At 67.4% G+C, this 57,137-nt stretch carries 50 protein-coding genes and 1 tRNA gene (2 of these 51 running past the window's edge); 29 read left to right on the top strand and 22 right to left on the bottom strand.

Annotated elements, in window-relative coordinates:
- On the bottom strand, positions 1–60 hold the 5' portion of the coding sequence (locus tag NNX37_RS03205; protein WP_255790820.1) for a penicillin-binding transpeptidase domain-containing protein. 1,884 nt of this gene lie to the left of the window's left edge; 60 of the gene's 1,944 nt are visible here — the first part of the coding sequence; its start codon is at positions 58–60; the stop codon falls past the left edge of the window.
- Positions 61–311: 251 nt separating this feature from the next.
- Here NNX37_RS03205 and NNX37_RS03200 point away from each other — a divergent pair, with 251 nt between their 5' ends.
- Positions 312–908 carry an SRPBCC domain-containing protein gene (locus NNX37_RS03200; RefSeq protein ID WP_255790819.1) on the top strand — a complete coding sequence of 199 codons (597 nt, stop codon included), beginning with the start codon at positions 312–314 and terminating at the stop codon, positions 906–908.
- A gap of 102 nt (positions 909–1,010) precedes the next feature.
- Positions 1,011–3,635 (top strand): ATP-dependent chaperone ClpB, encoded by a 2,625-nt coding sequence (gene clpB, locus NNX37_RS03195; RefSeq protein ID WP_255790818.1) that lies wholly within the window; start codon positions 1,011–1,013, stop codon positions 3,633–3,635.
- 65 nt (positions 3,636–3,700) lie between these two features.
- Here clpB and NNX37_RS03190 read toward each other — a convergent pair whose 3' ends face one another.
- The gene (locus tag NNX37_RS03190) at positions 3,701–5,029 is read right to left on the bottom strand and encodes a septum formation family protein (protein WP_255790817.1); all 1,329 of its coding nucleotides are present in this window, start codon (positions 5,027–5,029) and stop codon (positions 3,701–3,703) included.
- A 277-nt stretch (positions 5,030–5,306) separates the two neighbouring features.
- Here NNX37_RS03190 and NNX37_RS03185 point away from each other — a divergent pair, with 277 nt between their 5' ends.
- Entirely contained in the window at positions 5,307–5,540 is a 234-nt protein-coding gene (locus NNX37_RS03185; protein WP_227912583.1) for a DUF3073 domain-containing protein, read from the top strand.
- A gap of 155 nt (positions 5,541–5,695) precedes the next feature.
- Here the strand turns inward: NNX37_RS03185 and purM are convergent, their stop codons facing one another.
- The 5 genes from purM to NNX37_RS03160 are packed head-to-tail and all read right to left on the bottom strand — an operon-like array spanning position 5,696 to position 10,196.
- Complete coding sequence (purM, locus tag NNX37_RS03180; RefSeq protein ID WP_255790816.1) at positions 5,696–6,814, bottom strand: phosphoribosylformylglycinamidine cyclo-ligase; 1,119 nt, start codon at positions 6,812–6,814, stop codon at positions 5,696–5,698.
- Positions 6,811–8,370 carry an amidophosphoribosyltransferase gene (purF, locus tag NNX37_RS03175; protein ID WP_255790815.1) on the bottom strand — a complete coding sequence of 520 codons (1,560 nt, stop codon included), beginning with the start codon at positions 8,368–8,370 and terminating at the stop codon, positions 6,811–6,813. Before purF ends, purM begins: the two co-directional genes overlap by 4 nt.
- Before the next feature lie 50 nt (positions 8,371–8,420).
- Positions 8,421–8,741, bottom strand: coding sequence for a hypothetical protein (locus NNX37_RS03170; protein ID WP_255790814.1), 321 nt, complete (start codon positions 8,739–8,741; stop codon positions 8,421–8,423).
- A gap of 59 nt (positions 8,742–8,800) precedes the next feature.
- The gene (locus NNX37_RS03165) at positions 8,801–9,187 is read right to left on the bottom strand and encodes a sterol carrier family protein (RefSeq protein WP_255790813.1); all 387 of its coding nucleotides are present in this window, start codon (positions 9,185–9,187) and stop codon (positions 8,801–8,803) included.
- 4 nt (positions 9,188–9,191) lie between these two features.
- Positions 9,192–10,196, bottom strand: a complete 1,005-nt coding sequence (locus NNX37_RS03160; RefSeq protein WP_255790812.1) for an asparaginase — start codon at positions 10,194–10,196, stop codon at positions 9,192–9,194.
- Between the two features lie 295 nt (positions 10,197–10,491).
- Here NNX37_RS03160 and purD point away from each other — a divergent pair, with 295 nt between their 5' ends.
- Together purD and NNX37_RS03150 are read left to right on the top strand one after the other, a co-directional pair.
- Entirely contained in the window at positions 10,492–11,832 is a 1,341-nt protein-coding gene (purD, locus tag NNX37_RS03155) for a phosphoribosylamine--glycine ligase (protein ID WP_255790810.1), read from the top strand.
- The gene (locus NNX37_RS03150) at positions 11,829–12,737 is read left to right on the top strand and encodes a phosphoribosylaminoimidazolesuccinocarboxamide synthase (RefSeq protein ID WP_255790809.1); all 909 of its coding nucleotides are present in this window, start codon (positions 11,829–11,831) and stop codon (positions 12,735–12,737) included. Before purD ends, NNX37_RS03150 begins: the two co-directional genes overlap by 4 nt.
- A 71-nt stretch (positions 12,738–12,808) precedes the next feature.
- Here the strand turns inward: NNX37_RS03150 and NNX37_RS03145 are convergent.
- The 3 genes from NNX37_RS03145 to NNX37_RS03135 form a co-directional block, all read right to left on the bottom strand.
- A tRNA-Pro gene (locus NNX37_RS03145) sits at positions 12,809–12,885 on the bottom strand.
- A 150-nt stretch (positions 12,886–13,035) separates the two neighbouring features.
- Positions 13,036–13,992: a metallophosphoesterase gene (locus tag NNX37_RS03140; protein WP_255790808.1), complete on the bottom strand. Its 957-nt coding sequence runs from the start codon at positions 13,990–13,992 to the stop codon at positions 13,036–13,038.
- Complete coding sequence (locus NNX37_RS03135; protein ID WP_255790807.1) at positions 13,992–16,355, bottom strand: transglycosylase domain-containing protein; 2,364 nt, start codon at positions 16,353–16,355, stop codon at positions 13,992–13,994. The genes NNX37_RS03140 and NNX37_RS03135 overlap by 1 nt, the downstream gene beginning before the upstream one ends.
- Here NNX37_RS03135 and NNX37_RS03130 point away from each other — a divergent pair.
- The 3 genes from NNX37_RS03130 to NNX37_RS03120 are packed head-to-tail and all read left to right on the top strand — an operon-like array spanning position 16,337 to position 17,932.
- Complete coding sequence (locus tag NNX37_RS03130) at positions 16,337–16,549, top strand: DUF4177 domain-containing protein (protein ID WP_407079910.1); 213 nt, start codon at positions 16,337–16,339, stop codon at positions 16,547–16,549. The two genes, NNX37_RS03135 and NNX37_RS03130, sit on opposite strands and share 19 nt — an antisense overlap.
- Positions 16,546–17,028: a RidA family protein gene (locus NNX37_RS03125; protein WP_255790805.1), complete on the top strand. Its 483-nt coding sequence runs from the start codon at positions 16,546–16,548 to the stop codon at positions 17,026–17,028. Before NNX37_RS03130 ends, NNX37_RS03125 begins: the two co-directional genes overlap by 4 nt.
- A complete protein-coding gene (locus NNX37_RS03120; protein ID WP_255790804.1) occupies positions 17,021–17,932 on the top strand; it encodes an NUDIX hydrolase in 912 nt (303 codons plus the stop codon). The genes NNX37_RS03125 and NNX37_RS03120 overlap by 8 nt, the downstream gene beginning before the upstream one ends.
- A 115-nt stretch (positions 17,933–18,047) precedes the next feature.
- Here NNX37_RS03120 and NNX37_RS03115 read toward each other — a convergent pair whose 3' ends face one another.
- Positions 18,048–18,725 (bottom strand): Crp/Fnr family transcriptional regulator, encoded by a 678-nt coding sequence (locus NNX37_RS03115; RefSeq protein WP_146360700.1) that lies wholly within the window; start codon positions 18,723–18,725, stop codon positions 18,048–18,050.
- A 222-nt stretch (positions 18,726–18,947) separates the two neighbouring features.
- Here NNX37_RS03115 and NNX37_RS03110 point away from each other — a divergent pair, with 222 nt between their 5' ends.
- Positions 18,948–20,129, top strand: coding sequence for a MarP family serine protease (locus NNX37_RS03110; protein WP_255790803.1), 1,182 nt, complete (start codon positions 18,948–18,950; stop codon positions 20,127–20,129).
- Between the two features lie 17 nt (positions 20,130–20,146).
- Here the strand turns inward: NNX37_RS03110 and NNX37_RS03105 are convergent, their stop codons facing one another.
- The 4 genes from NNX37_RS03105 to NNX37_RS03090 form a co-directional block, all read right to left on the bottom strand.
- Positions 20,147–21,127 carry a DUF2332 domain-containing protein gene (locus NNX37_RS03105; RefSeq protein WP_255790802.1) on the bottom strand — a complete coding sequence of 327 codons (981 nt, stop codon included), beginning with the start codon at positions 21,125–21,127 and terminating at the stop codon, positions 20,147–20,149.
- A gap of 2 nt (positions 21,128–21,129) precedes the next feature.
- A complete protein-coding gene (gene aroQ / locus NNX37_RS03100; protein WP_255790801.1) occupies positions 21,130–21,591 on the bottom strand; it encodes a type II 3-dehydroquinate dehydratase in 462 nt (153 codons plus the stop codon).
- A 19-nt stretch (positions 21,592–21,610) separates the two neighbouring features.
- Positions 21,611–22,948: an MFS transporter gene (locus NNX37_RS03095; protein ID WP_255790800.1), complete on the bottom strand. Its 1,338-nt coding sequence runs from the start codon at positions 22,946–22,948 to the stop codon at positions 21,611–21,613.
- 79 nt (positions 22,949–23,027) lie between these two features.
- Complete coding sequence (locus NNX37_RS03090; RefSeq protein WP_255790799.1) at positions 23,028–23,600, bottom strand: TetR/AcrR family transcriptional regulator; 573 nt, start codon at positions 23,598–23,600, stop codon at positions 23,028–23,030.
- Between the two features lie 96 nt (positions 23,601–23,696).
- Here NNX37_RS03090 and NNX37_RS03085 point away from each other — a divergent pair, with 96 nt between their 5' ends.
- Entirely contained in the window at positions 23,697–24,116 is a 420-nt protein-coding gene (locus tag NNX37_RS03085; protein WP_255790798.1) for an organic hydroperoxide resistance protein, read from the top strand.
- A gap of 85 nt (positions 24,117–24,201) precedes the next feature.
- Here NNX37_RS03085 and acs read toward each other — a convergent pair whose 3' ends face one another.
- On the bottom strand, positions 24,202–26,190 hold the full coding sequence (acs, locus tag NNX37_RS03080; protein ID WP_255790797.1) for an acetate--CoA ligase: 1,989 nt from the start codon (positions 26,188–26,190) through the stop codon (positions 24,202–24,204).
- A 302-nt stretch (positions 26,191–26,492) separates the two neighbouring features.
- On the opposite strand from acs, the gene NNX37_RS03075 reads away from it, so the two are divergent.
- The 3 genes from NNX37_RS03075 to NNX37_RS03065 are packed head-to-tail and all read left to right on the top strand — an operon-like array spanning position 26,493 to position 29,285.
- Positions 26,493–27,755, top strand: coding sequence for a hypothetical protein (locus NNX37_RS03075; RefSeq protein ID WP_255790796.1), 1,263 nt, complete (start codon positions 26,493–26,495; stop codon positions 27,753–27,755).
- 58 nt (positions 27,756–27,813) lie between these two features.
- The gene (nth, locus tag NNX37_RS03070) at positions 27,814–28,611 is read left to right on the top strand and encodes an endonuclease III (RefSeq protein WP_255790795.1); all 798 of its coding nucleotides are present in this window, start codon (positions 27,814–27,816) and stop codon (positions 28,609–28,611) included.
- The gene (locus NNX37_RS03065) at positions 28,608–29,285 is read left to right on the top strand and encodes an NUDIX hydrolase (RefSeq protein WP_407079909.1); all 678 of its coding nucleotides are present in this window, start codon (positions 28,608–28,610) and stop codon (positions 29,283–29,285) included. The genes nth and NNX37_RS03065 overlap by 4 nt, the downstream gene beginning before the upstream one ends.
- Positions 29,286–29,292: 7 nt before the next feature.
- Here the strand turns inward: NNX37_RS03065 and NNX37_RS03060 are convergent, their stop codons facing one another.
- Positions 29,293–31,002, bottom strand: coding sequence for a bifunctional 3'-5' exonuclease/DNA polymerase (locus NNX37_RS03060; RefSeq protein ID WP_255790794.1), 1,710 nt, complete (start codon positions 31,000–31,002; stop codon positions 29,293–29,295).
- 126 nt (positions 31,003–31,128) lie between these two features.
- Here NNX37_RS03060 and NNX37_RS03055 point away from each other — a divergent pair, with 126 nt between their 5' ends.
- Positions 31,129–31,395 (top strand): hypothetical protein, encoded by a 267-nt coding sequence (locus tag NNX37_RS03055; protein WP_255790793.1) that lies wholly within the window; start codon positions 31,129–31,131, stop codon positions 31,393–31,395.
- Here the strand turns inward: NNX37_RS03055 and NNX37_RS03050 are convergent.
- Positions 31,392–33,833 carry an alpha/beta fold hydrolase gene (locus tag NNX37_RS03050; RefSeq protein WP_255790792.1) on the bottom strand — a complete coding sequence of 814 codons (2,442 nt, stop codon included), beginning with the start codon at positions 33,831–33,833 and terminating at the stop codon, positions 31,392–31,394. The two genes, NNX37_RS03055 and NNX37_RS03050, sit on opposite strands and share 4 nt — an antisense overlap.
- 227 nt (positions 33,834–34,060) lie before the next feature.
- Here NNX37_RS03050 and ssd point away from each other — a divergent pair, with 227 nt between their 5' ends.
- The 7 genes from ssd to NNX37_RS03015 all read left to right on the top strand — a co-directional run bounded on the left by ssd (position 34,061) and on the right by NNX37_RS03015 (position 39,517).
- Positions 34,061–35,230 carry a septum site-determining protein Ssd gene (gene ssd, locus NNX37_RS03045; RefSeq protein WP_255790791.1) on the top strand — a complete coding sequence of 390 codons (1,170 nt, stop codon included), beginning with the start codon at positions 34,061–34,063 and terminating at the stop codon, positions 35,228–35,230.
- Between the two features lie 2 nt (positions 35,231–35,232).
- On the top strand, positions 35,233–36,465 hold the full coding sequence (locus NNX37_RS03040) for a TadA family conjugal transfer-associated ATPase (RefSeq protein WP_255790915.1): 1,233 nt from the start codon (positions 35,233–35,235) through the stop codon (positions 36,463–36,465).
- A 7-nt stretch (positions 36,466–36,472) separates the two neighbouring features.
- The gene (locus tag NNX37_RS03035) at positions 36,473–37,288 is read left to right on the top strand and encodes a type II secretion system F family protein (RefSeq protein ID WP_255790790.1); all 816 of its coding nucleotides are present in this window, start codon (positions 36,473–36,475) and stop codon (positions 37,286–37,288) included.
- On the top strand, positions 37,285–37,905 hold the full coding sequence (locus tag NNX37_RS03030; protein WP_255790789.1) for a type II secretion system F family protein: 621 nt from the start codon (positions 37,285–37,287) through the stop codon (positions 37,903–37,905). The genes NNX37_RS03035 and NNX37_RS03030 overlap by 4 nt, the downstream gene beginning before the upstream one ends.
- A gap of 242 nt (positions 37,906–38,147) precedes the next feature.
- On the top strand, positions 38,148–38,600 hold the full coding sequence (locus NNX37_RS03025) for a DUF4244 domain-containing protein (RefSeq protein WP_255790788.1): 453 nt from the start codon (positions 38,148–38,150) through the stop codon (positions 38,598–38,600).
- 10 nt (positions 38,601–38,610) lie between these two features.
- Positions 38,611–39,054, top strand: a complete 444-nt coding sequence (locus NNX37_RS03020) for a TadE family type IV pilus minor pilin (protein ID WP_255790787.1) — start codon at positions 38,611–38,613, stop codon at positions 39,052–39,054.
- Positions 39,032–39,517, top strand: a complete 486-nt coding sequence (locus NNX37_RS03015; RefSeq protein ID WP_255790786.1) for an Rv3654c family TadE-like protein — start codon at positions 39,032–39,034, stop codon at positions 39,515–39,517. The genes NNX37_RS03020 and NNX37_RS03015 overlap by 23 nt, the downstream gene beginning before the upstream one ends.
- On the opposite strand, the gene NNX37_RS03010 is transcribed toward NNX37_RS03015, so the two are convergent.
- Both NNX37_RS03010 and NNX37_RS03005 read right to left on the bottom strand, forming a co-directional pair.
- Entirely contained in the window at positions 39,514–41,856 is a 2,343-nt protein-coding gene (locus NNX37_RS03010; protein ID WP_255790785.1) for a DEAD/DEAH box helicase, read from the bottom strand. The two genes, NNX37_RS03015 and NNX37_RS03010, sit on opposite strands and share 4 nt — an antisense overlap.
- A 69-nt stretch (positions 41,857–41,925) precedes the next feature.
- Complete coding sequence (locus NNX37_RS03005) at positions 41,926–42,579, bottom strand: GNAT family N-acetyltransferase (protein ID WP_255790784.1); 654 nt, start codon at positions 42,577–42,579, stop codon at positions 41,926–41,928.
- 83 nt (positions 42,580–42,662) lie between these two features.
- Here NNX37_RS03005 and trhO point away from each other — a divergent pair, with 83 nt between their 5' ends.
- The 7 genes from trhO to proC all read left to right on the top strand — a co-directional run bounded on the left by trhO (position 42,663) and on the right by proC (position 53,048).
- Positions 42,663–43,556 (top strand): oxygen-dependent tRNA uridine(34) hydroxylase TrhO, encoded by an 894-nt coding sequence (gene trhO, locus NNX37_RS03000; protein ID WP_255790783.1) that lies wholly within the window; start codon positions 42,663–42,665, stop codon positions 43,554–43,556.
- A gap of 158 nt (positions 43,557–43,714) precedes the next feature.
- Positions 43,715–45,634 (top strand): FAD-dependent oxidoreductase, encoded by a 1,920-nt coding sequence (locus NNX37_RS02995; RefSeq protein ID WP_255790781.1) that lies wholly within the window; start codon positions 43,715–43,717, stop codon positions 45,632–45,634.
- A gap of 86 nt (positions 45,635–45,720) precedes the next feature.
- A complete protein-coding gene (locus NNX37_RS02990) occupies positions 45,721–47,337 on the top strand; it encodes a DUF7059 domain-containing protein (protein ID WP_255790780.1) in 1,617 nt (538 codons plus the stop codon).
- Between the two features lie 167 nt (positions 47,338–47,504).
- Positions 47,505–50,237, top strand: coding sequence for a type I DNA topoisomerase (gene topA, locus NNX37_RS02985; RefSeq protein ID WP_255790779.1), 2,733 nt, complete (start codon positions 47,505–47,507; stop codon positions 50,235–50,237).
- A gap of 25 nt (positions 50,238–50,262) precedes the next feature.
- Positions 50,263–51,285: a Ppx/GppA phosphatase family protein gene (locus tag NNX37_RS02980; RefSeq protein ID WP_255790778.1), complete on the top strand. Its 1,023-nt coding sequence runs from the start codon at positions 50,263–50,265 to the stop codon at positions 51,283–51,285.
- A gap of 1 nt (position 51,286) precedes the next feature.
- Positions 51,287–52,123: a sugar phosphate isomerase/epimerase family protein gene (locus NNX37_RS02975; RefSeq protein ID WP_255790777.1), complete on the top strand. Its 837-nt coding sequence runs from the start codon at positions 51,287–51,289 to the stop codon at positions 52,121–52,123.
- Positions 52,124–52,202: 79 nt separating this feature from the next.
- Positions 52,203–53,048, top strand: coding sequence for a pyrroline-5-carboxylate reductase (gene proC, locus NNX37_RS02970; RefSeq protein WP_255790775.1), 846 nt, complete (start codon positions 52,203–52,205; stop codon positions 53,046–53,048).
- A gap of 1,114 nt (positions 53,049–54,162) precedes the next feature.
- Here the strand turns inward: proC and NNX37_RS02965 are convergent.
- Positions 54,163–54,801: a potassium channel family protein gene (locus NNX37_RS02965; RefSeq protein WP_255790914.1), complete on the bottom strand. Its 639-nt coding sequence runs from the start codon at positions 54,799–54,801 to the stop codon at positions 54,163–54,165.
- A 22-nt stretch (positions 54,802–54,823) separates the two neighbouring features.
- Complete coding sequence (locus NNX37_RS02960; RefSeq protein ID WP_255790913.1) at positions 54,824–56,146, bottom strand: TrkH family potassium uptake protein; 1,323 nt, start codon at positions 56,144–56,146, stop codon at positions 54,824–54,826.
- 195 nt (positions 56,147–56,341) lie between these two features.
- On the opposite strand from NNX37_RS02960, the gene NNX37_RS02955 reads away from it, so the two are divergent.
- A protein-coding gene (locus NNX37_RS02955; RefSeq protein WP_255790773.1) for an acetoin utilization protein AcuC crosses the window boundary here: on the top strand, positions 56,342–57,137 show its 5' portion. 413 nt of this gene lie beyond the right edge of the window; only the first 796 of its 1,209 coding nucleotides appear in the window; it begins with the start codon at positions 56,342–56,344; its stop codon lies off the right edge, out of view.

Below are 57,137 nucleotides of genomic sequence, written 5' to 3'. Positions count from 1 at the left end.
CAGGGTCAGGGCCAGGGCGGCAACGGCAAGGACGGAAACGGACGTACGGTTTTTCCCCATCCGCACAGGCTACCGCCTTGACGGCTTCGGACACGTGGAATGCACCTCCCTGCGGTGCGCAGGCCGTTGCGCGGCCCCGCTTGCCGACCCTGTGCACGGCCTGGTTTCCCTGCTACGGTTTGGGAAACGGCCAGGAAATGGCGCTTGACTACAACTCGCTTCCCCCGGCATCCTGCCGACGGCCGGAACGGTCGCCTTGGCCGCTGGAGGACCGGATCGGTTGCCGGTTGTTCTACGGCAGGAGTGGGCAAATGTCCGATCTGGACATGATTCTTGAGAAAACGGTGCGGTCCTACGGCCGCCGGCAAATCCAGGCGGGCCACGCGCTGATGATTGTGATGGCCCGGGATATTCCCTTTCCTATCGGAGACGTTTGGTCTGCCGTCGCGGACCCGGAGCGCCTTGGCCAATGGGTGGCGCTGCCGGAAGGGGATCTGCGGCGCGGCGGGAACTACAGCCTCCCGGATGGATCCCACGGGGCGATTCTGCGCTGCGACGGTCCCCGGCTCCTAACCGTGTCCTGGGCCCGGGAAGGATACACAACGGCCGAAGTGGAGTTCCACCTGACCGGGGAGGACGGATACACCCGCTTCGAGCTGCGCTACGCCTCGGTCCGGAAAGGGTTTGCCGTATCGGCCGCCCCGGGCGCCGGCCTGTGGACCGGCGGCGCCGGGTGGGAGTACTTCCTCGATGTCCTGGAGGAATACCTGGCGGGCAGCATCCCCGAAGAGCCGCCCGGCATCCGGTTCGAAATCGAGTCCGGCGGGGAGCTGGCGCAGCTCTTCGAAGCGCGCAACGAACGGTGGCGCAGAACCGCTGACGACTTCGATCAGGAGCACACTCCCTAGGACACCCGATCCCGCGGAGACAACTTTACTTCAAAAGTTGAGCTGACTAGACTCAACTTTGTTTACTGAAGCATTCTTCGCTGAGGTCTTTGAGGAGTTCCCGTGGACACTAAATTCACGAACAAGAGCCAGGAAGCGCTTTCGGCTGCGGCCATGAACGCCAACACCGCGGGGAATCCGCAGATCGAACCGGCACACCTGCTGAAGGCGTTGATGGACCAGCGGCAGGGTGTCGCCGTCGCACTCCTCAAGGCAGCCGGCATCAACGTGGATACCGTCAGTGCAGCCGCCAGCACTGCCATCCACCAGCTGCCCTCTTCCTCGGGTTCCTCGGTGGCGCAGCCGCAGTTTTCCCGTCCGCTGCTGCAGGTCATCAACGCGGCGCAGCAGGAAGCGGAGAAGCTGGGGGATGCCTTTGTGTCCACGGAGCACCTCCTGCTCGGGTTGTCCCTCGACAACGGGCCGGCAGGAAAAGCGCTGCGGGACAACAACGCCGGGCATGACGCCCTCAGCGCAGTGCTTCCATCAGTACGAGGAGACCGTAAAGTGACAAATGCTGATCCGGAGAACACCTTCCAGGCGCTGGAGAAATTCAGCACGGACCTGACGGAAATGGCCCGCTCGGGCAAGCTGGACCCGGTCATCGGCCGGGACGCGGAAATCCGCCGCGTCATCCAGGTACTCAGCCGCCGTACTAAGAACAACCCCGTGCTTATCGGCGAGCCCGGCGTGGGTAAGACCGCCGTTGTCGAGGGACTCGCCCAGCGCATTGTTGCGGGGGATGTGCCGGAAAGCCTCAACGGCAAGACCCTGCTGTCCCTGGACCTCGGGTCCATGGTGGCCGGAGCCAAATACCGCGGCGAATTTGAAGAGCGATTCAAGGCAGTCCTGGAGGAAATCTCCAGCGCCGAAGGGCAGATCGTCACCTTCATCGACGAGCTGCACACCGTCGTGGGCGCCGGCGCAGCCGAAGGATCCATGGACGCCGGCAACATGCTCAAACCCATGCTGGCACGCGGGGAACTCCGGCTGATCGGCGCCACCACCCTGGACGAGTACCGCCAAAACATCGAGAAGGACGCCGCACTGGAGCGGCGCTTCCAGCAGGTGTACGTGGGCGAACCCAGCGTCCCGGACACCATCGGCATCCTGCGCGGCCTGAAGGAGCGCTACGAGGCGCATCACAAGGTCGCCATCGCCGACTCGGCACTCGTGGCCGCCGCCACGCTGTCCAACCGCTACATCACCGGACGCCAGCTCCCGGACAAGGCGATTGACCTGGTCGATGAGGCCGCGTCCAGGCTGCGGATGGAGATCGATTCCGCCCCCGAAGAGATTGACGAGCTCCGGCGTGCCGTGGACCGGCTCACCATGGAGGAACTCGCACTGGCCAACGAATCGGACGAGGCCTCGATCGAGCGGCTGGCCGCGCTGCGCGAGGACATGGCCAATAAGAAGGAACAGCTGGCCGCCCTCAACGCCCGCTGGGAAGCCGAGAAAGCAGGACTCAACCGGGTCGGCGACCTCAAGGCCAAGATTGACGAGCTGCGCAGCGAGGCGGAGAAATTCCAGCGCAACGGCGACCTCACCGAGGCCTCCCGCATCCTGTACGGCGAAATCCCTGCCCTGCAGAAGGAACTGGAGGCAGCCCAGCAGGCCGAGGAGAGCAACTTCGGCGAAGAAACCCAGGAACTGATGGTCTCCGAGGAAGTCACCGCGGACGACATTGCGGAAGTGGTCTCTGCCTGGACCGGCATCCCCTCCGGCCGCATGCTGCAGGGCGAATCCCAGAAACTGCTGGACATGGAAGAAGCCATCGGATCGCGCCTGATCGGTCAGAGCAAGGCCGTAGCCGCGGTGTCCGACGCGGTCCGCCGCTCGCGTGCCGGCGTCAGCGATCCTGACCGCCCCACCGGTTCCTTCCTGTTCCTGGGGCCCACCGGCGTCGGCAAGACCGAGCTGGCGAAGGCCCTGGCGGACTTCCTCTTCGACGACGAGCGGGCCATGGTCCGCATCGATATGAGCGAGTACTCCGAGAAGCACGCGGTCTCCCGCCTGGTCGGTGCTCCTCCCGGATACGTCGGATATGAAGAGGGCGGCCAGCTGACCGAAGCGGTACGCCGCCGCCCCTATTCGGTGATCCTGCTCGATGAAGTGGAAAAGGCGCACCCGGATGTCTTCGACATCCTGCTTCAGGTGCTCGACGACGGCCGGCTGACCGACGGCCAGGGCCGGACCGTGGATTTCCGGAACGTCATCCTGATCCTGACGTCCAACCTTGGTTCCCAGTTCCTGGTGGACCCGGGACTCACTGAGGAACAGAAGCACGAATCGGTGATGTCCATGGTCAACGCGAACTTCAAGCCGGAGTTCCTCAACCGGCTCGACGACGTGATCCTGTTTGATCCGCTGAGCCTGGAGGATCTGACCCGGATCGTGGACATTCAGGTGCGGGCCCTGGCCAACCGGCTGCATGAGCGCCGGCTGGTGCTGGACGTGACCGATGCGGCGCGGGAATGGCTGGGACTGACCGGCTATGATCCGGCGTACGGTGCGCGGCCGCTGCGCCGCCTGGTGCAGCGGGAGATCGGCGACCAGCTGGCCCGCGGCATCCTGGCCGGAAAGATCAGCGACGGTGACACCGTGCTGGTGGACCGGACCGCAGACGGTCTGGACGGCGACGGGCTGGTGGCCGAGCCAGGCCTGACAGTGGCAGCGGTCGCCTAGGCCCGGACGTCAAAAGGCGCGCGGCGGATGATGTCCGCCGCGCGCCTTTGTGTGGTCGACTGCGCTTACTCCTGTACCAGCGACTCAGTGAGCTCCTGGTCCTCGGGGGCAAAGACAAAGCAGTCGACCCGGCGGTCCCCGCTGGCCCACGTCTGTTCCGTCGGAATGGACTTGGTGAGTGTCAGGTCCGGGAGGTCGGCGGCGGCGTCGGTGTAGTCCACCGCGGCGCAGACCTCATTGACCTGCTCCTCCAGGGCCTCGGTGCCGGGGAAGTCCGCGTCCTCGGGCAGGCTTTCGGTGGCGACCAGCTGTGCATTGTGCGGTGTGTCGCAGGTAACGACCGTAGCGCTGGAGTTCACGTCATCCCAGTCCTGCAGGCACGCTCCGGATTCCAGCTCCAACGGGCTGACGTCCTCCGAAATGACGCCCTCTTCCTTGCCGTTGAAGACAAACACGAAGAGCAGGATGGCAATGACGGCGGCCAGTACAACGCCGCCGAGCACCAGCAGGAGCCGGGTGTTGCGCCCGCTTTTGCGGCCGCCGGCTGCGGGGGCTGCTGCTGTAGCGCCGGGGGCGGCGTTGTCCGTGCCTATGCCGGGCCGGGAGGCTGCCGATGCTCCGGCTGTACGCCGGCTTTCCGCCAGCCGGCGGGACCGGCGCGTTTCGCCGGTGGGCACGGCGGCCGTGGCGGCCTCCGGCTCCCGGGGAACGTCGGTGTCGGCAGGGGGTGCGGCAGGGGCATCCGTCATGGGGGCTGCGGCGTCGATGCCGTGCAGGGGGTGCGGTTCTGCGTCCTGAGTAGGCGGTTCCTTCTCCGCATCGGGGGCCGGTGCCGGGGTCGGGCCCGTGTCCGGGCCGGCGTCCGCGGGCTCCCGGGGCTCTGCCAGGGCTTCCGGGGCGTGCGGCTGCCCGCCGTCCTGAGTCACCCGGATTTCGGCACCGGCAGGCGCGGGCTCGAGTCCGGAAAGGCGTCCGGCTTCGGCTGCGTCGGCCTCCGCCGCAGCGGTTTCCGAGGCGATCTGGTCGAGTGCTGCCGCTTCCACGGCTTCGTCGCTCAGTGCCGGCTCAGCCAGGGACGGCTCCTCCAGTTTGAGGTCCTCGGGGGCGACCACCGCCGGCTCGGCCGGCAGATCGGAGGCTGCGGCCGGGTCCCCGCCCGGTACGGCTCCGGGGTCTGTGTCCACAGCGGAGTCCGCGTCGCCGGCCGAGGGGGCGGCGGCGCCGCCCGCAATGCCGTCGAAGCTGCGTTCCCAGACGCCCGTATCGTGGCTTCCGTCCGCGGTGAGCCATGCGGGAGAGTCCGAATGGGCGCTCAGATCGGGGAAGGCACCCGGCGTACCTTCCTTCTCCGGTGGCGGAGAAGCCGCTCCCGGTGTATTTTTCTGATCGCTCATGGTGAACGTTTGTCCTCCCTGTAGGCGGTGCCGTGAAGCACTCCAAGACTGTCTCTACCCCTGACTTTAGCCAATATCGAGGTGCGGGAGTGGTGAACGCCATGCCGGAGGCGGTGCACATCTGTGCCTGCCGCCGGCCCTGCTGCGGCGGAAGGGGCACAAGGCAGCGGGAAAACATGTAACCTGTACTTACGACAAATTGACCAAATATTCCGGGGGCCTCGTTCATCTGCCCGAACGACTAACCACCGGATCGACGCAAAAAGGGGGTCACGCCATGGGGCGCGGCCGTCAAAAGGCAAAGGCAACCAAGCAGGCCCGGGAAATGAAGTACTTCACCCCGGCCACGGACTACTCGGCGCTCCAGCGTGAGCTTTCAGGACCGACGAGTCGTCCATCCAGTCGATATCCCGAGGAGCCGGCTGAGCCCGACTACTCGGCGTACGAAGATAAGTACGCGGATCAATTTGGCGACGATGACGATGATGAGGGCAACCGCCGCGCAGGGTAGCGGTACGTTCCTCAAAGACGTTGGCCAATTGCCATCCTTTCAGCGGATCACCTTAGGGTGGATCCGCTGAACGGCGTTAAGACAGGTTTCTTCCACGCCAAAGGCCCCGGACCGGGTACACGGTCCGGGGCCTTTACTGTGGAAGGGCAGCGGGATTATGCGTAAGCCCCGACCAGCCGTACTGCGCCGCCGTCAACGCCCTTGGCGCCCTGCACAAAATCGGAGTCGCTGCCGGCAGGCGTTTCGGCCTCGCCGACGCCGCCCATGACCCAGGCAGGGACGCCGCGGGCAGCGAGGCGTTCCAGGGCGGCGTCGGCGCTCCCGGCATCGACAATCGCCACCATCCCGACACCGAGGTTCAGGGTGCGTTCCAGATTCGGCTGCGGCACATTGCCCAGTTCGGCGATCAGCTTGAACACGGGAGGGAGCTCCCAGGTGGAGCGGTCCACGGTGGCCTGCAGCCCCTTGGGCAGCACCCGTGCCAGGTTCGCAGCCAGACCGCCGCCGGTCACATGGCTGAAGCCGTGCACCCCGGCCGCATCGTGGCGGGCAAGGTCCAGGCAGTCCGCGGCGTACACGCGGGTGGGTTCGAGCAACTCCTCACCCAGCGTGCGCCCCAGCTCGGACACCTGGCGCTCGAGCTGCCAGCCGGCATGGTTGATCACGCGGCGGACCAGGGAGTAGCCGTTGGAATGGATACCGGAGGACGCCATGCCGATCACAACGTCGCCGCTGCGGACGCGGTCCGGGCCGAGGAGTCGGTCCGCCTCCACCACGCCGGTGGCGGCACCTGCGACGTCGTACTCGTGCTCACCAAGCAGGCCGGGATGTTCCGCCGTTTCCCCGCCCACCAGTGCCGTGCCGGCTACCTCGCAGGCCGCCGCGATGCCGCGCACGATGTCGGCGATGCGTTCCGGCACCACCTTGCCGCAGGCAATGTAGTCGGTCATGAACAGTGGCTCGGCGCCGACCACCACAATGTCATCGACCACCATGCCCACCAGGTCGAATCCGATGGTGTCGTGGATGTCCATGGCCTGTGCGATGGCTACCTTGGTGCCGACGCCGTCCGTGGAGGTCGCCAGCAGCGGTTTGCGGTACGCGAGCAGCCGGGATGCGTCGTAAAGCCCGGCAAAACCGCCCACGCCGCCCAGCACCGATGAATTATGGGTGGCCTTCACCGCTGCCTTCATCAACTCAACGGCTTTGTCGCCGGCTTCGACATCCACACCGGCCGAGGCGTAGGTAATGGAGGTGGCGGGGGCGGCGTTCATATGGCCTCTTTCTTTTCGGCGGCGTTGAGCAGGTTCTCGTATTCACTGTCCGGGCCCGGATCGCAGCCGGTGGCTCCGGCGTCCTCCGCGGGATTGGCAGGCTCCAGCAGGTTCTTCCCCAGCCGGTCCGCGGTCGGCAGCTCGATCGGATAGACACCGGTGAAGCATGCGGTGCACAGCCGCTCCCGGGGCTGCCGGGTGGCGTCGATCATTCCGTCTTCGGAAATGTACGCCAGGCTGTCCGCGCCGATGGATGCCCGGATTTCCTCCACCGCGGCGCCGTTGGCGATCAGCTCTGCACGTGAGGCAAAGTCGATGCCGTAGAAGCACGGCCATTTGACCGGGGGCGAGGAGATCTTGACGTGCACCTCGACGGCGCCGGCCTCGTGCAGCATCCGAACGATGGCCCGCTGTGTATTGCCACGCACAATCGAGTCATCCACCACCACCACCCGCTTGCCGCGGATCACGGATTCAAGGGCGTTCAGCTTCAGTTTGATGCCGAGCTGGCGGAGGGTCTGGCTGGGCTGGATGAAAGTCCGCCCCACGTAGGAGTTCTTGACGAACCCGTGGGCGAAGGGAATCCCGGATTCCTCGGCATAACCCACCGCAGCCGGGGTGCCGGATTCCGGGACTGGAATGACAATGTCCGCGTCCACTGCGTGTTCCCGGGCCAGCTGGCGGCCCATCTCGACGCGGGATTCGTACACGGACCGGCCGGCGATGGTTGCATCGGGGCGGGCGAGGTACACGTACTCGAACACGCAGCCCGCCGGCGTAGGCTCGCCGAAGGTGCGGCTGCGGACCCCTGATTCGTCGATGGCGATGAATTCGCCCGGCTTGATCTCACGGATGAAACTGGCGCCGACCGTCGCGAGGGCGGACCCTTCGGAGGCAACCACCCAGCCCCGTTCCAGACGTCCGAGCACCAGTGGGCGGACGCCGTAGGTGTCCCGCGCGGCGTAGAGGGTTCCCTCGTCCATAAACACAAAGGAAAACGCGCCGCGCAGCTTGGGCAGCAATTCCATGGCCGTGTCCTCCAGCGACCGTCCGTCGCTGCCGTTGAGCAGCGCCGTCACCAGCGCGGTATCGGAGGTGTTGCCCTGGGCAATTTCGCCGGTGCGGGGACGGCCCTCACGCTCCAGGATCAGTTCATACAGTTCGGCGGAATTGGTCAGGTTGCCGTTGTGGGCCAGGGCCACGGTACCGCTGGCGGTGGCCCCGAGGGTGGGCTGGGCATTGGCCCAGTGCGACGCACCCGTGGTCGAATACCGGCAGTGCCCGACGGCGATGTGCCCCAAAAGGGTGTTGAGCGTGGTCTCATCGAAAACCTGGGACACCAGCCCCATGTCCTTGTACACACTGATGCGCCGGCCGTCGCTGGCGGCGATGCCGGCGGATTCCTGTCCGCGGTGCTGTAAAGCGTAAAGCCCGTAATAGGTAAGCTTCGCTACCTCTTCGCCGGGGGCCCAGACTCCGAAGACACCGCAGGCGTCCTGCGGTCCTTTCTCTCCGGGCATCAGATCATGGGAAAGCTGTCCGTCTCCGCGTGCCATGTGTGCATTCTCTCACGTGCCTGCGCCGGAAAGGGCTCCGTGCGCAACCGTTACGAGTAAGGCTGTTCCCGGCTCTCCGGTTCTGCGGGGTCAACGCTTTCCACCATGGACCGGCGGGCCTTGCGGACGCTGATCCAATCCAGGGCGAGGGCAGTCAGGGCTCCCAGCAGCAGACCCGGCAGCGCGAACATCATGGTGAAGAAACCAAGGGTGGCCTCGCGGGTGAAGCTGGGGTTCTCGGCGCCGCCGTAGGCGACAAAGAGGGCAGCAATGAACCCGGCGACCACGCCCAGTGCCAGGAAGGGGACGAAGCGGGGGGCGCGGCGGACCGTAATCTCGCGGCGTTCAGGGCTGTGCTGCTCGGAAACCATGCTTCGATTCTACCGGTCGGGCGGTCTCCTGCGGCGCGGTCGGAGAACCGGAGGACAGGCTAAGAACCCGGACCAGCTCCCTGGGAACGGGTATGGAAGAGCGGCAGTACGTCCGACAGGTCGGCGCGCAGGCCCGAGGCTGCCACCTTCCCGGCGGCGACGGCGTCTGCCCAGGACTGCCGGCCCGTGACCAGCGCCAGCCAGGTGGCGCCGTCGGTCTCGATGACGTTCGGGGGAGTGCCGCGCGTGTGCCGCGGCCCGGCCACGCACTGGGTGACCCCGAACGGCGGCACCCGGACCTCCACGCTGTTGCCGGGGGCGCGTTCGGCAAGTTCCTCCAACGCGTAGCGCACCGCCATGGCGGTGGTGCCGCGGTCCGCTGCTCCGGCTGCTGCTGCCTGCAGGGCTGCCCGGCCGTCCTCGCCCGTGATCCGGCGCCGTGCCATGGTCCTAGCCCAGCAGCGCCGTGACCGGCGCGCCCAGCCGCAGGCTTCCCACCGGCTGGCCGCCGCCGAGCACCGGCTGCATGATCTTGTCCAGTACCTTTTCCACCGCCAGCGGATCGACGGCGCCGCTGGCTGCCAGCAGGGTCAGTCCCACCAGGGAAGCGGCACGGGTGTTTCCGTCGAGCATCTTCAGGGCCACCGACACGCCCGTGTCGGTGCCCAGCACCAGGACGCCTTCGGCGCCGTTCTTGGCGATGATTCCGAGATCTTCCATAACGATCGAGTTCTCACGGCCGTGGCCGTGGACGGCCCACGGGTAATCCAGCATGGCAGTGGCGACGGTTGCCGCGCGGGCATTGCCGTGCTTGCCGGACGGCGCCTTGGCCAGGCGGCCGATGCCCCGGGCCAGGCCGGTCAGCGAGACCGCGGCCAGCGGCGCGCCGCAGCCGTCCACTGCCCAGTGCTGCACGGTCTCACCGGTGAACTCTTCGATGACCTCGGCGATGCGGCGCTGCAGCGGATGCTGGGGATCCAGGTAGGTGGCGTGGTCCCAGTTGTTCTCGGTGCAGGCCCAGAGGAAGGCTGCGTGCTTGCCGGAGCAATTGAACGCAATCCGCTGCGGGCCCTTGCCCTCGCGGATCAGTTCGTTGCGTGCCTCGGTGTCCTGCGGCCAGTCTTCGGGGCACTGCAGGTGGCCCTCGGTGACGCCGGCGGCGGCAAGCATGCCGCGGACGACATCGGTGTGTTCACGGGAGCCGACGTGGCTCGCGGCGGCAAGTGCCACCTGCGGCCCGCGAAGCGGCACCCCGGACTGCATGGCTGCAATGGCCTGGAAGGGTTTGAGGGTTGAGCGCGGGAAAACGGGTGTGGTGATGTCACCGAGTTCCGTGACCACGGTACCGTCGCCGGCCATCACGACGGCGGAGCCGATGTGGCGGGATTCAATAAAACCGTTGCGCTCGAGCACGGCCAGTTCAACAGCGTCGGACGCGGTAAAAGTTGCGTTCATGTTCTTCAGTCTAAGGGGGAGCGGGGGGCGAACCGGCGATGACGGCCCCGGCACCGCCGTCGATCTCGCTGCCCCCCGCTGCTCCGCAGCCTGCGCTGCCCGCTGCAGCGCCCGCAGTTCCACTATCACGGCACGCTCCGGCTACCTGCAATGGGACATCGGGATACCGGCGGCGGACGAGTGTAAATAGGGTAGGCCGGGCGGAACACCTGCACCGGGCCCCGGCACGGGCCGCCGGTGTCATGTTGGGCGAGTGCTTTCAGGAGGTCCATCCCAGCAAGTACCCTGATCTACTGTGAAGGTTCTAGTAGTAGGCCCCGGCGGCCGCGAACATGCCCTTGTCCAAGCGCTTCTGGCCGACCCCTACGTCCGCGAGGTCCACGCGGCCCCCGGAAACGCAGGTATTGCCCGGATGGTCCCGGTGCACCCGGTGGATGCCACCGATCCCTCCGCAGTCACGGATCTGGCCCGCTCCCTCGGATCCGACCTGGTGGTCATCGGCCCGGAGGCACCGCTGGCAGCAGGTGTGGCGGACACGCTGCGGGAGGCCGGGTTCGCCGTCTTCGGACCGTCGAAGGCCGCCGCCCAGCTCGAAGCTTCCAAAGCCTTTGCCAAGCAGGTCATGGCGGCTGCCAACGTCCCTACGGCGATGGCCCGCCTGGCCGGCACCGTCGAGGAAGCCTCCGACGCGCTGGACACCTTCGGCACGCCGTACGTGGTCAAGGACGACGGGCTGGCCGCGGGCAAGGGCGTGGTGGTCACCTCGGACCGGGAGGAAGCGCTGGAACACGCGCGGGCCTGCATTGAGGCAGGCGGCAGCGTGGTGATCGAGGAATTCCTGGACGGGCCGGAAGTCTCGCTCTTCGTCCTTTCCGACGGACGGCACGTGGTGCCGTTGGCTCCGGCCCAGGACTTCAAACGGATTTTCAACGACGACGCCGGCCCCAACACGGGCGGCATGGGAGCCTACTCGCCAGTGGACTGGGCGCCCGCCGGTCTGGTGGAGGACGTGGTGAGCCGGGTCGCGCAGCCGACCATCGATGAAATGGCCTCCCGCGGGACTCCCTTCGTGGGGGTGCTCTACTGCGGGCTCGCTTTGACCGCGCGCGGGGTGCGGGTCATCGAGTTCAATGCCCGCTTCGGTGATCCGGAAACGCAGGCGGTGCTGGCCCGGCTGAAAACTCCGCTCGGCGGCCTGCTGATGGCGGCGGCCAAGGGCGGGCTGGATGCCATGGAACAGCTCAAATGGGACCCGCGGCCCGCCGTCGCCGTGGTGGTGGCCGCAGAAAACTATCCGGGCACCCCGCGGACGGGTGACCGGGTGCGGGGGCTGAAGAAAGCCGGACGGCTGGAGGGTGTGCACGTGCTGCACGCCGGGACCAGGCTCAGGAAGGACAAGGTGCGCAGCGCCGGCGGGCGGGTGCTCTCCGTCGTCGCTCTCGGTTCCGACCTGGCCGAAGCGAGGGACCGTGCCTACGCCGGCGTCGATCTGATCCGGTTGGAGGGATCGCAGCACCGCACGGATATTGCGCTGAAGGCCGCCCGCGGTGAAGTGCGGGTTCCGGACGGCAGCGCGGGACAGGCGGGCAACCCGGTGCCGGAGACCGCCGCAGTCCGCGAAGGGAAACCCGCATGAGCCGGACGGACGGTACGGTCTCCGCTCCGGAGCTGCCCGGCTGGCAGCACGTGTATTCGGGCAAAGTCCGGGACCTGTACGTGCCGGAGGGCGGGAACGACGCCGACCGCGTGCTCGTGGTGGCCAGCGACCGGATCAGCGCGTATGACCATGTTCTAGCCAGCACCATCCCGGACAAGGGCCGGATCCTCACCCAGCTCAGCCTCTGGTGGTTCGACCAGCTGCCGGAGATCCCCAACCATGTGATCTCGGCGGCGGAGGGCGTTCCGGAAGCGGTGGCGGGCCGGGCAATGATCTGCCGGAAGCTGGAAATGTTTCCGATTGAGTGCATTGCCCGCGGCTACCTCACCGGTTCCGGCCTGGCCGAGTACGCGGTGTCCCGTACGGTCTGCGGGCTGCCGCTGCCAGACGGGCTGGTGGACGGCTCGCGGCTTGAACCGGCCGTTTTCACCCCCTCGGCCAAGGCGGAGCAGGGGAAACATGACGAGAACATCACCTACGAAGCAACCGAGAAGACGGTCGGAGCAGAAACGGCTGAACAGCTGCGTTCGCTGACTCTGCAGATTTATACCCGGGCCGAGGCAGTTGCACGGGACCGCGGCATCATCCTTGCCGACACCAAGGTGGAGTTCGGCAAAGACCCTGCCACCGGCGCGGTCACGCTGGGGGACGAGGTGCTGACGCCGGATTCGTCCCGTTTCTGGGACACTGCCCTGTATGCGCCCGGCAAGGCGCAGCCGTCCTTCGACAAACAGTACGTCCGGGACTGGCTTACGTCGCCTGCCTCGGGCTGGGACCGGCACTCGGGGGCAGTGCCGCCCGCGCTGCCCGCCGACGTCGTCGAACGGACTCGGGAGCGGTATGTGGAGGCCTATGAGCGGCTCACAGGGGAGCAGTTCGTCTAGCCCCCGCCCGGCGCAGCTTCCGTTACTTAACGCAAAAGGACCCGGTCAGATTTCTCTGACCGGGTCCTTGCTGGTCGGGGTGACAGGATTTGAACCTGCGACCTCGTCGTCCCGAACGACGCGCGCTACCAAGCTGCGCCACACCCCGTAACCACTGCTTTGTCGAAGTGTTTGATGACCTCGCGAAGCAACTTTACAAGGATACTAGACAAATCCCGATTCCGCGAAACGGGCCTCCCGGAACGTGTCGCCGGCGCCCTCCGCCGCGTATTTCAGCGCCCGGTATTTCGGGTTTCCGTCAGGAGTCGCGTGCCGTCAGCGTCAGCAGGACCGCCTCGGGACGGCACGCGAAACGCACCGGAGCGTAGCGCGACGTGCCGATGCCGGCGGAAACGTTCAGCGGCACCCGCCGCCCCGCATGGGCCCAGGAGGTCAGCCCCCGGGCCTGCCAGGTGGGCAGGTCGCAGTTGCTGACGAGGGCGCCGTAGCCCGGCACGCAGACCTGGCCACCGTGGGTGTGCCCGGCGAGAATGATCTCCGCACCGCCCCCGGTGAACTGGTTGAGCACGCGCTGGTAGGGAGCATGGGCCACGCCGATCCTGACTTCGGGTGCGGAGCCGTCCGCCCCGGCGGTGTCCGGTTCCGATGAGGGATCGGCAAAGCCCTGATACCGGTCCAGCCCCAGATGCGGATCATCCACGCCGGAGAAGTTCAGCCGCAGACCGGAAAGGTCCATCACGCTGGCGGTGTTGGTCAGATCCTGCCAGCCGGCGTCCGCGAAGGCTCCGAAGAGTTCACCCGAGGGCAGCTTTTCCGGTTCGCTCCGGTGCTTGGACGGGCCGGTGAAATACGTGAATGGATTCTTCAGCACCGGCGCGTAGTAATCATTGGAGCCCGGAACGAAGACGCCGGGGAAGCGCATCACCGGCTTCAGGGCCTCAAGTACGGCAGGCACGGCCTGCGGGTGGCTGAGGTTGTCACCAGTATTCACCACGAGGTCCGGTTCCAGCTCCGCCAGATCCTGGAGCCAGCGGACCTTCCGGTCCTGGCCGGGGACAAAGTGAATGTCAGACAGGTGCAGGACCCGCAGGGGAGCGCTTCCGGCGGGAAGAACCCGGACGGTCTCTTCCCGGACGCCGAACAGGTTCCGTTCAATCAGGCAGCCGTACGCCAGCGCTGCAGCACCGGTTCCGGCTATGCCGCCGGCCAGCCATGCTGCCTTGCGCCCTGCGGATGCAAGGGGGGAATCAACCATTAGTCGTTTCCGCCTTCGCCGCCGCCTTCGCCGCCGCCGCCTTCGCCGCCGCCGCCTTCGCCGCCGCCTTCGCCGCCGCCTTCGCCGCCGCCTTCGCCGCCGCCTTCACCTTCGCCGCCGCCGCCGCCGCCTTCACCGCCGTTGTCGCCGGCCGGGGGCTTCTGTTCCGCGGCCGGAGCGGCCGGCGGGGAAGCCGGCGGGGGGACGGGCGTGCTGGCGCGCGGGGGAGGTGTGCTGCCGCCGACCATGCTGGCCGGCGGGTTGGGGAACGGAGCAGCCTCGTACTGGCCCGCAATGCGCTGGATGAAGTTCTTCCAGGACGGGCCGGCAATCAGCGAGCCGTCGATCTCCGGGTAGATCCGTCCGCCGATCAGCTTGTCCGACATGGTGGTGTTGTTGGCTTTCCAGTTGCCGATCCAGGAGGCCGTGACCATTCCGGTGCTGTAACCCATAAACCAGGTCTGCGACCGGGTGTCATTGGTACCGGTCTTACCGGCGGTCGGAACCCCGACCTGCAGGTTGATGCCCGAGCCGTTGGTCATCACCCGCTGGGTGGCCATATTCACGCCCTGGGCAACTTCCTTACGCATAACCTGCTCGCAGGACTGGGCTGGCACCGCGTACTCGGTGCCGTCTGCACCGGTGACGGATTCAAGGGCAATGGGATCGCACTTGAGGCCGTCGGCCGCGAAGGTGGCGAAGCCGGTGGCCATGGACATCGGCGAAGCGTCACCGCCGCCGCCGAAGGTCGACGGCGGATTAACCTCGAGCATCTCCTCTTCGCCGGTACTGCCCTTGCCGTTGTGTACACCGGCCGCGAAGGCCATTTGCTGGAACTTGCACAGGTCCAGCTCCCGGGCTTCGGCCAGCGTGATGGTGTTCAGGGAGTTGGCCAGGCCGTCCAGAACGGTGGTGTTCCTGTAGTTCGTGTCGCCGTAGTTGATCGGGGTCCACTCAGTGGTGCTTACATAAGCGCCGCCAAAGCAGCTTGCGTTCCAACGGGTGCCTACCGGGTAGGTCCGTTTGGCACCGTTCAAGGTGGTGTTCAAGGTCTTGCCCGCATCCAGCCAGGCCGCGACCGTGAACGGCTTGTAGGTGGACCCCGGCTGGAAACCGCCCAGCCCGTTCAGGGGTTTGTTCGGATCGCCGTTCTGGAACGAATCCACGTTGAAGTTCTGGACCGAGTTGCCATCCGCCAGCTCCGGTGTGTACCGGGTGTTCTGGGCCATGGTCAGGATCTTGCCGGTCCCGGGTTCCAGGCTGACCATCGCGTGGCCGATCTCGGCATCCGTGGTGTCCGGATTTGCGGTCTCGTTGACCGCAGTCTGGGCGGCCTGCTGGAACGTAGGGTTCAGCGTGGTCTTGATGGTCAGGCCGCCGCGCCTGAGCAGCTTGTCCCGGTCTTCCTCGGTGGCGCCGAAGCTCTCGTCATTGAGCACCAGGCGGGTGACGTAATCACAGAAATAGGGTGCCTGCGCGGCACCGACGCAGTTGCTGGACACCGGCGTGACCTGCAGCTCGATCCCGGTGACCACCGCGGCGTCGTGCTCTTCCTGGGTGATGCGTCCGGTCTCGAGCATCCGCTGAAGGACCAGGTTCCGGCGCTCCAGTGAGCGTTCCGGGTTCAACTCCGGGCTGAAGTAGGTGGTGCCGTTAACAACGCCCGCCAGCAGTGCGGACTGGGCGATGTTCAGGTCCTTGGCATCAACGTTGTAGAAATAGCGTGCGGCAGCCTGCACGCCGTAGGTGGTGCCGCTAAAGGGGACGATATTGAAATAGCCCTCAAGGATTTCGTCCTTGCTCAGCTCCTTTTCGACGGCAATGGCAAGCTTCATTTCCCGCAGCTTGTCACCGTAATCCTTGTCACCGCTGAAAACGACTTCCTCGTCGTTCTGCCGGTTGGTGTCAATGATGACGTTGTTCACGTACTGCTGCGTGATGGTGGAGGCGCCGCGTGTGTTGTCGCTGGTCGCGTTGGAGACCAAGGCACTGACGATGCCCTGCAGGTCCACGCCGCCGTGCTCGTAGTAACGGTCGTCCTCGATGGCAAGGATGGCGTCCACCATATGGGGGGAGACCTGGTCGAGAGTCACCGGCTGGCGGTTCTCGTCATACACCGTGGCAATCAGTGAACCGTCGTTGGCCAGGATTTTTGAGGGCGTAGCCAACGCCCCGCGCTCCAGTTCCGATGGAAGCTGGTCGAAGAACTGGATGGATCCGGAGGCAGCGGTGCCGGCCGCTGCGGCCACCGGGACCAGAAGTCCCGCCGCAAGAACCCCGCAAAGAGCACTGATGCCGAAGAACGCGACGAGCTTTCCGAGAGTGGTCGCCGTGTCAAAGAACGGTGAGTTGCGTGCTGCCATGCGAGACAGTCTACAAGCACGTTAGGCTTTCCCTTATGACCAAATGGGAATACTTCATAACGCCTCTTCCACTGCACACACCCGGGCAAGTCCTCAATATGCACGGGGCCGAAGGATGGGAACTGGTGCAGATCGCCGCAGCCCCGAACGGAACCGGTTCCGTCGCCTACATGAAACGCGAAAAAAGCTCATGACCGGGACCGTCGGTGCAGTATCGGCCGTTGAGATCCGGCTACGGGAACTGGGGCTAAGCCTTCCCGCGGTCGCATCTCCGGTGGCTGTCTATGTTCCGGCGGTCATCACCGGAAACCTCGTTCACACGTCCGGCCAGCTGCCGTTCGTGGACGGGGTCCTTCCGGGCACGGGCAAGGTGGGTGCAGAGGTGGGTGCAGAAGAAGCGGCGTCCTACGCAGCAATCTGTGCCATTAATGCACTGGCCGCCGTGAAAGCCCAGATCGGTGACCTTGACCGCATCAGCAAGGTGGTGAAGGTGGTGGGCTACGTCGCCTCCGACCCCGCCTTTACCGGCCAGCCCGGCGTCATTAACGGGGCTTCGGAACTCCTGGGCAAGATCTTCGGCAACGCGGGAAGCCACGCACGCTCCGCCGTCGGCGTTGCCGTCCTGCCGTTGGACGCGCCCGTTGAAATAGAAATGATCGTTGAATTTGCCTAACTCGACAGTCCGGCTGTTTCCGGTCGCCCCCTCCCAGCGGGTGGCGGCCCAAAGCTGGTTCGAACGTGCCGAGCGGACGCCCCGCAAACCGCGGCTGGCGTCCTCCGTTGTCCTGCTGCGGGATTCCCCGCGCGGCACGGAAACCTACCTTTCCTACCGGCGGGGCGAATCGCCCCTGGGCAAGGTGGCTTTCCCGGGCGGCAGCATCGAGGAGAACGACGACGCCGCGGTCACCTGGTACGGGCCGGCTCCGGCCGCCTGGGCGAAGTCCCTGGGCACCGGTGATGCCCGCCTGGCCCGCCGGCACGTCGTCGCGGCAATCCGCGAGCTGTTCGAGGAAACCGGCATCCTGCTCGCGGGACCCGATGAATCAACGCTGCTCGAAGGCAACCGGGGCCCGGAATGGATGGCTGCACGGACCGCGGTGGCAACACAGGAAGCTTCCTTCCTGGAGCTGCTCGGACGGCGCGGCCTCGGTCTGAGGACGGATCTGCTGCGCCCGCTGTTCAACTGGCACAGTGCGGATTTTGCGCTGCGGCGCTTCGATACCCATTACTTCGCAGCGGTGCAGCCGTTGGGTCAGGACGCCACGCTGCTGGCGGGCAAGGGAGTCTGGGCGGAGTGGAAACCGGCCGCGGAAGTCATCGCCGCACGGGAGAGCACGACGCTGGGCGACGAAATCGGCCAGCCGGACACCTCCGGACTGACCCTGGGCGAGCTGGCGGTTCCCGCCGTCGAACTGACACTGGAAAAGCTGGCTTCGGCCCGCGGCTGCATCGCCTATCTCTCCAGCCGCCGGCCGGCTGCTGTGTACCGGCCCGAATTGGTGGAAATCGACGGCGAGCCCTGCGTCGCAGTACGTACGGGCAGCGGCGCCGAAGGGTCGTCGCAGCACGGACGCTAGTGCGTGCCGATTCCGGCCCTTCTGCACGTTTGTGCACGGAAGCATACAGAAACATACAAAGAAAGGCGGAGCCGGTCCTGCAGGGCCGGCGCCGCCTTTCTAGGTATTTCGTGCGTTAGCGGGAACGCTGGCGCAGCCGCTGGACGTCGAGAATCACAACGGCACGGGCTTCCAGGCGCAGCCAGCCGCGCTGGACGAATTCAGCCAGGGCCTTGTTCACCGTCTCGCGGGAGGCACCAACCAGCTGGGCCAGTTCCTCCTGCGTCAGCTCATGTGCGACCAGGATGCCGTCGGTCGCCGGACGGCCGAAACGGTCGGCCAGGTCCAGCAGTGCCTTGGCAACGCGGCCTGGAACGTCGGAGAACACGAGGTCCGCCAGGGACTCGTTCGTGCGGCGAAGCCGGCGGGCCAGGGCCTGCAGCAGCTGGACGGAAACCTCGGGACGGGTTTCAATCAGAGCGCGCAGGTTCTCGTGCCGCAGGCCGGCAAGGCGGGTTTCCGAAACGGCGGTGGCCGTGGCGTTGCGGGGAGACGGATCAAAAAGGGCCATCTCGCCGAACAGTTCACCCGGACCGAGGATCGCCAGCAGGTTTTCGCGGCCGTCCGGGGCGGAGCGGCCCAGCTTGATCTTGCCGGAGACAATGAAATAGAGCTGGTCGCCCTGATCGCCCTCGCGGAAGACGGAGGCACCGCGTGAGAGGTCGACCTCAGTGAGCTCTTCGGTCAGGGCGGCGAAAACGTCGTCTCCCAGAGAGGCGAACAACGGCGCGCGGCGCAGTACCTCGATATCCATGAAATCTCCTGTAAATAGTGGTCTCTACCTATTATCTTGCCGTACGTCACCCCCTAGTGATACCTGAAGCACGTTTGTTCACCGATCGGTTCGAAAAAGAGGGCAGGACCACAGCCGGAGAGCCAATCCTGGTAACGGCTTGTGCAGGTTGTCCGGATAAACTCGCAACTGCAGCGGCCTTCCACCGCCATGCCGCCCCGATTTACATGCTTGGAGCTCTTTGTGCTCGGACTGACACTTCTGGACATCATCCTGCTCCTTGTCCTGCTCTTCTACCTGGTTGCCGGCCTGCGCAACGGGCTGGTGGTCACCCTCGGCGGGATCGTCGGTTTCGTTGCCGGCGCGGTGGCCGCCTTTTTCGCGATTCCGCTGGTTGCCGGCTGGGTGCCGGACAACGGGTGGCGCCTGACGGTGGTGATCGCCACGGCGGTCATCCTCGTGCTGGTGGGCCACGCCGCCGGCGCGGCGCTGGGCGGAATGATCCGCCGGTGGCTGAACTTCCCGCCGCTGCGGTTCCTGGACCGCCTGCTCGGCGGTGCTGCCAACCTTGTGGTGGCGGCCCTGGTGATGGCCATGCTGGCCTTCAGTGTGACGACGCTGGGAGTACCGTTCCTGTCCCAGCAGATCGCCGCCTCCAAGGTGCTCACCAGCATTGATGAAGCCACACCCGAGCAGGTGAAGACCTGGAGCGCGCAGATCCGTTCCTTTACCGTTTCGGAGGGCCTGCCGACCATCCTGGACAGCGCCGCGCCGCAGACCGCCGTCCCGCCCAGCGCGGAGGTGGACTCCGAGGCGCTGCGGACCGCATCGGCGTCGGTACTCAAGATCACGGGCACGGCTTACCAGTGCGGACAGAACCAGACGGGCTCGGGCGTTGTCGTGGCGGATGACCGCGTGGTCACCAATGCCCACGTGGTGGCCGGCGTGAATGAACCCGTGGTGGAGGTGCCGGACGGCAGTGTGCTGCCCGGCCGGGTGGTCCACTTCGATTCATCACGGGATCTCGCCGTCCTCGCCGTTGAAGGGCTCGACGCCGATCCCCTTCCACTGGGGGAGCCGCTGGCAGCCGGAACCACCGCAGCCTTCGCAGGGTATCCGGCCGGCGGTCCGTTCCGGCTGCAGGCCGCCAATGTCGAAGGCCTTTCCAACGTGGCCGTCCGGGACATTTACGGAGCCTCGCCCGAGGTGCTGGAGGTCTATACCCTGGCCGCGAATGTGCAGCAGGGTAACTCCGGCGGCCCGCTGCTGGATATGGACGGACGTCTGGCCGGTGTCATTTTCGCCAAGACCACCAGCGACCAGCCCATCGGCTACGCCCTCTCACTGGCCGAGGTGGGGCCCGTGGTGAACGCCGCCTCCGGCTACACCGACCCGGTCTCAGCCGGGCAGTGCACCAGTAAGTAAGACGCAGTAGTAACCCGCTAGAGCCAGTGCAGGGACTGCCCGTGCGGGCCGGTCCGGGCCACGGCCGTGCCGTTGTGGTGCAGGACGAACAATCCCGGATCCGCATCGCCTGCCGGCGCCGCCAGCCCTGGAACTACCGAGCCGCCCTCGTTGGAGATCCAGTGCACCGGCCGTCCGGGGACGTCCAGGCGGCTGAGCATGGTGTCCCGGAAGATTCCCCGGTCCGCTGCCGGAAGGTAGGCCAGGACGGCGGTGTGGAACACAACGACGGCTGCCTCGGCCGGGGCTGTCTCGATCAGCCCGGCGATCTCCGCATTGAGGTCGCCTGTGATGATCCGGGCGGGGGAGTTCGCGGCGGCACCTGCCGCTGCCTGCAGCAGGGCCCGGCGGTCCTCCATGCCGGGCCAGATCAGGGCATCAAGCCAGGCCAGGTCCTCGGGGTCGGCCGGGTTCAGCGGAGAGAGGTCCACCCCGGCCCGGTGGATGATCTCCGGACAGGACCGCGGCAGCGGCGGATTGCCGGTGGTTGTGCACTCCAAAACCAGATCCGGGCGGCCTGGATCGTTGAGGACGCCGCCGTCGTCGTACCGGTAGCCGTAGCGGTCAGGGTATAGACACAGCCCGGCTGAGGCTCCGACTTCGATCAGGGCCAGCGGGCGCTCCTCCGTCCGGGCGATTTCCGCCAGCAGCGGCAGGAGCACGGCGCAGCGGCGGGGCTCGTTGGTCTGCGTGCTGCGATGCAGGATGACCGGGCGGATGTCTTCCCAATGCTCCTGTAGAAAGGACCGGAACTGCGGATAGGGCCCGGCGTCCGCGCCGCGGCTGCGTGCCGCCGCCAGCACCAGGTTGGGCGGGCGCTTGTTCTCCGGCAGCCCGTCGATCAGTTCCAGCACCGCGGCGTCCGTGCTGATGCCACGGCTCCACTGCTCATACACATCGGACGATCCGCGGGCCTCGACCCCCGCGAACCGTTCATAGCGCCGGGCCGTGGACGCCATGGCTAGCTCCCGGACGGTTCAGCAGACTCAATCAGGTAGTCCACGGCCATCCGGTAGCCGCTGATTCCGGCCCCGCAGATCACCGCCTGCGCCACCGAGGAGACGAAGGAGTGGTGGCGGAACTCCTCCCGCCGGTGGATGTTGCTCAGATGCACCTCGACCACCGGAAGTTCCACGCCGGACAGCGCGTCCGGGATGGCCACCGAAGTGTGGCTGTAGGCGCCGGGGTTGATGACGATGCCGTCCGCGGTGCCGCGCGCCGCGTGGATGGCATCGATCAGGTCGCCTTCGTGGTTGGACTGCACGCAGTCCACGGTCCAGCCGCGGGCGGAGGCCGCGGCCATAGCCACAGCCTCCACATCGGCCAGGGTGGAACTTCCATAAATCGCCGGTTCGCGGGTTCCCAGCAGGTTGAGGTTGGGGCCGTTGAGGACCAGAAGGCTGCGGGTGCTGGCTGTAGTCATGGCTTAACTATGCCGGAGCTCAGGCCCGGGCCGGCAGTTCCGGCCCCGTGTTGCGCGCGGACATCCGGCGGGCGGCCAGTGCACCGGCAATGGTGATCAGGGACATCAGGGCCAGCACGACGCCGGGGTGCCACCATGCGCCGCCGGTGGCGCTGGAGAATCCCTGCGTGATGGAGGGGGTGAACCCGGAAAGGATGCCGGCGAAGCTGTACGCCAGGGACATGGCCGTGAATCCAGTGCGGGCCGGGAAGAGATCGGCCATCAGGCCGCCCAATGCCGCCCACGCCGCCGTCGGCGCGATGCCGCCGATCAGGATGGTCAGGATGTACACCGGTGCGGTGGCGTTGCTGATGATGAAGTACAGCGGGAAGGAGATAATCAGCGTGGCGACGGCGCCGGCCAGCACCATGCGCGCCGAGCCGATCCGGGTGGCCAGGAACCCGAACGCGGGGATGGTTGCCAGCTGCAGCACTGAACCAACCAGCGCGGCGTTCAGCACCGTGGACTCGGACAGTCCCAGCTCCGAGACACCGTAGGCCTGGGTGTACGTGGTCATCAGGAAATACGAACCGATGCCCAGCAGCGCTGCCGCCGCTGCCACCAGGACGGCCAGCCACTGGTGGCGCAGCACCTCTGCCAGCGGAATCCGGGTGACCTGGTGCGCCTTCGCCACGTCCTTGAAAACGGGGGTTTCATCGATGGCCAGGCGCAGGTAGAGGGCAATGCCCATGAAGGGGAAGGCGAGCAGGAACGGGATGCGCCAGACGCCCGCCTCCATGGCGTCGTCGGAGACGGTGGCCAGCAGCAGGAAGATGCCGGTGACCATGATGGTGCCCACCGGGGAACCGATCTGCGGGATGGCGGCGTACAGTGCCCGTTTGCGGGGAGCGGCGTGTTCGGTGGCGATGAGGATGGAGCCGCCCCATTCGCCGCCGACGGCCAGGCCCTGGAGGAGGCGGAGAACCACCAGCAGCAGCGGCGCCCAGATCCCGATGGTGTTGTAATCCGGCAGCAGACCCACGGCGCCGGTGGCCGTGCCCATCAGGACGATGGTTCCGATGAGTGAAGTTTTGCGTCCTACCCGGTCACCGATGTGGCCGAAGAGGATGGCGCCCAGCGGCCGGGCAATGAAGCCCATGCCCAGGGTGAGGAAGGACAGCAGGATGCCGGTGGCTGCGTCCACGTCGGGAAAGAAGATCCGGTTCAGGATCAGGGCAGCAGCGGTGCCGAAAACGTAGAAGTCGTAGGACTCCAGGGCAGTGCCGATGAAGGAGGCGCCCGCGACCTTGCGGGCCATCTTGGAAGACTGCGGAGTGGGGGATGCGGCTGGTGCGGCCGCTGCGGGTGAAGTAGACACGAGAAGGAATTGTCCTATCCGCCGGAGCTTTCACCAAACGTATGAGTCCAAGGTCACATCCGCCCGGAAACCGGGCAGGCTAGGGCTCCGGCGTAGCCAGGTGGGGGAGGATCAACGCCTTGCCGGCGGCGGCAAGGGCCGGCCCGACGGCGGTGCCGTCCCCGACATAGCCGTGCACCATGGCACCGTCCCGCAGCATCAGCAGCTGGTCCGCGAGCCGGCCTGCGTCCGTTGCGCCGAGCTGCTGCAGCCGTTCGGCGACCAGGGAATGCAGCCAGGCGCGGTGCTCGGACACCACGGCGCGGACGGGATGGTTGGGATCCGTGTACTCCGCCGCCGCGTTGATGAAGGGGCAGCCGCGGAATCCGGCCGCGCATGCCTGGGAACCCATGGCTTCGGCAAACTGGAGCAGCCCGGTGCACGGGTCCGGATCCAGCTCCGCCGCCCGTGTCCGCATTGCGGCGGACTGCTCCTGCAGGTAGGCCACCACCAGGTCATCCTTGGAGCGGAAGTAGCGGTAAAAAGTCACTTTCGTGGTGTCGGCAGCGGCAATGATCTTGTCAGCGCTCACGGCCCGGATGCCCTCCCGGTAAAACAGGTTCGAGGCCTGCGCCAGGATCCGTTCGCGTACGCCGGACAATTTCGCTGCCATCGTAGTTCCCTCGCTTCCTAGGTGGTGTATTTGCAGTAGACGTACTAGTTAGTCTACCTTGAAGCCTACTGACTTTCCCCACAAAAAGGAGTTCCCATGAGTGCCTTGTACACAGCAGCTGCCACCGCCACCGGCGACGGACGCAACGGCGAAGCCCGCACCAGCGACGGCAAGCTCGAGGTGAACCTGTCCACTCCCACCGAAATGGGCGGCTCCGGCGAAGGCACCAACCCCGAGCAGCTGTTTGCTGCCGGCTACGCGGCCTGCTTCCTCTCGGCACTGAAGATGATTGCCCGTGCTGAAAAGGCGCCGATCGCCGACGCCGCCGTAACTGCCGACGTCAGCATCTTCAAGGACGGCGACGGCTTCAAGCTGGGCGTTGAACTGCACGTGGAGATGTCCGGTGTCGATGAAGCCACTGCGGACAAGCTGACCCGGTCCGCCCACCAGGTCTGCCCCTACTCCAACGCCACCCGCGGCAACATTGACGTGAACCTGGACGTCACCGTCGCCTAAGGTTCCAGCAACAGAAAGCAGGTGCCGTCCCCGGCAAGGGGACGGCACCTGCTTTCTGTTTGGTGCTGTGCCTACTTCGCGGTGCCTACTTCTTGAGGGAAGCTGAGATCTGCTGCATCACCGTATTGTCCGCAAGGGTGCTTGAATCGCCGGCCTCGCGGCCCTCGGCCACGTCCTTGAGCAGGCGGCGCATGATTTTGCCGCTTCGGGTCTTGGGCAGTTCGGGAACCACCAGGATGTGCCGCGGCTTCGCGATCGGGCCGATCTCCTTGCCGACGTGGTTGCGCAGGGTGGTGACAATGTCGTCGTCGTCCTTCGCACTGCCTCGCAGGATCACGAACGCCACCACTGCCTCGCCCGTGGTCTCATCAGCAGCGCCGACGACGGCGGCTTCCGCCACCGACGGGTGGCTGACGAGGGCGGATTCGATTTCCGTGGTGGACAGCCGGTGGCCGGAAACGTTCATGACGTCATCCACGCGGCCGAGCAGCCAGATATCGCCGTCCTCGTCCTTCTTGGCGCCGTCGCCGGCGAAGTACATGTTGTCGAACCGGGACCAGTAGGTCTCCTTGAAGCGTTCCGGATCTCCCCAGATGCCGCGCAGCATGGACGGCCAGGGTTCCTTGACCACCAGGAAGCCGCCGGAGCCGTTGGGAACGGATTCGCCCATCTCATCCACCACGTCCACGGAGATGCCCGGCACGGCCACCTGGGCCGAGCCCGGCTTGGTGGCCGTAATGCCCGGCATCGGTGCGATCATATGGCCGCCGGTTTCCGTCTGCCACCAGGTGTCGACAATGGGGGCGGGGTTTTCCTTCTTGCCGCCGTTGGCACCGATGACCTGCCGGTACCACATCCACGCTTCAGGGTTGATGGGTTCGCCCACGGAACCGAGCACCCGGATGGAGTCCAGGTTGAACTTCTGCGGAATGTCCCGGCCCCACTTCATGCAGGTCCGGATGGCGGTGGGGGCGGTGTAGAGGATGGACACCTTGTATTTCTCCACCAGCTCCCACCAGCGGCCCTGGTGCGGGGTGTCCGGGGTGCCTTCGTAGATCAGCTGGGTGGCTCCGTTGACCAGGGGAGCGTACGTCACATAGCTGTGGCCGGTGACCCAGCCGATGTCGGCGGTGCACCAGTAGACGTCGGTTTCGGGGTGCAGGTCGAAGGTGTTCCGGTGCGTAAACGCCGTCTGCGTGAGGAAGCCGCCGGTGGTGTGCAGGATGCCCTTGGGCTTTCCCGTGGTGCCGGAGGTATAGAGGATGAACAGCGGATGCTCGGAGTCATGGGCCACGGCCGTGTGGTCGGCGCTCGCCGTGTCCACGACGTCGTGCCACCAGCGGTCCAGGCCGTCGTTCCACTGAACGGGCTCGCCGTTGCGGCGGACCACCACTACGTTTTCGACGGTGTGCCCGTCCTTGGCGAGGGCTTCATCCACGGCGGGCTTGAGCGCACTGGGCTTGCCGCGGCGGTAGGAGCCGTCCGCCGTGACGACGAGCTTCGCCTCGGCGTCGTCGATCCGGCTGCGCAGGGCGTCGGCGGAGAACCCGCCGAAGACCACCGAGTGCACGGCGCCGATCCGGGCGCAGGCCAGCATGGTGATGACGGCTTCGGGGATCATCGGCAGGTACACCGCAACGCGGTCGCCCTTGGAAACGCCCAGGGATTCGAAGGCGTTGGCGGCTTTCTTGACCTCTTCAGTCAGCTGCGCATAGGTATAGGTACGCGTATCCCCGGGTTCGCCCTCGAAGTAAATCGCCACGCGGTCTCCGCGCCCCTCTTCGACATGCCGGTCCAGGGCGTTGTAGGCGGCGTTCAGGGTGCCCCCGACAAACCACTTGGCGAACGGTGCATCGCTCCAGTCCAGCGCCTGGGTGAAGTCCTGGTCCCAGGTCAGGATGTCCCGGGCCTGGCGGGCCCAGAACTCGGGGCCGTCGGCTGCCGCTTCCTCGTACAGCGACGGCTTGGCCACCGCTGACGCTGCGAATTCGGCGCTCGGCGGGAAGCTCCGGCTTTCATGCAGCAGGTTCTCGAAGGCGTCTCCGTGCTTCTTTGCAGGGGACTGATCAGACATGGTTGAACCCTTTCACTTCGCTTCAAAATCCATCACTTGGGGAATCGTGCATGGCTGCCAACCACCCTATCGCCGGATTTACGCCGCTGTGTCCCTGCTCACATAATCGGTTGCAAAACGGTGCGATTATGCGGTGAGCGGTATGTCACGCCGTCGGGACGCGCCGCTGCTGCGCTAGTGTGCCTCGCCGTCGTTGATTAGGCTGTCAGAAGGAAGCAACCGCCTACGTACCGTAGATGCGGCCTCCGGTCCCGGCGTGCACCAGCTGCGTTATGGAACGGCGGTCGCGAATGGAGATCAGTATGAACAACCCCCCTGTTGAAAACGAGGCCCGCACTGTGGCCGGATCTTCGGAAGCCGGCGGACATCCCTCCGCAGCAGACAACGGCGTGCAGGCATCCCCGGCCGCCGGAGAGCAAACGGCCCTCGTTGGCCCCTTCGGGCTGCGCGACACCGTCGTGGGAATCTCCGTGCTCGTGATGCTTGTGGGCAGCATCCTGCCCTTCTTCACCGTGACCAGCCTCGGTTTCGAAGAGGACTTCAATCTGTGGAATGCGTTCCCGCTGTTCTTCGTGGGGATCGGCATCCTCCTGCCGCTGCTGGTTGCCGGGCTGTTTGCCGGCCGCCGCCTTGCCCCGGGGATGAAGCCCCGGGTCGGCTCGCTTTCCCTGGACCAGTTCGCCTCCGTCACCGCCGTGCTGGCCGTGGCCTTCTTCTTCCTCCAGACCGTCACGGACTTCAGCGTCGGCGCGATGGTCGCCCTTATCGGTGCCCTGGGCCTGCTGGTGTCCACCACGCTGGCTCCCCACCTCCCGTTCTTTGCCCGGGAATTCCGGAACCGCCCCGAAGCCCCCGCCGCCCTGACGGCCCGCAACGCCCTGCCGCTGCGCCCCCGCCCGGCCCGCCCGAAGCCGGAGCAGCAGCCGGACACGGACAACACCGGCGGCACCCGCCGTTTCACCAACCCGCTTCGCCGCAGCAACGAGGCCGGCACAACCGTGCATGACGCACCTGTGCAGGACGGTGCACAGGTGTCCGCTCCGGGCGGCACCGCCGTCGTCGGAACCCCCGCTGCCGGCGCCTCCGCGGCAGCCCCGGCCGCCTCCGCCCCGGCCGCCTCCGCCCAGCCCGAGTCCGCTCCCGCCACCCAGGTAGCCCCGGCGGTGCCGTCGCCGGCCACCTCCGCCCAGCCCACTGCTACGCCTGCCGCCGGTATGCAGACTGAGGAGCCCATGGCCGCCACCACCGTGAACCCGGTGGTCCGCGACGCAGGCACCCGCGAGGTTTCCGCAGCAGGCGCCCATGAAGCGGAGGCCGGCAACTCGGAACCCATTACCGCTACCCGCGACGAGGCAGTGGTGGAGGCCTTCTGGTTTGCCGTGGGCACCCCCCGCCAGATTGTCGACGAGCGCACCGGCCTCCCGCTGTTTATGTTCCAGCCGGGTGACTGGGAGCTGGGACTCGAGGACCGCGGCGACGAATTCCTCGTCCAGGACAAGCGCACGGGACGCATCGGTGTCCTGCGCGACCTCAGCAACATTGAGCGCGTAGACGCCGACCAGTAGCCCGTTTCGCACCAGCGGCCATCAGCAGCACCAACCGTCAGTAGAAGGACTTCCAGCAGTGGCAAAGGCAACCGGCAGCGATCCGTCCCTCCTTGCAGTGAAACGGCGGGCACGGCGCATCAACCGGATGCTCGGGGAGGTTTATCCCTATGCCGTTGCAGAGCTGGACTTCACCAACGCGTTTGAGCTGCTGGTGGCCACTGTCCTTTCCGCGCAGACCACCGACATCCGGGTCAACGCCGTGACACCGGTCCTGTTTGCCCGCTACCCCGACCCCAAAGCGATGGCCGAGGCGGACGAAGACACACTGCAGGAAATCATCCGGCCCACCGGGTTCTTCCGGGCCAAAGCGGCCAGCATCAAAGCGCTGTCCACCCGACTGGTCGACGAGTTCGACGGCGAAGTGCCGAACCGGCTCGAGGACCTGGTCACCCTCCCGGGAGTCGGGAGGAAGACCGCCAACGTGGTGCTCGGCAATGCGTTCGGCGTTCCCGGCATCACGGTGGACACCCACTTCGGGCGGCTGTCCCGCCGGTTCGGCTGGACCACGGCTACGGACCCGGTGAAGGTGGAGGAGGACGTCGCGGCGCTCTTCGAACCGAAGGACTGGACGCCGCTGTCCAACCGGGTGGTGTTCCATGGCCGGCGGGTCTGCCACGCCAAGAAGCCCGCCTGCGGAGCCTGCCCCGTGGCCCAGCTCTGCCCTTCCTACGGTGAAGGCGAGACCGATCCGGAGAAGGCACGGAAGCTGCTCAAGTACGAACTCGCTCCCGGGCGCGAGGAACTCCACGCCCGGATGATGGCCGCGGAAACCCGTGCCCAGCTGCGGGCTGCCGGCTACGGGCTCGAAGCGTGAGCGCACTTACGGACCTCGAAGCCCTGGCCGCCGGCGCCGGAGCAGCAGCGTTCAACACCCACATAGCCCAGCTGCGCCGGAGCGTGGATCCGGCCACGGCGCGTCCGGCCGCGGTGCTGATTCTCTTCGGGGTGCTGGACACCCGCCCTGCCGACTTTTCCGCCGACGCCGTGCCGGGCGACGTCGACGTGCTGCTGATCGAACGGGCGGCGACCCTCAATGACCACCCCGGCCAGGTGGCCTTCCCCGGCGGCTCGGTGGATGCAGCGGATGCCACGGTGGTGGATGCTGCCCTGCGGGAGGCCCGGGAGGAAACCGGGCTGGATCCTGCCGGGGTCCGGGTCCTCGGTGTCCTGCCGCCGATCGGATTGCCGGTCAGCAACTTCCTTGTCACTCCCGTCCTGGGCTGGTGGGACAAACCCACCCCCGTGGATGTGGTGGACTACGGCGAATCGGCGTCCGTGTTCCGGGTTCCCGTCGCGGACCTGCTCAATCCGGAAAACCGGCGCACCGCGGTCCTGCCGGGCCGAAAAGGTGCGCCCCGGACCCCTGCCTTCCTGGTGAACGGGGTGCTGGTGTGGGGATTCACCGGCATCATCCTCGCGGGCCTGCTCGATGAGCTCGGCTGGACGCAGCCGTGGGATGAGGGCCGGGAGATCGTTCCCACGCTCTGAGCGGGCGCTATTTGGCGTCCGCGTAGGAGTCGACGGCAACTGCAACCACAGGGAACTCCAGGGGGATCTGTCCGAACAGCAGCCGAGTGGCTGCCGCCGCTGCCTCCGTCACCAGCGCCCCGACCTCCTCGACGCGGTCGGCGGGCACATGCAGCATAACCTCGTCATGCAGGAAAAACACCAGTTCCCCGGCGGGGGAGGACGACGACGCCGCGCGCAGCCGCCGTCGGATCTCCGCCAGCCAGCACAGCGCCCATTCCGCGGCCGTCGCCTGGACCACGAAGTTGCGCGTGAACCGGCCCTGGGACCGGGCGAGGGAATCCGCACGTCGCTGTTCTTCGGCAGTGGTGCTCTGCTGGGCGCGTTTCCACCGTTCCGAGACAGGCGGGCAGCTGCGGCCCAGGTGGCTGCTGACCACCTGCCCGGCTTCGCCCGCCCGCGCGCCGCGCTCCACCACGCCGATGGCCTGGGGATAGGCGCGGGTCAGCACCGGCATCAGCCGGCCGGATTCCCCGCTGGTGGCGCCGTACATGGCGCCGAGCATCGCCATTTTCGCCTTGGCCCGGTCCCCGTCGAAGCTGCGGTCGGCGATGCCCTGGTAGAGGTCCTTGCCGCGGGCCGCGGCGGCCAGCGCATTGTCCTGCCCCAGCGCCGCCAGGACCCGGGGTTCCAGCTGCGCGGCGTCGGCCACGATCAGCCGGTGTCCGGGATCCGGCCGGACGGCATCGCGGACGGTTTTGGGAATCTGCAGTGCTCCGCCGCCGCGGGAGGCCCAGCGCCCGGACACCACACCGCCCACCACGTACTCGGGACGGAAGCGGCCGCCGTCCACCCAGGCGTCCAGCCAGGCCCAGCCGTTGGCGGTCAGGAGCCGGGACAGCTTCTTGTATTCCAGCAGCGGCTCGATGGCGGGATGGTGATGCTGCTGCAGCTCCCAGGAGCGGGTGCTGCGGACCTCGATGCCGGCGCGGTGCAGCGCCCGCAGCAGCTCCTGCGGGGAGTCAGGATTGAAGCCGGGGTTGCCGAGCAGCCGGCGCATCTCCGCAATGAGCTGTTCCAGCTTTTCGGGCCGCTGGCCTTCCGGCGGACGCGGACCGAGGGAGCTGCGCAGCAGTGCCTCGTGGATATCCCGGCGCCAGGGGATGCCGGAGTTTTCCATTTCCACGGCGATCATCCCGCCGGTGGATTCGGCCGCAGCCAGCAGGTTCAGTTTCGCCGGGGATTCCGAGCGGGCGATCGCGTCCAGCTGGTCCGCCAGTTCGGCGGCGAGCTCCGCGGCGGTGCGTTGCTGCGGTCCGGGCATTTGCCCGTCCGGGGCGCCGAGGGTGTCGAAGATGGAGGTCTGGTCCGGGGAGTGCTGGATCGGCAGCAGCTGCCGGGGTGCCGGATCTTCCGCCGGCTCCTCCGTGCGCAGCTTTTCGATGTAGGGCGTCGGAGGCACGGACTCGGCGAACCGGAGGATGCCACGGACCAGTGCGAGGTCGTGGCACCGTTCCACGGTGAGTCCGGCGGCCAGCAGACGGGAATAGACGCCGCGGGCCGATTCCCAGACCCAGCGGACGGGCCGGCATTCGCAGTGCCGGACGGCGGCGGCCAGCCGGTCGGGGGTAATAACGACGGCGGGTGCCGACGGCTCGCCTGCGCCGTCGGTTTCCTGCAGGGTCCAGGTATCGTCCTCTTCCCGGGCTGCGGGGCGGGGTGCGAGGACGATGTACATGCTTCTATTCTCACCCGGAGCAGTGACATCCCGTTCCCGGACCGCCGTCGGCCGGTAGCGCCCGTACCGCCGCTGCCAAAGGATAGGGAAGACTGGAGGTTCACCATTTACTAAAGGCGGACCCCCTTGATCACTTTTGCGCAGGACACTGACGGCTTCATTCGCATGGACCGGCATCTCCCCGAATCCCTTTCCGTCAACGTCACGTTCACAGACGGCAGCAGCGAAGTGCTCACCGGCGCCGTCCTGAATAAGGCCTATGACGACGCCGTTGCCGTTTTCCGCGAAAAGAACGGACTGGACGCCAAGGGTTTTTCCCGCAGGCCGAAAAAGGCCTTCAGCGCCGCCAACAAGATCGATTTCGTTCCGGTCCGGCCGGGCATGGGCAACTAGGCGGAATCCGCCACGCGGGCACCCAGATGCCCGGTGACGAGCCTCAGCAGCTCGGGCACCACCACGGGGGAGAAGTAGTGGCCCATCCCGGGGATCGTGACCAGCCGTGAACCGGGAACGGCGGCCGCCGTCGCCGCGCCGCCGCTGGGATGCACAATCGGATCCCGGTCGCCGTGGATGACGAGGGTCGGAACCCGGATTCCGGCCAGGGCCCCGGTGCGGTCGGCGGAGGCATTGATGGCACCGAGCTGCCGGGCCCGGGACCTCCCGCCGTCCGGATAGGCTCCGCGGTCCCAGGCCCGGCCGGCCAGGTCGGCTTCCGCCGCCGGATCCGCCGGGTGGGTCCGCCCGGAAAGATGACGCATCATGGCAACCCGGGCCCGGATGAACTCCTCACGGGTTCTCGGGGGCCGTGCCGCGAACCGGCGCTTGGTGGAGAAGGCTGCGGCGCCGACGTCCCGGGCTCCGGTGGTGGAAATAAGGGAGGTCAGGGTCAGGACGCGGTCCGGATGATGGGCGGCCACGGACTGGGCGATCATGCCGCCGAGTGACATCCCCACCACATGCGCCCGGCCCACCCGCAGATGATCCAGCAGCCCCGCGACGTCGTCGGCCATGTCCTCGATCCGGTAGGCGCCGGGCGTCGGCCGGCCCAGGGCCTGATGCAGCAGGGTGGGAGTGGGGGTATCCATCCGGTCCGAGCGTCCCGCATCCCGGTTGTCGAGCCGGATGACGCGGTAGCCGGCTGCAGTTAGGCCCTGCACAAATTCCGCCGGCCACGCCGCCAGGTCCAGGCCGAGGCCGGACAAAAGGACCACCGGCTCGCCGTCGTCGGGCCCTTCGACCCGGTAACACAGCCGCAGCCCGGATTCGAGGGTGACGAAGCGGTCTTTGTCTGAGCCTGAGTCTTCGCTTGGGCCGGCAGCCGTGCCGGAGCCGCCGCTGAAGTGCAGGTGCTCGTCCACCAGTGCGCCCTTCTGCAGGTCCCTCCGGTCGGCCAGGAAATTCATGGTCATCAGCCACGGGGCCTGCGTCCCCTGGCGGGGCAGGGAATCCAGGCTGCGCTGGACGTACCCGGCACCGAAGTCCAGCAGGGGCCGCGTCGGCATGCCGGCCGGCGCCACGGGCACCGCAGCGGTGTGCCCGTGCTCATCCATCCGGGTCAGCAGCCGGGAGAACCAGCGGGTCAGCAGTCCCACTTTGAGCGTCCACGAAGCGTTGGTGTAGCCGATGGCGAAGGCCATATTGGGGATGCCGCTGAGCATGACACCGCGGTAGGCGACGTGTTCGGCCAGGTTCACCGGAACGCCGTCGAGCCGTAGTTCCATGCCGCCCAGGATCTGGACGGTGAAGCCCGTGGCGGTCACGACGACGTCGGCCGCCACCTCCTCGCCCGACGCCAGGCGGAGGCCGTGCTCAGTGAATCCTGCGGTCTGCCCGGTGACCACGGTTGCGTTGCCGCTGCGCAGGGCACTGAAGAAATCGCCGTCCGGCACGGCGCACAGCCGCTGGTCCCAGGGCCGGTACGGCGGATTCAGGTGCACGTCCAGATCGAATCCCTCCGGTACCGCGCGGGACTGGATGCCGCGGATGAGCTTCCGGGCCAGGGTCGGCCACCGCTGACAGAACACCCAGATGGCCCGCTGCCGGCGGGCGCTGACCTCGGCCATGATCCGTCCGGTGCGCTCGGGGCCGCCGACGCCGCGCAGCCGCCTGGCCAGCGGATCCTTCGCCGGGACGGGAAGGATATAGGTGGGGGTGCGCTGGACCATGGTCACCTTTGCGCCCAGCTCCGCCAGCGCCGGCACCAGCGTCACCGCGGTGGCACCGCTGCCAATTACGGCAATCCGCTTCCCTGCGACATCCAGGTCTTCGGGCCAGTGCTGCGGATGGACAACCCGCCCGCGGAAGCGCTCCGCCCCGGGGATGTCCGGGGTATAGCCCTCGTCGTAGCCGTAGTACCCGGCGGCATTGAAGATCCAGCCGGCGGTGAGATGCAGGATCTCGCCGGTTCCCACCGGCTCAGGCCGTCGTCCGTCCGGACCGGGGGCGGGCGTCCGGGTGCGTTCCACGGAGACGCTCCAGCGGGAGTCCCGGCTGGACCAGTCCGCCGAGAGGACCCTGTGGTGGTAGCGGATCAGGGAATCCACTCCGTATTCCGCAGCCGTTTCCTGCAGGTACTGCAGGATGCCGGGACCGTCGGCAATGGCTTTTTCTTCACGCCACGGCCGGAAGTCATAGCCGAAGGTGTACAGGTCCGAGTCGGAGCGGATCCCGGGATACCGGAACAGATCCCAGGTGCCGCCCGAACGGCTCCGCGATTCCAGCAGGGCCACGGAACGGCCGGGATGATCCTGCCGCAGGCGGCAGGCCGCGCCGATCCCGCTCAGGCCGGCACCGATGATCAGCACGTCCAGATGTTCCACGCCGGTTTCCATGACTCCCCGTTCCCTTCACCGGAACGCCGCCGTGCAGGGGTGCCGGTGCCTGGTGATCTCTGCCGGTTCGTTTGTTTACTCCCGGTTAGCGCCGACCCTATCGGATTCCTCCGGTGGTAGCTGAAGCAGTCCGTCCTCTCCTCCACAACCGGCTTGCTGACGGGAGTTTCCCGAACGGACCGGTCCAGGAATACCCGCGTCCGGTCCGCGGTGCCACGGTAGGGCGCATGGACAGAGAACGAAGCGCGTCGGGCGCCGGCCGGGCAGTTCCCCGGTTGCCGGAAACCCGGCATGGCCGTCGGCAGTTGGGCACGGGCGACGGGGAAGCCGTCCTCGCGGTGCTCGTGGCGGAGGACCAGGCTCTCCAGGACGAAGTGGCACGGGTCGCTGCAGCTGCGGGAGTGGACATTCCCGTGGCTCCGGGCGTCCCGGACGCACTGGCTTTGGCTCCGGATGTGCTGCTGCTGGGTAGCGGCCACCTCAGATTCCGGGCCGAACAGAGGGGACTGTCGGGTGCGCTCGCAGCCGCCGGATCCATTCCGGCGGGAACGGGGAAACCCGAGATCATTGTGGTTGGCCTGTCGGAGGACAGCACCGTCTGGGACTTAGCGGCAGGAAGTTCCGCAGCTCGGGTTGCGGTCCTCCCCGCGGCTGCCGGCTGGCTCGCAGGCTTCCTGGCCAGGCGGCGCAGCTTTTCCGGCGGGACCGTTGTGGGGGTGCTGGGCGGCGGCGGCGTCGGCGCCTCCACCGTCGCCTGCTGGCTGAGTGCGAATGCCGCAGAGACCGGTTCTTCGGTGCTGTTGCTTGAGGGCGATGCCTGGGGATCCGGCCTGGAGTGGGCGCTGGGTGCCGTCGACCTGGAGGGTATCCGCTGGCCGGACTTGGAGGGGGTGAGCGGCAGCCTGAATCCGGTGCAGCTGGCGGCCGGTTTACCCGCGCTTGCAGGCTTTTCACTCCTGGGCAGGGGAACAGGGAGCCCGTCGGTTGACGAGGCAGTGGTCGGGGCCGTCCTGGACGCAGCCCGCAGTGCGTATCAGCTGACCATTGTCGATCTGGGCCGGACTGCCGGCGCAGCATCCCTGCTGCGTTTCTGCGATCAGGCGCTGATGGTGGTGCCGGGCCGGACCCGCGGAGTCCTGGGTGCCCAGGCGTTGCTGCCGCATCTCGGGCCGGTACCTGCCCGTGTGGTGGTACGCGGCCCGCTCGGGAACGGCTTGGACGAAGTCCTGGTGGCTGAAGCCCTCGGATTCCCGCTGTCCGGCTATCTGCCCTTCCACCGGGGTGCGGGCCGGGAGTACGGGCAGGTGCTGACAGGCGCAGGACGGCCGCGGATTCGGCGCGCCTCGCAGCGGATACTGGCAACGGTGCTGCCCGCCCCGGTCGGGATGGCATCGTGAGTATGTCCGGTTCCGGAGCCGGCGGGCCGCACCGCCCAAGGGGGAGTCAGCCGCTTGGACCGGATCCGCTGCTGGCCCGGGTGCGGGACCGGATGCTGGCACACTCCGAACCGGTGACAGGTGCACGCCTGGCTGCAGCTGTGCAGGCCAGCGGGCACCTCCTCGGTTCGGAGGGGACGCTGCACGCGGTGGACCGGATGCGCGCCGAGCTGCAGGGCCTGGGGTCGCTGCAGCCGCTGGCATTGCTGCCCGGCGTCAGCGACATCCTGGTGAACGGGCCGGACCGGGTCTGGGTGGACGCCGGCCGCGGCCTGGAACTGACCGGCATCAGGTTTGCCTCGGACTCGGAGGTGCAGGCCCTTGCCACGCGGCTGGTCGCGGCAGGAGGCCGGCGGCTGGACGACTCCTGTCCCTGCGTTGATGTCCAGCTGCAGGGGTACCGCGTGCATGCGGTGCTTCGCCCGGTTTCCACCGGGTCCACCCTCCTGTCCGTCCGCATTCACCGGAACCGGTCTTTCACCTTGGGGGAGCTCACCCGCGGCGGAACCCTCGACCTCCAGTGTGAAGCCTTGCTTCGCGCCATTGTCCGCCGGCGCTTGAACTTTCTGGTCAGCGGAGCCACAGGCACCGGGAAAACGACGCTTCTCGCCACGCTGCTTTCCCTCAGCGGCCCGCAGGAACGGCTGGTGCTGGTGGAGGACGCAGCGGAACTGGAGCCGGACCATCCTCATGTGGTGGGCCTGCAGAGCCGGCACGGAAACGTGGAGGGCGGCGGGGTGCTGGATCAGGCCGAACTGGTGCGGCAGGCTCTGCGTATGCGGCCGGACCGCCTGGTGGTGGGTGAGTGCCGGGGAGCCGAGGTCCGGGAACTCCTGGCAGCGCTGAACACCGGCCATGACGGAGCCGGCGGAACCATTCACGCCAACTCTGCCGCGGGAGTGCCGGCCCGGTTGGCGGCTCTGGGTGCACTTGCGGGCATGGCGCCGGGGGCGGTTGCGCTGCAGGCGGCGGCAGCGCTGGACGTGGTGGTCCATCTGCACCGGTCCGCCGGCATCCGCAGCATTTCAGAAATTGCGGTGCTGACGATTGCCGACGGGAAGCTGACGGCCGTTCCGGCCCTGGTCCGGAGCGGAGGGGAATACCGGCGCGGCAGTGGATGGACGGAGCTGGAACGGCGGCTGGAAGCACGCGCAGCCGCTGACAGCGGTGTCGGACCCGCGCCGGCGGACAGTTAGTGTCGGCGTGACAGGGCTGACCGTCGCGGTACTGCTCGCCACGGCAGCGGCCCTGATGATCGGGTTTCCACCGCCCCGGCCGCAGGGTGGATCCGTCAAGTCTGCACGCACGGCGGAAGTCCGCGTTCTCCGCCGTCGTCGTTATCCGGGGCTCGACGGCGATGCCCCGGCGTCCAAAGGCGAAGGCCGGCTTTTCCGCCGTCGTCGTTATCCGGGCCTCGACGGCGATGCCCCGGCGCTGCTCGTGCGGGAACTGGCGGGGCTGCTGGCGGCGGGACGCTCTGCCCACCGGATCTGGGCGGACGCAGCCACACTGTACGAAGCGCCGGGTCCGGCGGGAACCTCAGCTCATCCCTTTTTCCGGGTGCTGCAGGCGGCAGCGGCGTCGGCGGCGCTGGGCCTCAGCCCGGTGCCGGTGCTCGCTGCCGCGGAGCGGCCGGGTAACGGGGCGGCGGATCCGGCGCTGCAGCAGCTGTGGTCCGGCTTGGCTGTGTGTCTGCGTGTGTCGGAGCGGAGCGGAGCCCCGCTGGCCGCAGTGCTTAGCCGGTATGCCGGACAACTGGAAGCCGCCCGCGATGCCGCCGCGGACCGGGAGGCTGCCATGGCCGGTCCTCGGGCCACCATGCGGCTCCTGACATGGCTGCCGGGCGGCGGGATGCTCCTGGGCTATCTGCTGGGCGGCAACCCGCTGCAGATCCTGACGGCGACACCGCTGGGGTGGGTAGCGGCTGCTGCCGGAAGCGCTTTCTGGCTGGCCGGGCGTCTATGGTCTGCACGCCTGGTGCGGAACGCCCAGGCCCCCGTGCAGGGCAACTTCGGATGAGCGGACTGCTGGTGTTCGCATTCCTTTCCGCTGCTGCCCTGCTGCTGACCGGAGCCGGCGGGCATCCGCGGCAGCAGCACGTCCGGCGCAGCACCGAATCTCGAACGGAGGGCAGCACCGGGGACCCTGCCCTGATGCTGGACCTGATCGCAGCCATGCTGGAAGCGGGACAACCGCTGTCCTCTGCATTGGCCATCCTGCGCGACGGCGTGGACCAGGCCACATCCCTTGATCTCGACCGGCTGCTGCAGGCACTGGACCTCGGAATTCCCTGGGACGCCGCGTGGCAGTTGTCCGCCGGTTCCGCCCCGGCCGGAACCCAGCCGTCAGGTACGGAACCGGGGTCCCGGGTCGGCGGGGTGCCGACCGGACAGGCCTCGGCACTCGCAGCACTCGGCCCGGCCCTGAGATTCACGGCCGTGACCGGGGCACCGTCGGCTGCAGTGCTTCATTCCCAGGCGGATGCCCTTCGGAGACGCCGGCAGACGGAGAGCAGGCGGCGCGCAGCGGCGCTCGGGGTCCGTCTGGTGATGCCGCTGGGGCTGTGTTCGCTGCCCGCCTTCGTGGCGCTGACAGTGGTGCCCCTGCTGATGTCCCTGCTGCCGGGATGGACCTAACCGGATCCTTCCGTCCCGCACCGGTTCCACCCCGTACCGGTCCCGCCTGCACTATCCCGGTCCCGTACCGGTCCCGCCCGCACGGTCCGGCCCCGCACCGGTCCGTGCCGCGGCGGGAGGCTGTACTCCTCCACAGGCTACTGCCGTCCTCCGGTTGTACGCAGCAGCATGGGCGGAGCACCCGGCAAGGGAGCGTCGGCGGCAGGATCGAGTCCCGCAGAACTTTCCAGCAGGAGGAAAACATGGCACTGATCCCCGCATCCTTCGGACGTACTTCCCCGGTGAGCAAGCACCTTCTCCCGGGTGCCGTCCAACCAACCGGCACTGCCGAACCCGAGGCAGGCCGCTCCGCGGACGGCGCCTTGTGCCCCGACCCGTGGACGGACGGAAGCCACGGCGTGCACAGTCTGTCCGGGCGGGCCACACCCGTGACCCGGCGCCTGACCCTGGTCAAGCCGCTCTCCGGCTCTTCCAGCCGCGGTGGCACGGGTACGGAACTGCGCGACACCGCGTCCCGTCCGGCACCTGCGGGTCCGGGCTGGTCGGACCGGGAAGCCGGGATGGCGACGGCGGAATACGCCATTGCCACCCTGGCCGCCGTGGCCTTTGCCGGGCTGCTGGCGGTAGTGCTGGGCAGCGACGAAGTCCGGTCGATGCTGGTGTCCCTGATCCGGTCCGCCCTGACCCTCGGATAAGAGCGGACCAGTGGCAGCGGGAACCGGCGCCGGCACTCCGCTGGGGGAGGGGAAACGGGAACGGGAAGGGGACCAAGACCGGAAACGGGGCCGGGAGCGGGGTGCAGCCACAGCGGAGTTCGCCGTCGCGCTCCCGGCCATCGTGCTCGTGCTGGTGGGCGGACTCACCGGCATATCGGCCGGGGTCACGCAGCTGCGTTTGGAGGAAGCTGCCCGGGCCGCAGCGCGGGAAATCATGCGGGCGGATCCGGCCGCCGCCGAGGCCGCGGTGGAACGGCTGGCCGGCACGTCGGCGCAGCTGGTGCTCTCGGAAGAGGGGCAGTGGACAGCCGTCGAAGTCCGCAGCGTCTTGTCGCTTCCCGTGCTGTCCCTGCTGCCGCTGGAACTTTCCGCCGATGCTGTTGCCTTCCCCGGGGACGGAGGCCTGCCTGATGGGATTCAACCCGAAGGATAGAACCGGGGTCCGGTCCGCCGAAGAATGCCGGCCTGCAAGGGTCCGGGACAGCCGCGACGGGAAGGCTCAGGACCGGAACGGCCGGGAGCCGAATGACAGAGGCGCAGGGACGGTCGCCGCGATCGGGATCTGCCTGGTCCTGCTGGGTTTCTCCGTGGTCGCACTGCTGATGGTGCAGGCATCGGTTGCCGCTGTCCGGGCCGCCACCGCCGCGGACCTGGCGGCGCTCGCCGGGGCGGATACTCTCCGCGGCCTGCAGCTGCCGGCGGCGGATAATCCTCCCGCCGCCGCTTCCGGAGATGCCTGCGGCGTGGCCGGGGAGGTAGCAGCACGCAACAACGCTTTCCTGCGCGCCTGCACCGTGAACCCGGAAACCAACACCCTCACCGTGGAAACGGAGGTGGACGTGCCTGCACTGCCGGTCCCAGCCGCGGCCCGGGCACGAGCCGGACCGCCGGGCTAGGAGGTCAGGGCCAGGGCCTCGTCCGGCGCATGGTCCAGCAGCACGTTCAGCAGCGTGACGGCGCCCTTCTTGTCCAGCGGATTGTTCTTATTGCCGCACTTGGGGGACTGCACACAGGAGGGGCAGCCGCCGTCGCACTCGCAGGCACGGATGGCATCACGGGTGGCCGCCAGCCAGATCCGCGCGGCCTCGTAGCCTCGCTCGGCGAAACCGGCGCCGCCGGGGTGCCCGTCATAGACGAAGATGGTCGGCTTCTCCGTGTCGGCATGCAGGGCTGTGGAGACGCCGCCGATGTCCCACCGGTCGCTGGTGGCCACCAGGGGCAGCATGCCGATGGAGGCATGTTCGGCGGCGTGCAGGGAACCAGGGAAGTCGGCCGGGGCCAGCCCTGCCGAGACCAGGAACTTCTCGTCAATAACGAACCAGACGGCCTTGGTGAACAGCTCCTTGGCTTCCAGCTCCAGCGGCTCCTCGCCGAGGATTTCGTTCGAGATCAGGGCCTTGCGCTGATAGGAAACCACCTGGGTGGTGACCTTCACCGTGCCGAAGCAGACCTGGATGCCGTTCCACTCCGACGTCCGGTCCGTTTCCAGCACTTCCACCTGGGTGATGTCCCGGGCCTGGGTGTAGAACTCCGGGTTGGTGCGGGTGACCATGGCGCAGTGGTCGGCCTCGTTGAGTTCATCCACCAGGAAGGTCTGCCCCTGATGAACGTAGATCGCCCCGGTATGCGCCTGGTACTGGGCCTGCGGCGAATCCATGGTGCCCAGCAGCGTGCCGGTCTCGGTCTCGACAATGTTGATCGGACCCCCGCCGGCGGCCCGCAGGTTGACCATGGAGGCGGCGCTTTCCGGATGCGTCCAGAACCAGCCGGAAGGCCGGCGCCGCAGGTAGCCCTGGTCCACCAGCTGCTCCAGCAGTCCGCCCGCGGTGGGCCCGAACAATTCCCGCTCGTCCGGAGTCAGCGGCAGCTCTGCCGCGGCTGCGCACAGATGCGGGCCCAGCACATACGGGTTGGAGGGGTCAAAGACCGTCGCCTCCACGGACCTGTCGAAGATGGCTTCGGGATGGTGCACCAGATAGGTGTCGAGCGGATCGTCACTGGCGACAAAGGCAGCGAGGGCGTCCTGCCCGGAGCGTCCGGCCCGGCCGATCTGCTGGAACAGAGATGCGCGGGTGCCCGGCCAACCGGCAACCAGCACCGCGTCCAGCCCGGAGATGTCGATGCCCAGCTCCAGAGCGGAGGTGCTGGCGATACCCAGCAGCTCGCCGCTGCGCAGCCGCCGCTCCAGCTCCCGCCGTTCCTCCGGCAGGTAGCCGGAACGGTAGGCCGCCACCCGGTCCGGCAGGGAGGGATGCACCTCGTCCAGCAGCCGGCGGGTGATGGTGGCAATGGTTTCGGCCCCGCGGCGGGATTTGATGAAGGCGATGGTGCGGACCTGCGCAGCCACCAGGTTGGCCAGCAGATCGGCGGTCTCGGCCACGACCGTGCGCCGTGACCGGGCACCGTTTTCACCCTTGAGTTCGGTCAGCTGCGGCTCCCACAGGGCCACCGTCGTGGATCCGTGCGGGGAATGGTCCTGGGTCACGGCGGTGACCGGCGCACCGATCAGCCGGCTGAAGGAGTCCTCCGGTGCGGACGACGTGGCCGAGGCACCGATAAACACGGGATCGGCGCCGTAGTACCGGCAGATCCGCCGCAGCCGGCGCATCAGGTTGGCGACATTCGAGCCGAACACCCCGCGGTAGCTGTGCGCCTCGTCGATGATGACGTATTTCAGGCGCCGGAAGAACCGGGCCCACCAGGCGTGGTTCGGCAGCACGCCGAAGTGCAGCATGTCCGGGTTGGCGAGCACGAGGTTGGCGTGGTCCCGGATCCAGCGCCGCGCGCCGGTGTCCGTGTCGCCGTCGTACGTCTCGGCCCGGACCGTAGGAAGCTGCAGCGACTTGACCGCGGCAAGCTGGTCGGCGGCCAGCGCTTTGGTGGGCGCCAGATACAGGGCGACGGCGCCGGACGGCTCCAGCGTGGCGCGGTCATCGAGGGAGGTGCGGTGGATCGCGTCCAGAACGGGCAGCTGGTAGGCCAGCGATTTTCCGGAGGCAGTGCCGGTGGCAATGATCGTGTGCTGCCCGCGGTGCGCGGCGTCGGCGGCTTCCATCTGGTGCGCCCACGGCTCGTGGATGCCGCGGCGCTGGTAGGCGGCGACGACGTCGGGATGCGCCCATTCCGGCCATGGCGCGGTGACTGCCCGGCGCGCAGGAATCTGATGCACGTGCATGAGCTGCTCGGGCTCGGCACCGCCGCCCAGCAGCGGAATCAGGGAATCATGAAGAGCCACGTGCTCATTCTCCCACCGGAAAATCCGCGGCAGCGCATGTTCACTGCCGGGGGAACCTGCCGACGGAAATCAGAGCCGCGGCTCGAACATCACGACGGCGGCCAGGGACTCCCAGCCCAGGTACCGGTAGAGTTCCTGCCCGTCCGCCGAGGCGATGAGCAGCCCGGCATCGGCGTCATCCTCCAGCGCCAGAGCGGTCAGCGCCCGCATGACATAACTGCCCAGGCCGCGCCGCCGGTAGGCGGGCTCGGTGACAATCCGGTCGAACACCGCGTAGCCGTCGGTCACGGCCATCCGCCCGGAGGCTATCGGCGAACCCGCATCAAACACGGTCACGATGCCCACCTGGTTCTCGTGCGTGCTTTCCACGCTGAAGCTATCCCACGGCAGCACGGGGGCCTCAATGTCCTGGCCCTCCATATCCGCCACCATCAGGACCTCATCGGACGAACGGATCTGCATCCCGTACACCGACGCCGCCCCGTGGACTTCGTTCACCCGCGTGGTCACGATGGTGAACAGCCGGGTGGGGCTGTGCCGGGCGGAGGAGGCGAGCGCGGCGAACTCGTCATGGGAGGGTTCGAGGGCGAAATACTCCCAGTCGTTGGTCCGGTCATGCAGCAGTGCTGCCGGGAAACGTCCCTCATGGCGGGTCCGGTACCCCCGGGCCTGGGCCCATCCGGAGACCCAGATCTCAAGCAAATCGTCATCCAGCGCTCTCATAGATGCACATTAGCGGCCGTCCGGTGCGAACGGTATGCATAGGAGAGGAAAAGCGGGTGCCCGCCGCGGTCTACCCTTATCTTGTGGCACTGAACCGAATTGCACTGTATTACGCTTTCACTCCCCTTCCCGACCCGGACGCAATCCGTCTGTGGCAGCGCGCCCTCTGCGAAAAGCTGGGCCTGCGCGGGCGCATCCTGATCTCCAAAGACGGCATCAACGGCACCGTCGGCGGGGAACTGGATGCCGTCAAGGCCTACGTCAAGGCGACCCGGGAATATCCCGCCTTCAAGAAGATGGACACCAAATACTCCGAAGGCTCGGCGGAGGATTTCCCGCGGCTGAGCGTGAAAGTCCGCGACGAGATCGTGAGCTTCGGCGCACCCGGCGAGCTGAAGGTGGACGAAAACGGTGTGGTCGGCGGCGGCACGCACCTGCGCCCGGAGGAACTCCACCAGCTGGTCGAGGAGAAGGAAAAGGCCGGCGAGGAAGTGGTCTTCTTCGACGGCCGCAACGCCTTCGAAGCGCAGATCGGCAAGTTCAAGGGCGCCGTGGTGCCCGACGTCTCGACCACGCATGACTTCATCGCCGAACTGGAATCCGGCAAGTATGACGACCTCAAGGACAAGCCCGTAGTCACCTACTGCACCGGCGGGATCCGCTGCGAGGTGCTCTCCAGCCTCATGGTGAACCGCGGGTTCTCCGAGGTTTACCAGATGAAGGGCGGCATTGTCCGCTACGGGGAAACCTACGGGGACAAGGGCCTGTGGGAGGGTTCGCTGTACGTCTTCGACAAGCGGATGCATACCGAGTTCACGGACGACGCCGTGACCATCGGCGAATGCGTGCGCTGCCAGGCGCCCACGAGCAAGTTCGAGAACTGCTCCAACCCGTCCTGCCGGAAGCTGACCCTGTACTGCGCGGACTGCGCCTCGGACCCCGCAACGCTCCGCTGCCCCGGCGGCTGCGACGACTGACCGCCCCGCAGGATACTTAGCCGGCGGCTAACTACCTCTATACTTCCCGGCCCGCCGTTGTTAGCATCCCCCGCACGGGCGAGCTGCCCGGACAGGCCCGACGAGGACCCCGGCTGCCGGGCATCCAGCGCTCGGGCACGGCCCAGAGGCGGGGGAGCATGGAAACTGATGGAACGGCGGCGGCAGCCGCAGCGGAAGCAAACGAGACACACGGCCAGGCACGGAACGAACACGCAGTACGGGAGCGCGGAACAGACTCCGCGGCGGCCGACGCGCCGGCTCCCGAATGGGACCGGATAGTCGACGTCCTGGTCGTGGGATCGGGGGCGGCCGCACTGACCGCGGCCATCACCGCAGCGGACGAGGGGCTCGATGTCCTGGTGGTGGAAAGCACCAAGCTCTGGGGCGGCACCACCTCCATTTCCGGCGGCGGCCTCTGGATGCCCAACAACCCCCTGATGAAGGCGGCAGGGGTGCAGGACAGCCAGCAAAACGCGCTCACCTACATGGAGGAGGTGATTGCCGACGTCGGCCCCGTCTCCTCGCGTGAACGCAAGCTCGCGTTCCTGCGCACCGTGCCGGAAGTCGTGACGTTCCTGGGCGGCCTCGGGGTGCAGTGGATGCGCTCCAAGGACTACCCGGACTACTACCCGGACCGCCCCGGCGGCATGGTCGGACGCTCACTGGAAGTGAAGCCCTTCGACACCAAGCTCCTGGGCCCATGGTTCAAGCACTCCCGCGCAAAGGCGTTGGGCATCCCCGCGCCGCTGGCCACCGATGACGTCTGGGAGCTGTCCCGGGCCTGGTCCACGCCCAGCGGTTTCATCCGCGGCGCGCGCTTCGTTTTCCGCACCCTCGGGGGGCTGCTCCGCGGCAAGCGGCTATACGGGCTCGGCGGGGCGCTCTCGTCCTCGCTGATGTACATCGTGCGTAACCAGCAGACGCCGGTCTGGCTGTCGACGCCGCTCACGGACCTGGTCGAGGACGACGACGGCGCGGTGCTGGGCGCCGTGGTCCGCCGGCAGGGCCGGGACATCCGGATTCGGGCAAGGCACGGCGTGGTGCTGGGCGCCGGCGGTTTCGCGCGGAACGCGGCATGGCGGGAAAAGTACCAGGGCCTGGAGCAGGAGTATTCCTCGGCGCCGGAAGGTGACCTCGGCCAGGCCATCGACATTGTGGCCGCCCGCGGAGGCGCGCTGGCCCTCATGGATGACGCGTGGTGGGGACCGACGGCCGTCGGGCCGAAGGGGAAGGTCACGTTCACGCTTGCGGAGCGGTCCATGCCGTTTTCCATGGTGGTGGACGCTGCGGGCAGGCGGTTCCTGAACGAGTCCGAATCCTACGTGGATTTCGGCCACCACATGCTCGAGAACAACAAAAAAGTGCCGGGGGATCCCGCCTGGCTGGTGTTCGAAGCCCGGCACGCCCGCCGCTACCTGTTCAACGCCCTGTTGACCGGGCGTAAGGACTGGACGCGGCAGGGACTGCTGCTCCGGGACGACACGGTGACGGGCCTGGCCGAGAAGATGGGTCTTCCGCCGGGCGCCCTGGAGGCCACCGTGGAACGGTTCAACGGCTTCGCCCAGACCGGAATCGATGAAGACTTCCACCGCGGCGACACCGTCTACGACAACTACTACAGCGACCCGCGGGTCAAGCCCAACCCGAACCTCGGACCGCTGGAAAAGGGTCCGTTCTCTGCCGTCCGCCTGTACCCCGGAGATCTGGGGACCAAGGGCGGGCTGGTCACGGACGCCGATGCACGCGTGCTCCGCGAGGACGGCAGCATCATCCCCGGCCTGTATGCAGCCGGAAACACCACCGCCTCCGTGATGGGCCGCACCTATCCCGGAGCGGGGGCAACCATCGCGCCTGCCGTCGTCTTCGGGTACCGCGCGGCCCGGCACGCCGCTGCCTACGGGCAGGCTTCGGCGGACCGCGCCACCGCGAAGGCAGTGACGGCCGAGGCGGCCGGCCCAGCCTCCGCGCAGTCAGCGACGGCAGCAGCGGCCGAACCGGTCCCCGTGCCGGCAGGCGCTGCGGCCGCCGACACAGCGGCGCAGCAAGAGGTCCGGTAGCTACCCGGGACCGGCAGGGGAATCCGAACGGGCACCCGAAAGAGTGCCCGTTCGGAGCACCGATAGCGCGGCCATAGACTGGGAATGTGAGTGATTTCTCTTCTGTTCCTTCCGCACCCCGCAGCCGCGACATCTGGCTGCTTCAGGCGCTCGCCGCCGATCTGGAGGAGGCCGAATACACCGTGAACGGTGTGGCCGCGTTCCTCGGCGAGGACGCGGCGGCGGCCCTGGAACGGGACCAGCTGGTCCCCGCCCTGCTGGCCTGCCGGGCCGAGGCCGAAGCGGCAGCTCCCCGCCGGATAGCCGTTCCGGTCCAGCTCTGGCTGCTGGGCGAAACGGTGGAACGCGCCCAGCTGGACGCGGCACTGCCCCGCACCGGCACCGAAGGCCTCCTGGAACTCGGGCTGATTGAACACGGGCTGGTTGTCGGTACCTTCCGCGCCGCCGTGGACCTGCGCCCCTACGGCACGGACGACGGCGGCACCGGTTCCGCCGGCAATCCCGACGGCGACCTCTGGGTGGCCAGTGACCTGGGCAGCCACCAGCGCCCGGGCGTGCTGCGCCGCGACCACGTCCTCGGCATAGGCCAGGCATCCCTGAGCCTGGCCCAGCTCACTGTCCGTGCCCCCGTGGGCCGGGCCCTGGACCTGGGCACCGGGTGCGGCATCCAGACCTTCCACCTGCTCCGGCACGCGGACCACGTCACAGCCACCGATATTTCCGAGCGTGCCCTCGGGTTCACACGGTTCAACCTGATGCTCAACGCACCCCAGCTGGACATCAAACCGGAGCAGCCCGGGGAACGGTTCACCCTTCGGCTCGGAAGCCTGCTGGAGCCGGTGGCAGGCGAGAAGTTTGACCTGGCGGTCTCCAATCCGCCCTTCGTCATCACCCCGCGTACCGGCGGGGAGGGTGAGCGGTACACATACCGCGACGGCGGACTGGCCGGAGACGGCATCGTCGCCGCCCTGGTCGCCGGTCTGGAAGCAGTCCTGCGGCCGGGCGGCACCGCCCAGATGCTGGGCAACTGGGAGGTCCCTGCCGGCCGGGAGCAGGACTGGTCCGCCCGTCTCGAAGAGTGGCTTCCGGACGGAACGGATGCCTGGGTGATCCAGCGGGAGACCCTGACGCCGCCCGAATACGCCGAAATGTGGCTGCGCGACGCCGCACAGGGCCGTGAACGCGAGGAATACGCGGCGGCCTACGCCGGCTATCTGGAGGACTTCGCCTCCCGGGACGTCGGAACTGTGGGCTTCGGCTCACTGTGGCTGCGCCGGCGCCGGAAGCCCGGCGCCGAGCCGCTGCGCCGGTTCGAGGAAATCACCCACCCCATCGAACAGCCCGTGGGGCCGCACCTGGATGCTGCCGTCCGCCGGTTCGACTGGGTCAGCGCCTGCACTAACCTGGCGGACGTGCACCTCCGCGTCGCCGACGACGTCACGGAGGAACGCCATCAGCGCCCCGGGGCCGAGCACCCGGGAGTGATCCTGCTCCGCCAGGGCGCCGGTCTGCGGCGGACCAACCTCATGAGCACCGAGCTCACCGGTTTCGTTTCGGCGTGTGACGGGGAGCTCTCCGTGGGACAGATAGCGGCGGCCCTGGCCGCACTGCTGGACCGCCCGGATCCCGAGTTTGGCGAAAACCTGATCTCGGAAGTGCGTAATCTGGTGTTGGACGGGTTCCTCATTCCGGACCGCTGGTAGGCCCCGGGCCAACCCTCGGGCGGGTGAAGGCCTGCGATGCTTTCCGGTTACCCTAGTGCTGGGGCATCGCGCATACTGTCTGTGGATGTACCGGACTGCGGATGCACCGCAAGCGCCCGGAACGAAGCGCCCTAATTCATTTGAACCACCCGTTACGTAGGAGAACAGTGCCAGTTAAGGCAACGGACAAGAAGACCGGCAAGAAGCTTGTAATTGTCGAGTCTCCGGCCAAGGGCAAGACCATCGCCGGGTACCTGGGCGAAGGCTTCGAGGTGACGGCGTCGATGGGTCACATCCGCGACCTTCCGCAGCCCTCCGACCTGCCCGCCGAGCTGAAAAAGACCGGCGTCGGCAAGTTCGCCGTGGACCTCGACAACGACTTCGAGCCGTATTACGTGGTGTCCGCCGACAAGAAGAAAAAGGTGGCCGAACTCAAGGCCGCCCTGAAGGACGCCGACGAGCTTTACCTCGCAACTGACGGTGACCGCGAAGGCGAAGCCATCGCGTGGCACCTGCTGCAGGTGCTCAAGCCCAAGGTCCCCGTTCACCGGCTGACCTTCCCGGAAATCACCCGCGAGGCCATCCAGCGCGCCCTGCTGGAAATGCGCGACGTCGACGTTGCCATGGTGGACGCCCAGGAAACCCGCCGCATCCTTGACCGGCTCTACGGCTACGAGATTTCCCCGGTGCTCTGGCGCAAGGTGGCCCGCGGCCTGTCCGCCGGGCGCGTGCAGTCCGTCGCCACCCGCCTGGTGGTCGAACGCGAGCGTGAGCGCATGGCGTTCCGCCCGGCGTCGTACTGGGATCTGGTGGGCACCTTCGCCACCGAGGCCGCCGAGAAATTCAAGGCCCGCCTGGTCTCCGTCGACGGCGCCCGCGTCGCCACCGGCAAGGACTTCACCGACCGCGGCGAACTGAAGTCCAAGACCGCCGTGCACCTGGACGAAGCAGCGGCCGTGTCGCTGGCCGCCGGCCTGGAATCGGCCGCGTTCAGCGTCCGCTCCGTCGACACCAAGCCGTACACCCGCCGTCCGGCGGCGCCGTTCACCACCTCCACCCTGCAGCAGGAAGCCGGCCGCAAGCTGCGCTTCTCCTCCCGGGTGACCATGCAGGTGGCCCAGCGGCTGTACGAAAACGGTTACATCACCTATATGCGTACGGACTCCCCGGCGCTGTCGGACCAGGCCATCAACGCGGCCCGCCGCCAGGCCTCGGAGCTTTACGGCCCCGAGTACGTGCCCGAAGCCCGGCGCGTCTACAAGGGCAAGTCCAAGAACGCCCAGGAAGCGCACGAAGCCATCCGCCCCGCCGGTGACTCCTTCCGCACCCCGGCGCAGGTGGCCTCCTCGCTGCGCGGCGACGAGTTCCGGCTCTACGAACTGATCTGGAAGCGCACCGTCGCCTCCCAGATGGCCGACGCCAAGGGATCCACCGCGTCCGTGCGCATCGGCGCCGTCTCGACCGACGGGCGCGACGCCGAATTCTCGGCGTCCGGCACGGTCATCACCTTCCGCGGCTTTATGGCTGCCTATGAAGAAGGCCGCGACGCCGTCCGCGACGACGACGAGGCCGAGGGCACCGACGGCGCCCGCCTGCCGGTGCTGAAGGCCCAGGACACCCTGACCGCAGCGGACATTGCCGCCGGCGGCCACGAGACCTCCCCGCCGCCGCGGTTCACTGAAGCGTCGCTGGTGAAGATGCTCGAAGAACTCGGCATCGGCCGCCCGTCCACCTACGCCGCCACCATCTCCACCATCATGGACCGCGGATATGTCACCAGCCGCGGCCAGGCACTGGTGCCGAGCTGGATCGCGTTCTCCGTGGTCCGCCTGCTGGAGGAGCACTTCACGGACTACGTGGATTACGACTTCACCGCAGAACTCGAAGAGGATCTGGACCGCATTTCCCGCGGCGAGGCCGGACGCGTGGAGTGGCTGAACCAGTTCTATTACGGCGACCGGGTAGAGACCGGACTGCACACCATCGTGAATGACCTCGGTGAAATCGATGCCAAGGCCATCAACTCGATCGAGATTGCCGACGGCATTGTGCTGCGCGTGGGCAAGTTCGGCCCGTACCTGGAACGTCCGCTGCCCGCCGACGCCCCCGAAGGCACCGAACCCGAGCGGGCAAACGTCCCCGAGGATTTGGCCCCGGACGAGCTCACGGCCGAGAAGGCCGTGGAACTGATGGAGACCGCAGCTCCCGAGGAACGCGTGCTCGGCACCGACCCGGAGACCGGCCGGACCATCGTGGCCCGCAACGGCCGCTACGGCCCGTACGTGATCGAGCTGATCCCGGAACCCACCGAAGAGGACCTGGCCAACGCGCCGGTGGAGTACTACAAGAACGGCAAGCCCAAGCCACCGAAGAAGCCGGTCAAGGTCAAGCCGCGCACCGGTTCGCTCTTCAAGACAATGAGCGTGGAAACGGTCACCCTGGAGGAGGCGCTGAAGCTGATGAAGCTGCCGCGCGTCCTGGGCACCGACGCCGAGGGCAACGAGATCACCGTCCAGAACGGCCGGTTCGGCCCGTACCTGAAAAAGGGGACGGACTCGCGCTCAATCGGTTCCGAAGAGGAAATCTTCACCATCACGCTGGAGCAGGCGCTGGAGATCTACTCCCAGCCCAAGCAGCGCGGCGGACGGCAGGCTGCGGCACCGCTGGCGGAGTTCGGTGCGGATCCCGTGTCGGAGAAGCCGATTGTGGTCAAGGACGGCCGTTTCGGTCCGTACATCACCGACGGCATCACCAACATCACGGTGCCCCGCTCCACGGCCATCGAGGAGCTGACCCGCGAGCAGGCCATTGAACTGCTTGCGGAGAAGCGCGAGAAGGGCCCTGCAAAGAAGCCCGTGAAGAAGCGCGCTGCCCCGCGGAAAGCTACAGCGAAGAAGTAGGGACCGGTAGAGCGATAATGGAATCATGCGCCTAGGCGTCCTCGACATCGGGTCCAACACCGTCCACCTGCTGCTGGTGGACGCGCATCCCGGTGCCCGTCCCTTCCCCTTCGCCTCGCACAAGCGGCCGCTGCAGCTGGTGTCCTATCTGGACGCCGACGGCGCGATCAGCGCGGCCGGGCAGGATGAACTCATCGGGTTCGTCAACGAGGCCTGGAACTTTGCCCGCCGGCACGGCGCCCAGGACCTGCTGGCCTTCTCCACCTCGGCCATCCGGGAGGCAGCCAACGGCGCCGAGGTCCTGGCGCGGGTGCACCGGGAAACCCCGGTGCGGCTGGAGGAACTCTCCGGCGGAGACGAAGCGGCAATGACCTTCCTGGCCGTACGCCGCTGGTACGGCTGGGGCGCCGGGTCCATCCTGGACCTGGACATCGGCGGAGGCTCGTTCGAGATGGCCCTGGGCCAGGACGAGCTTCCGGAGATTGCCCGGTCACTGCCCCTTGGTGCCGGCCGGCTGACCCGGGACTGGCTTCCCGAGGATCCGCCGTCGCCCAAGAGCATCAAGAAGCTGCGCAAGTACATCCGCGGCATGGTGGGGGAGGCGGCAGAGGAGTTCGCCGGCTTCGGCCGCCCGGACCTCGTTGCCGGAACGTCCAAGACCTTCCGCTCCCTGGCCCGCATTGCCGGCGCCGCGCCGTCGGCCGCCGGGCCGTTTGTGCCCCGGGTGCTCACCCTGGAGGACCTGTCCCTCTGGACCAAGCGGCTGGGTGCACTGAGCGCCCGGGACCGTGCCGGGCTGGACGGTGTCTCCACGCTGCGTGCGCCGCAGATGCTTGCCGGTGCCCTCGTGGCGCAGGCCGCAATGGAAGCCTTCGACGTGCCGGTGCTGAAGATCTGCCCCTGGGCGCTGCGTGAGGGTTTGATCCTGCGCCGGTTCGACACCCTGCGTTTTGAAACCACCGGTGACCTGCCCCGCGGGCCTGCGGACGGGGAAGAATTCCTCGTGGCTGCCGGGGCGGGTCCTTCCGCCAATGGAGAGCCCAGCTGACATGCCGACGTCCCTGCCGTCATCCGGACACGCCGCCATCCCGGTGGCACTGTCCAGCGCATCCGTTTACCCGTTGTCCGTGCATGACACCTTCGCCGTGGCCCATGACCTGGGCTATGACGGCGTCGAAATCATGGTCACCAACAGCCAGGTGAGCCAGGACCCGGATTCGCTGAAGGAACTGAGCGAAAGGTACCAGCAGCCGATCCTCGCGATCCATGCCCCCACCCTGCTCCTGACGCAGCAGGTCTGGGGTGCGGCCTGGACCAAGATCGAGCTGTCTGCGGCCATGGCCGCGGAAGTGGGTGCTGCCACAGTGGTGACGCACCCGCCGTTCCGTTGGCAGACGGGATATGCCGAGAACTTCGCCGAGGGCGTGCAGGCCCTCGCCGAACAGTACGGGGTGACCATCGCGGTGGAGAACATGTACCCGTGGCGGGTCCGCGGCCGTGAGGCGAAGGCCTACCTGCCGCACTGGAATCCCGTTCCGGAACCGTACGAAAACGTCACCTGGGACTTTTCCCATGCGGCCATCGCCGGCATGGACTCGTTCGAGCAGATCCGCCGGCTCGGCAAACGGCTCCGGCACGTCCACCTGACGGACGGAACCGGCAACGGCAAGGATGAGCACCTGCTTCCCGGCGAGGGCACCCAGCGCTGCGCGGAGGCGCTCTCCTACCTGGCCGGTGCCGGGTTCACCGGCGTGGTGGCCGTGGAAGTCAGCACCCGGAAGGCCCGGGGTCCGGGGGAGCGGGAGGACCAGCTAAAGCAGACCCTGGAATTCGCGCGGGAGCATCTGGGTCCGAAGGCCGTCCTGGCCGGACACTCTTCCCAGTAGTCTCCCAGTAGTACCGGTACGTCCCGTAGAACCGGCACCCCGCCGCCCGGCCTGCGCGCAGCATGACAGAATCGGAGTCATGGACAGCGCACAGAATCCCCGACTTACCTTCCTGGGCTGCGGCTCGATGAACGAAGCCATCCTCGGCGGAATCCTCGCCGGCGGTCTTGCCGCCGAGCAGGTAACCGCCACCGTCCGGCGGTCCGAGCGGGCCGAAGAGCTCCGCGCCGCCCACGGCATCACCGTCCTTGCCGGCAGCGAGGATGCGGACGCGAACCGGAAAGCCGTGGCCGGAGCGGACCTGGTCATTGTCGGCGTCAAGCCCGTGCAGGTAGCGGATCTCCTGCGGCAGATTGCGGCGGACCTGCCCCGCGGCGCCGTGGTGCTCAGCGTCGCGGCAGCCGTGCCGCTCGCGCTGATGGAGTCACTGCTGCCGGACGGCCAGCCGGTGATCCGCGCGATGCCCAACACCCCCTCCCGCCTTGGCCGCGGCGTCACGTCCATTTCCGCTGGCAGCTCCGCCGGACCGGAGGCCATGGAACTGGCCCGCCGGGTACTGTCCGCCACCGGCACGGTGGTGGAGGTTCCCGAAGAGCAGGTGGACGCGGTGTCCGCCGTCAGCGGCTCCGGCCCCGCCTACGCCTTCTACCTGGCCGAGGCCATGGCCCGTGCCGGCGTCGAGCTGGGCCTGGACGCTGACCTTTCCGCGCTTCTGGCCCGCGAAACCGTGGCCGGTGCCGGGTTCATGCTGGCAGAGCCCGACGCCGATGCCCCCACTCTGCGCCGCGGCGTTACCAGCCCCAACGGCACTACCGAAGCGGCCATCAAGACCTTCGACGAGCTGAACCTGCCCGGCATCATCGAATCCGGTGCCCGCGCGGCAGCTGCCCGTGCCCAGGAAATCACGAAGCAACTGACTGCTTAGGTTCGGCTCGCGTGGCCGGCTCGCGGGTCCGGCCTCCGGGCCTGGCTCCGGCGGCAACGAAATTCCTCGCTCGCAGAGCTCGCTTGGAATATTAAAGCCGCCTCCGCCAGGTCCTACGGCCGGTCGGTCGTGCCGCCGGCTGCGCCAGGTCCTACGGCCGGGTGGTAACGCTGCCGCCGGCTGCGCCAGAGCCTTGGCCCGGTTGGACATGCTGCAAGGCAGGCACCGCGTCAGAATCCTTCGGTTTGTCGGGATCCCTTCGGTTTGTGGCAATCCCCTCGCCGCGCCGCGTAGGAAAGTGTACAAACCGCAGGAAATTGCACAAAAGGTCCGCCGGCAGCGGACAGGCTATCCCACCCATTGGTGCTGCTGTGGCACAAGGGGTCCCACCAACAACATGAGCACCACCCGGTGGGACCCTGTGCTGGCCATCCGGACGCTTCCCCGTCCTGCAACGATCTACTGAGTAGATAATGGGCTTATAGCCGCCCGATAACCCCGTTATCTGCTCAGTAGATCCGGAACCCCGGCGCATAACCCCGTTATCTGCTCAGTAGATCGAGGATGCCGATCCGCTCAGAAACCCCGGGCCGGCACGTCACCAGCACCCCGCCGTGCACAGCACAACGGCAGACCCCGGAAGCCCGGGACCCGCCGTCGTGCGTTGAAGGGACGTGCGTTGAAGGGTGCGGACGTTGTTGCGTTCGGTCGAGTAAGGATCGTTGCCGAGACCACCACCTCCAACGGGCCATCGGAGCAGTCATCCGGACCTTCAATGACCTGGACCTACCAAGCATCACCGGCTCCGCCCCCGCGAGGCGTTCGTCTATCCGCACCCGGGAAACCACGAAAGCAGCTCGCCGGTTGGCTCCGGCGCATGACCTGCGCCCGCACCGAGAGGCACCGTTCCGCCACCGTAGGGTGTGTGCAGGCACCGTGCCGCCGTAGGGTCTGGCGGAGGCGGCTTTAATATTCCAAGCGAGCTCTGCGAGCGAAGGAATTTCGTTGCCGCCGGAGCCAGACCCGTAGGCGGACCGCCCAGCAGCAGGCGACCACAGCACCCACCACGGTAGCCACACAGGACCACCGGGGCAGGCACTGCAGCGCATGAACCCTACGGTCGTGCGGCGAACCGCTCGAGCAGATCCACGTGGCCGGACACGATCAGGGTGTCGCGGCTGGAGACCTTCGTGGTCGGCTGCGCGTAGGTGAAGTCCTCGCCGGGGGATTTCACCCCGACGACAGTGACGCCGTACTTGGCCCGCACATTGGACTCGCCCAGGGTGAAGCCCTGCGTCTCCTTGGGCGGGTACATTTTTACGATCGCAAAACCGTCGTCGAACTCGATGAAGTCCAGCATCCGGCCGCCCACCAGGTGCGCGGCCCGCCGGCCGGCGTCGGCCTCCGGATAGATCACGTGGTTGGCGCCGATGCGGGTGAGGATCTTGCCGTGCGCCGGGGTGATGGCCTTGACCCACAGGTGCTCGATGCCCAGGTCCACCAGGTTCACGGTGATGAGCACGCTGGACTCGATCGAGGTTCCCACGCCCACGACGGCGGCAGAGAAGTCCTCGGCGCCCAGCTGCTTGAGTGCCTCGATGTTCGTCGCGTCCGCCTGGACCACGTGCGTGAGCAGGCCCGAGGCCTTCTGCACCAGCGCCGGATCGCGTTCCACGGCCAGGACTTCGCGGCCCTGCCGGACCAGCTGCTCGGCGGTGGCTGCACCGAAGCGGCCCAGTCCGATGACCAGCACCGGGGCATTGTGGGGAGGTCTGTCAGCCAATGATCGGCCTTTCTTCGGGGTAGTGGTAAAGGGTGTTGCGGTGGCGCACGGCGAGGGCCGCGGCAAGGGTGATGGTGCCGACGCGTCCGGCGAACATCAGCATCGATAGGACGTATTTGCCCGAGGGCGGCAGCGCCTCGCTGAGGCCGGTGCTTAGCCCCACCGTGGCGAAGGCGGAAATCACCTCGAAGAGAACCGGCTCCAGGGACTCATCCGTGATGACCAGGAGTGCGGACGTGGCGACCGCAACCAGTGTGGCACCCAGGATGGTCACCGAGATGGCGACCCGCATGGCGCCCTGGGGGATGGTGCGGCCGAAGGCGCGGACATCGGCGTCGCCGCGGGCTTCGGCCACTACGGCAAGGAACAGGACGGCGATGGTGGTGACCTTGATGCCGCCCGCCGTAGAAGCGGAACCGCCGCCGGCGAACATCAGCATGTCGGTGATGAGCAGGGTGCTGGAGTCCAGATCCGTCATGGACACCAGGTTGAAGCCGCCGGAGCGGGTCATCACCGAGGCGAAGATCGAGTGGATGATCTTGTCGCCCAGGGATAGGTCCCCAATGGTGCGGCTATTGAACCACTCGAATGCACCCCAGATCACGGCACCGGCCATCAGCAGGATGGAGGACACCAGTATCGTCAGCTTGGTGTGCAGGTTCCATTTGCTGACCCGCGCACGGGTCTGCAGCAGGACCATGATGACAGGGAAGCCGAGCGACCCGATGAACACACCCAGCATCAGCGGCACCAGGATCCACAGGTCCTCCTCATACGGCACCAGGCCGTCGGAGTGCGGAGTGAAACCGGCGTTGTTGAACGCAGAGATCGAGTAGAAGACCGCATGCCAGATGGCCTGGCCGGGGGACTCGCCCAGGATCATGAAGCGCGGTGCCATGACCAGGGCGAGGGCCAGCTCAATAACGACGGCGGTGCTGAAGACAATGCGGAGCAGGTGGCCTACCTCGCCGAGCCGGCCGGTGTTCATGCCCTCCTGCGCCATGAGCTTCCCGCGGACGCCGAGCCGCTTGTTCACGGCCAGGGCCAGCAGCGAAGCCAGGGTCAGGATGCCCAGGCCGCCCACCTGGATCGCGATCAGGATCAGCACCTGCCCGAACGTGGACCAGTAGGTGGCGGTGGAGACCACCGTCAGGCCGGTGACGCAGACCGCCGAGACAGCGGTAAAGAAGGCATCGTGCAGCGGCGCGGATTCTCCGCTGCTGGAGGCGGCCGGCAGGCTCAGCAGGGCAGTGAACAGCAGGATGACCAGGCTGAAGACGATCAGCGCCAGCCGCGCGGGCCGGCCGGTGACCATCTGGCCCACGAACCCGCGGATCCCGGCAACGACGGCGTAGCCGCTGTGCTGCTCTTTCTCCAGCAGGGATTGCCGTGGGAAGGCCATGGTGGTCAGTTCTTTTCCGCGGTAGTTCCGCACAGTAGGAGTACTTATCCGTGAGATGGGCGCGGACACCAATATCAGAGTAGCGCCCGCATCACGTAGCCTGTCTGCATGATCAGTTCCGGGCTAAGCCTTCCCATTATGCCGACGTGCATTGTCTGGGATGAATCCATGCTGGCTTACGACTTCGGTGCAGGCCACCCGATGAGCCCGGTGCGCCTGGATCTTACCGCCCGGCTGGCCCGTGAGCTGGGGCTTTTCGACCTCGAAGGCGTCCGGATGGCCGAACCCTATGTCGCCTCCGCCGCCGATCTGCTGACCGTCCACGGCTACGACTACATCAGCGCCGTGCAGGCCGCCGGCGCCGATCCGGAGAACTGCAATACGCTGCTGGGGCTGGGCACCGAGGACACCCCCGCCTTCGCCGGCATGCACGAGGCCAGTGCCCGGCTGGTCGGCGGTTCCCTGGCCGCCGCCGACGCCATCCTGTCCGGCGAGGCGACGCACGCGGTGAACTTCGCCGGCGGGATGCATCATGCCGGCTATGAAAAAGCGTCCGGCTTCTGCGTGTACAACGACGCCGCGGCCGCCGTCGCGCGGCTCCTCGCCAACGGCGTGCAGCGGGTGGTGTACATCGACGTCGACGCCCACCACGGCGACGGAACGCAGAACATTTTCTGGGACGATCCGCGCGTGATGACCATTTCGCTGCACGAAAGCGGCCTGACCCTGTTTCCGGGGACGGGATTCGCCAATGAAACCGGCGGCAAGGCAGCGGAAGGAACCGCTGTCAACATTGCCGTTCCGGCACGCACCACGGACGCCGGCTGGCTGCGGGCCTTCCACGCGGTGGTTCCCCAGCTGACCGAAGCGTTCGCTCCGGAAGTAATTGTCAGCCAGCACGGCT

Source organism: Arthrobacter zhaoxinii (genome assembly GCF_024385505.1).
GTDB lineage: Bacteria > Actinomycetota > Actinomycetes > Actinomycetales > Micrococcaceae > Arthrobacter_B > Arthrobacter_B zhaoxinii.
The sequence above is the reverse complement of the archived record's forward strand: the minus strand, read 5'-3'. Positions and strand labels throughout refer to the sequence as shown.

What these genes read in the sequence shown, in the direction of transcription:
- NNX37_RS03200 (WP_255790819.1), top strand. Translation starts at nt 312, where the DNA reads ATGTCCGATCTGGACATGATTCTTGAGAAAACGGTGCGGTCCTACGGC.
- NNX37_RS03190 (WP_255790817.1), bottom strand. Translation starts at nt 5,029, where the DNA reads ATGAGCGATCAGAAAAATACACCGGGAGCGGCTTCTCCGCCACCGGAG.
- NNX37_RS03185 (WP_227912583.1), top strand. Translation starts at nt 5,307, where the DNA reads ATGGGGCGCGGCCGTCAAAAGGCAAAGGCAACCAAGCAGGCCCGGGAA.
- purM (WP_255790816.1), bottom strand. Translation starts at nt 6,814, where the DNA reads ATGAACGCCGCCCCCGCCACCTCCATTACCTACGCCTCGGCCGGTGTG.
- purF (WP_255790815.1), bottom strand. Translation starts at nt 8,370, where the DNA reads ATGGCACGCGGAGACGGACAGCTTTCCCATGATCTGATGCCCGGAGAG.
- NNX37_RS03170 (WP_255790814.1), bottom strand. Translation starts at nt 8,741, where the DNA reads ATGGTTTCCGAGCAGCACAGCCCTGAACGCCGCGAGATTACGGTCCGC.
- NNX37_RS03165 (WP_255790813.1), bottom strand. Translation starts at nt 9,187, where the DNA reads ATGGCACGGCGCCGGATCACGGGCGAGGACGGCCGGGCAGCCCTGCAG.
- NNX37_RS03160 (WP_255790812.1), bottom strand. Translation starts at nt 10,196, where the DNA reads ATGAACGCAACTTTTACCGCGTCCGACGCTGTTGAACTGGCCGTGCTC.
- NNX37_RS03150 (WP_255790809.1), top strand. Translation starts at nt 11,829, where the DNA reads ATGAGCCGGACGGACGGTACGGTCTCCGCTCCGGAGCTGCCCGGCTGG.
- NNX37_RS03140 (WP_255790808.1), bottom strand. Translation starts at nt 13,992, where the DNA reads ATGGTTGATTCCCCCCTTGCATCCGCAGGGCGCAAGGCAGCATGGCTG.
- NNX37_RS03135 (WP_255790807.1), bottom strand. Translation starts at nt 16,355, where the DNA reads ATGGCAGCACGCAACTCACCGTTCTTTGACACGGCGACCACTCTCGGA.
- NNX37_RS03125 (WP_255790805.1), top strand. Translation starts at nt 16,546, where the DNA reads ATGACCGGGACCGTCGGTGCAGTATCGGCCGTTGAGATCCGGCTACGG.
- NNX37_RS03115 (WP_146360700.1), bottom strand. Translation starts at nt 18,725, where the DNA reads ATGGATATCGAGGTACTGCGCCGCGCGCCGTTGTTCGCCTCTCTGGGA.
- NNX37_RS03105 (WP_255790802.1), bottom strand. Translation starts at nt 21,127, where the DNA reads ATGGCGTCCACGGCCCGGCGCTATGAACGGTTCGCGGGGGTCGAGGCC.
- aroQ (WP_255790801.1), bottom strand. Translation starts at nt 21,591, where the DNA reads ATGACTACAGCCAGCACCCGCAGCCTTCTGGTCCTCAACGGCCCCAAC.
- NNX37_RS03090 (WP_255790799.1), bottom strand. Translation starts at nt 23,600, where the DNA reads ATGGCAGCGAAATTGTCCGGCGTACGCGAACGGATCCTGGCGCAGGCC.
- NNX37_RS03085 (WP_255790798.1), top strand. Translation starts at nt 23,697, where the DNA reads ATGAGTGCCTTGTACACAGCAGCTGCCACCGCCACCGGCGACGGACGC.
- acs (WP_255790797.1), bottom strand. Translation starts at nt 26,190, where the DNA reads ATGTCTGATCAGTCCCCTGCAAAGAAGCACGGAGACGCCTTCGAGAAC.
- NNX37_RS03075 (WP_255790796.1), top strand. Translation starts at nt 26,493, where the DNA reads ATGAACAACCCCCCTGTTGAAAACGAGGCCCGCACTGTGGCCGGATCT.
- NNX37_RS03060 (WP_255790794.1), bottom strand. Translation starts at nt 31,002, where the DNA reads ATGTACATCGTCCTCGCACCCCGCCCCGCAGCCCGGGAAGAGGACGAT.
- NNX37_RS03050 (WP_255790792.1), bottom strand. Translation starts at nt 33,833, where the DNA reads ATGGAAACCGGCGTGGAACATCTGGACGTGCTGATCATCGGTGCCGGC.
- ssd (WP_255790791.1), top strand. Translation starts at nt 34,061, where the DNA reads ATGGACAGAGAACGAAGCGCGTCGGGCGCCGGCCGGGCAGTTCCCCGG.
- NNX37_RS03040 (WP_255790915.1), top strand. Translation starts at nt 35,233, where the DNA reads ATGTCCGGTTCCGGAGCCGGCGGGCCGCACCGCCCAAGGGGGAGTCAG.
- NNX37_RS03030 (WP_255790789.1), top strand. Translation starts at nt 37,285, where the DNA reads ATGAGCGGACTGCTGGTGTTCGCATTCCTTTCCGCTGCTGCCCTGCTG.
- NNX37_RS03025 (WP_255790788.1), top strand. Translation starts at nt 38,148, where the DNA reads ATGGCACTGATCCCCGCATCCTTCGGACGTACTTCCCCGGTGAGCAAG.
- NNX37_RS03015 (WP_255790786.1), top strand. Translation starts at nt 39,032, where the DNA reads ATGGGATTCAACCCGAAGGATAGAACCGGGGTCCGGTCCGCCGAAGAA.
- NNX37_RS03005 (WP_255790784.1), bottom strand. Translation starts at nt 42,579, where the DNA reads ATGAGAGCGCTGGATGACGATTTGCTTGAGATCTGGGTCTCCGGATGG.
- NNX37_RS02995 (WP_255790781.1), top strand. Translation starts at nt 43,715, where the DNA reads ATGGAAACTGATGGAACGGCGGCGGCAGCCGCAGCGGAAGCAAACGAG.
- NNX37_RS02980 (WP_255790778.1), top strand. Translation starts at nt 50,263, where the DNA reads ATGCGCCTAGGCGTCCTCGACATCGGGTCCAACACCGTCCACCTGCTG.
- NNX37_RS02975 (WP_255790777.1), top strand. Translation starts at nt 51,287, where the DNA reads ATGCCGACGTCCCTGCCGTCATCCGGACACGCCGCCATCCCGGTGGCA.
- proC (WP_255790775.1), top strand. Translation starts at nt 52,203, where the DNA reads ATGGACAGCGCACAGAATCCCCGACTTACCTTCCTGGGCTGCGGCTCG.
- NNX37_RS02960 (WP_255790913.1), bottom strand. Translation starts at nt 56,146, where the DNA reads ATGGTCACCGGCCGGCCCGCGCGGCTGGCGCTGATCGTCTTCAGCCTG.